This window comes from Micromonospora sp. CPCC 205561 (assembly GCF_036906775.1).
Taxonomy (GTDB): Bacteria; Actinomycetota; Actinomycetes; order Mycobacteriales; family Micromonosporaceae; genus Micromonospora.
Window position 1 is genome coordinate 1 of record NZ_JBAKHV010000010.1, and the last position, 57,216, is coordinate 57,216.

Below are 57,216 nucleotides of genomic sequence, written 5' to 3' on the forward strand. Positions count from 1 at the left end.
GGCGGCGCGGCGGCCGAGACGCACGCCGGTGGCGCGGGGGCGGCCCCGCACGGCGGCGCGGGAGCCGGGCCGGCCGACGGCCCGGGCGGCCCGTCCGGTGACGGTTCGCGCAGCGGTCCGGCCGCTGCTGCCGGTGGCCGTCCGAATGGCACTCCGGCCGGTGGGGGTTCCAACGGCAACGGCGACGTGCCCGGTGCCGCTGCCGGTGGGGACGAGGACTGGCCCGAGCCCGCCCGTCCGGGTGGCTCCGCGCCGGATGCCGGCGACGCCGACGACTGGCCGGAGCCGGCCCGGTTGGGCGGCCCCCCGGCCGCCACGTCGACGACCGGGACACCGGCCGCCACCTCCGCGAGCGCCGGGCCGGCGGCCACCGCCGGCGCGTCGGCGGGCGGCGCGGCGGGCGTACCGAAGCCGGCCGGTCCCCCGGGTGCGCCGCAGCAGGCGACGCCCGCCGGCCCGCCGGTGAACAGCGCGATCGCGGCGGCGCGGGCGGCCGCGGCGGGACGCGGTCCGCGTCCGACCCAGCCGGCCCGGAAGACCGCGGACGCCGAGTGGGCGGGCGAGCCGCCGTACGACCCGGACTTCGACGGCCCGGTGCGCGGCGGCGCGGGGCGTCCCGGCGGTGCCCGGCCGGCGGCCCCGAACTTCGAGGGCTTCGACCCCGGCGACGAGCCGCTGGACGAGGTCATCGACGAGAAGACCGCCCGGGAGTCCAGCGAGGAGCAGGCGGTACGGCTGCTCCGCGAGGCGTTCGGCGCCGAGAAGATCGACGAGGTGGACGCCCGGTAGGGCGTCGACCGCTTCCCGGGCCCCGAACGACGCCCGCCCGACGGGCGTGACGAGGGTGGGGCGGTCAGACGGCCCAGGCGGGCAGGCCGTGCGGGTGCGCCTCGGCGAGCAGCCGCTCCGGCGCGGTGCCGATCCGGGCGCGCAGCTGGAAGTCGTTCCGGGCCTCCCGCGGGTGCGGCTCGAAGGAGAGGTGCGCGACCGGCGCGTCGGCGCTGCCCTCGGCGGCCAGCCGCTCCAGTTCGGCGGTGACCCGGGCCCACTCGTCGGCCGGCACGTACTGCCGCATCACCGAGTGCCACACCACCGTGAGCGTGCCGGGGCGCGGGCTGATCCCGGCCAGGAAGTCGGCGGCCCCCTTCGCGGCGACCCGGACCGGCAGCCGCCGGACCAGCTCCAGCGCGCCGGCCAGCCGGGCCGCGCGGGCGGTGTGCTGCGGCCAGACGTACGCCCGCAGCGCGAGCGCGCCGTCGGGGTCGGCCGGGTCGAGCGGGGTGATGTCGCAGCCGAGCCGCTCCACCACGGTCAGCCCGGGGTGCCCGTCGGCCGCCGCCCGCAACCATCGCGGCGCCCCGCCGCGCCAGGCGTCCGGCAGCACCACCGGGGAGTCGGGCGGCCCCCAGGCGAAGCCGGCGGCCTCGACGCGGAACCGGTCGGCGAGCAGGTTCAGCCCACCGCTCGCGCCCAGCTCGACCAGGCGTACCGGCAGCGCGCCGACCTCCCGGGTCGCGTGCAGCAGGCCGGCCAGCAGCAGGTTGGCCCGGCCGACCTCGTTGGTCTGCGGCGGCCGGCGCAGCCAGCCGCGCAGCGTGTCGTGCTCGGCCTCGACGACCGCCCGGAACGCCGCCCAGCAGGCGGGGGCGTCCGCCGCCCGGTACGCCCCGCCGGCGCTGGGATAGAACGGGGCCAGCCGCGGCGCCCGGCCCGTCAGCACCAGCGCGTGCACCCCGGCGAGCAGGCGCAGCGACACGATGTCGTCGGCGGGGGCGTCCTCGTACCCGGCGATGGCGGTGGCGCACGGTCCGCCGGCCCGGACGTCCCCGGCGGCGCGGGTCAGCAGGTCGGCGTAGAGGCCCGCGTCCATCGCGGCGCAGGCCCGCGCCTGCCGTTCGATGGCTGCCACGGCCTGTTCCCGGGACATCCGGCACCTCCGTCACGTCGGTCCCGTGATCGTGCGTCAGGCGCCGCCGACAGGGAAGCACCGGGCGGGGCGAGGCTGCTCACAGCGGATAGGCTGAACGGCGGCCGAGCAGACGAGTGCGAGAAGGAGCCATCCGTGCGCCCAGGTGGACAGCCGAACATGCAGCAGATGCTGAAGCAGGCGCAGAAGATGCAGCAGCAGATCGCCAAGGCGCAGGCCGAGCTCGCCGAGGCGGAGCTGACCGGCACCGCCGGCGGCGGCCTGGTCACCGCCACGGTCGCCGGCACCGGGGAGCTGAAGTCGATCAAGATCGACCCGCAGGCGGTGGACCCGGAGGACGTGGAGACCCTGGAGGATCTGGTCGTCGCCGCCATGCACAACGCGGCAGAGGCGGCCCGGGAGCTGACCGAGAAGAAGATGGGCCCGGTCTCCGGCGGCATGGGCGGCCTCGGCCTGCCCGGTTTCTGAGCGGCAGATGTACGAGGGCGCCATCCAGGATCTGATCGACGAGCTGGGCCGGCTGCCGGGCGTGGGCCCGAAGAGCGCCCAGCGGATCGCGTTCCACGTCCTGTCGGCGGACCCGGCGGACGTCAACCGGCTGGCGGGCGCGTTGCGCAAGGTCAAGGAACTGGTGCGGTTCTGCACCAGTTGCTACAACGTGGCCGAGTCCGAACGCTGCCGCATCTGCCGCGACCCACGCCGCACCGACGAGGTGCTCTGCGTGGTCGAGGAGCCGAAGGACGTGGTGGCGATCGAGCGGACCGGCGAGTTCCGGGGCCGCTACCACGTGCTCGGCGGCGCGATCAATCCGCTGGAGGGGATCGGGCCGGACAATCTGCGCATCCGCGAGCTGATGACCCGGCTCAGCGACGGCACGGTGCGGGAGTTGATCCTCGCCACCGACCCGAACACCGAGGGCGAGGCGACCGCGACGTACCTCGCCCTGATGGTCAAGCCGATGGGCATCGCGGTGACCCGGCTGGCGAGCGGCCTGCCGGTCGGCGGAGACCTGGAGTACGCCGACGAGATCACCCTCGGTCGCGCCTTCGAGGGGCGCCGCGCCGTCTGATCGTCGCGTCCATGGCCGGCACCGGAATCCGGGGTGCCGGCCATGGTCGTCCGCAGCCGCGGGGACCAGTCCGGGGTCTGACATGGGTACGACGCCAGCGACGATCGATGTAACAAATCCGCATCGACCAACCGGGACGTAATGCCCCTTTGGTGGTGCTCCGGAAGTGCCTTCGGCGCGGTGCGCAGCGGTTAAGACACGATCCGGTACCAACCGGTTCCTCGACGGTTTCCCGCCGGTCCGAACGAGGGCTAAGGTCACGGCGATCGGTGACCCCTGTCACCACGATTGTCCGTACCCCCAAGGACGAGGTGAAGCACCCATGCGTGCATCCAGGCCGAAGGTCGCCATCGCGGCCGTCGCGGTCGCGGCCCTCGCGGTAGCAGGCTGCGCCGAGAGCGACCGCGATGACAGTTCCGGCGGTAGCAAGAAGGACACCCTGGTCTTCGGCGTAGCCGGAGACCCGAAGGTGCTGGACCCGAGCTTCGCCAGCGACGGTGAGTCGCTGCGCGTGGCGCGTCAGGTCTTCGAGACGCTGGTCCGTCCGGAGGAGGGTGGCACCAAGGTCACCCCCGGCCTGGCCGAGTCCTGGACCCCGGACGCCGCCGGCACCACGTGGACCTTCAAGCTCCGCTCGGGCGTGAAGTTCCACGACGGCGCCGAATTCAACGCCGAGGCCGTCTGCAAGAACTTCGACCGCTGGTACAACGCCAAGGGCCTCATGCAGAGCCCGGACGTGACCGCGTACTGGCAGGACGTCATGGGTGGCTTCGCGAAGAACGAGAACGCGGAGCTGCCGGCGAGCCTCTTCAAGTCCTGCACCGCCAAGGACGCCACGACGGTCGACCTGAGCTTCACCCGGGTCTCCAGCAAGATCCCCGCCGCGTTGATGCTGCCGTCGTTCTCCATGCACAGCCCGAAGGCGCTGGAGCAGTACGACGCCAGCAACGTGAGCGGCACCGCCGACGACATCAAGTACCCGTCCTACGCGATGGAGCACCCGACCGGCACCGGTCCGTTCAAGTTCAAGTCCTGGGACGTCGCGAACAAGACGCTCACCCTGGAGCGCAACGAGGACTACGCCGGCAACAAGGCCAAGCTGAAGACCCTGATCTTCAAGACCATCTCCGACGAGAACGCGCGCAAGCAGGCGCTGCGTTCCGGCGACATCCAGGGGTACGACCTGGTCGGCCCGGCCGACGTCGAGCCGCTGAAGGGTGAGGGCTTCAACGTCCTGACCCGCCCGGCGTTCAACGTCCTCTACCTGGCCATCAACCAGAAGGGCAACCCGAAGCTCGCCGACGTGAAGGTCCGCCAGGCCATCGCGCACGCGCTGAACCGGCAGGCCCTGGTCGACTCGAAGCTGCCCCCGGGCGCCAAGGTCGCCGAGAACTTCATGCCGGACACCGTCGAGGGCTGGAACGGCGACGTCACCAAGTACGACTACAACCCGGAGAAGGCCAAGACGCTGCTGGCCGAGGCCGGCGCGACCAACCTGACCCTGCGGTTCCACTACCCGACCGAGGTCACCCGGCCCTACATGCCGAGCCCGAAGGACATCTTCGAGCTGCTCTCGGCGGACCTCAAGGCGGTCGGCATCAACGTCCAGGCCATCCCGCTGAAGTGGAGCCCGGACTACCTGAACGCGACCACCTCGGGCAACAAGCACGACCTGCACTTCCTCGGCTGGACCGGTGACTACGGCGACGCGTACAACTTCATCGGCACCTTCTTCGACCGGCCGAAGGCCGAGTGGGGCTTCACGAACGCGGCCCTGTTCGCCCAGTTCAAGGACGCCGACACCACCGCCGACGTGGCGGCCCGGACCGAGAAGTACAAGGCCCTGAACAAGGCCATCATGGACTTCCTGCCCGGTGTCCCGGTGTCGCACTCGCCGCCGGCCATCGTGTTCGGCAAGGACGTGACCGGGGTCAAGGCGAGCCCGCTCACCGACGAGCGGTTCGGCACCGCCGAGTTCAAGTCCTGATCTGACGCTCCGAACGCGGGCGGGCGCTGTTTCGACAGCGTCCGCCCGCGACCCTCCGTACCCCCTTCGAGGCCGCCGTGTTCCGGTTCATCGTCAGACGCCTGCTCCAGCTGATACCGACGCTGTTCGGGCTCTCCCTCCTGCTCTTCATCTGGCTCCGCCGGCTGCCCGGCGGTCCCGAGACCGCCATCCTCGGCGAGCGCGGTACGCCCGAGATGCGTGCCGCCATCCGGCGCAACATGGGCCTGGACGAGCCGATCCTGGTGCAGTACGGCCGGTTCGTCCGGCGGCTGCTCCGGCTGGACCTGGGCACGTCGACCAACACCAGGCGGGCGGTCACCACCGAGTTCCTGGAGCGTTTCCCGGGCACCGTCGAGCTGACGGTCATGGCGCTGGTGATCGCGATCGGGCTCGGTATCCCGCTCGGCTACCTGGCCGCCCGCCGCCGCGGCCAACTGCTCGACCACGCCTCGGTGGGTGGCTCGCTGATCGGCATCTGCATCCCCGTCTTCTTCCTGGCGTACGTGCTGAAGGCGATCTTCTCGGAGAACCTCGGCTGGTTCCCGTCGAGCGGCCGGCAGGACCCGACGCTCGGCGCGACCCGGGTCACCAACTTCTTCGTCCTCGACGGCCTGATGACCCGGGAGTGGGACGCCGCGGCCGACGCGCTCTGGCATCTGGTGCTGCCGGGCGTGGCGCTGGCCAGCATCCCCCTGGCGATCATCGTCCGGATCACCCGGGCCAGCGTGCTGGAGGTGCTCAACGAGGACTTCGTCCGCACGGCGGAGGCGAAGGGCCTCACCGAGCGGACCGTCCGTCGCCGGCACGTGCTGCGCAACGCGATGCTGCCGGTGGTCACCTCGATCGGCCTGCTCACCGGCGGCCTGCTCTCCGGAGCGGTGCTGACCGAGACCGTCTTCGCCTTCAGCGGCATCGGGGCGTTCATCTACGACGCGATCGGCCACCGGGACTACCCGGTACTGATGGGCTTCATCATGATCATTGCGGTGGTGTACGTGCTGGTGAACCTTTTGGTCGACCTCTCCTACAGCCTGATCGACCCGAGGGTGAGGGTGCGATGACGATCAGCACGAGCAAGAAGAAGGAGAAGCTCGACCGCCTCTCCGAGCTGGCCGCGCGGGACGACGAGCGCGGCGTCAGCCTCTGGCAGGAGGCGTTCCGCCGGCTGCGGCGCAACCCCGCGGCGATCATCGGCGCGGTCATCCTGGTGCTCTTCGTCCTGGTGGCGGTGATCGGGCCGTTCCTCGTCCCGTACGGGCCGACCGACGCGATCGGCATCCGCGAGGGGCTGGTGAAGTCGGGCCAGGGGATCATCCCGGGGGCCTCGGGCGAGCACTGGTTGGGCTTCGACCACCAGGGCCGCGACGTCTTCAGCCGGATGATCGTCGGTGCCCGGCAGACCCTGCTGGTCGGCGTGGTCTCCACCCTGATCGGCCTGGCGATCGGCGCGGTCATCGGCGGGGTCGCCGGCGCGTCCGCCGGCCTGGGCGGCCGGTGGGGCCGGGCGATCGACACCGCGCTCATGCGGGTCGTCGACATGATGCTGGCGCTGCCCAGCCTGCTGCTGGCGGTGAGCATCGCGGCCCTGCTCGGGGCCAGCCTGACCACCGTGATGATCGCGGTCGGCGTGGTCTCCGTACCGGTCTTCGCCCGCCTGCTGCGCGGCTCGATGATCTCCCAGGCCAACAGCGACTACGTGCTGGCCGCCACCGCCCTGGGCGTCAAGAAGTCCAAGATCGCACTCACCCACGTGGTGCCGAACTCGCTCGCCCCGGTGATCGTGCAGGCCACCCTGACCCTGGCGACCGCGATCATCGAGGCGGCCGCGCTCTCCTTCCTCGGCCTCGGCAATCCCGACACGGCCGTGCCGGAGTGGGGCGTCATGCTCGCCGACGCGCAGCAGTACCTCGGCATCCGGCCCGGGCTGGCGATCTACCCGGCGGTCGCGATCATCATCACCGCGCTCGGCTTCACCCTGCTCGGTGAGGCGATGCGTGAGGCTCTCGACCCGAAGCTGCGGAAGTAGGTCGGCATGCGTGAAGCGCGAGGAGTGAGCTTGCGAGCCCCGCAGTCGCGAGCGGGGTCGGTAGAGCGTGAAGCGCGAGGAGTGAGCTTGCGAGCCCCGCAGTCGCGAAGGGAAGGCCGGTAATGGCACTACTCGAAGTGGACGAGCTCTCCGTCACCTTCGCCCGGCGCGGTCAGCGCACCGTGCACGCGGTCGACGGGGTCTCCTTCTCCGTCGACGCGGGCGAGGTGGTCGGTCTGGTGGGCGAGTCCGGCTGCGGCAAGAGCGTCACCTCGCTGGCGATCATGGGTCTGCTGCCCAAGCAGCCGGGCCTGCGGGTCGGCGGCAAGGCGGTCTTCGACGGCACCGACCTGCTCCAGCTCGACGACCGGTCCCGGCGGGACATCCGGGGCCGGGACGTCGCCATGATCTTCCAGGACCCGCTCTCCTCGCTGAACCCGGTGATCCCGATCGGCCTGCAGGTCACCGAGGTGCTCACGCGGCACCGGGGGATGCGGGGCGCGGCGGCCGAGAAGGAGGCCGCGGCGCTGCTGGACCGGGTCGGCATCCCCGACCCGAAGCGCCGGCTGAAGGAGTACCCGCACCAGCTCTCCGGCGGCATGCGGCAGCGGGCCCTGATCGCGATGGCCGTGGCCTGCAAGCCCCGGCTGCTGATCGCCGACGAGCCGACCACGGCGCTGGACGTCACCATCCAGGCGCAGATCCTGGAGCTGCTCAAGGAACTGGTCCGCGACTCCGGCACCGCCCTGGTGATGATCACGCACGACCTGGGTGTGGTCGCCGGCATGTGCGACACCATCAACGTGCTCTACGCGGGCCGGGTGGTGGAGACGGCCCGCCGGCGCCCGCTGTTCCGCGAGCCCCGGCACCCGTACACGGTGGGGCTGCTCGGCTCGGTGCCGCGCCTGGACGCCGGGCGCGGCGAGCGGCTCAACCCGATCCCCGGCTCGGTCCGCGACCTCCTGCCCTGGCCGGACGGCTGCGCCTTCGCGCCGCGCTGCGCCCGGCGGGTGGACGAGTGCGTGGGAGAGCCGCCCGCGCTGGTGCTCACCCACGACGGCCGCAGCTACCGTTGCGTCAACCCCGCGCCGGTGCCCGGCACCGTGCCCCCGGGGCCCGGCGGCGGGTCGGCGGCGCCGGTGGCGACCCCCGACGCCCCGGCCGCGCGGGCCTCGGCCGGTAACGTCCCGGCGGAGCGGGCTTCGGCCACGGGCGTCCCGGCGCAGGCCGCGCCGGACACGAGCGTTCCGGCGGCGCCGGCGACCACGGGCCCGGTGCCCGCCCCGCGCGAGGAGGAGAAGCCGTGACCGAGAACGACATCCTCGTCGAGGTCCGCGACCTGAAGGTGCACTTCCCGATCCGGCGGGGCGTGATCCTGGACCGGACGGTCGGCCACGTGAAGGCCGTCGACGGCGTCGACCTGAGCATCGCGCGCGGCAGGACGTACGGCCTGGTCGGCGAGTCCGGCTGCGGCAAGTCCACGCTGGGCCGGGCGCTGCTCCAGCTCACCCCGCCCACCGCGGGCGAGGTCAGGTTCGACGGCGTCGAGCTGACCACGCTGCCGGCGGGCAAGCTGCGGTCGATGCGCCGCCGGATGCAGATGATCTTCCAGGACCCGATGTCGAGCCTCGACCCCCGGCAGAACGTCGAGTCGATCCTCACCGAGGGGTTGCAGACCCACGGCATCGGCGGCAACCGGGACGAGCGGCGGCGGATCATCGGCGAGACGCTGGACGCGGTGGGGCTGCCCCGCTGGGCGCTCTCCCGCTACCCGCACGAGTTCTCCGGCGGCCAGCGGCAGCGCATCGGCATCGCCCGCGCGCTGGTGCTCGGACCCGAGCTGATCGTCGCCGACGAGCCGGTCTCCGCGCTCGACGTGTCGATCCAGGCCCAGGTGGTGAACCTTCTCGACGAACTCCAGGAGAGCCTCGGCCTGACCTACCTGGTGATCGCGCACGACCTCGCGGTGGTGCGGCACATCTCCGACACCGTCGGCGTGATGTACCTGGGCGCGCTGGTCGAGGAGGCGCCGAGCGACCGGCTCTACACCGAGCCGCTGCACCCGTACACCCGGGCGCTGATGTCGGCGGTGCCGGTGCCGGACCCGGACGTGGAGGACCGCCGCGAGCGCATCCTGCTCGCCGGCGACCTGCCGTCACCGGCCAACCCGCCGGCGGGCTGCCGGTTCCACACCCGCTGCCCCTGGGCGCAGCCCACCCGCTGCGCGCAGGAACGGCCCGCGCTGCGCGACATCGGCGGCAGCCGGGTCGCCTGCCACTGGGCCGAGTCGATCGCCAGCGGCGAGCTGCGACCGCACAAGGTCAGCGTGCAGCTCACCCGCCCGGTCGGCGAGGGCGAGGAGCCGCACACCGTCTCCGCCCCCAGCGAGCCGGGCTCCTACGTCTGACCCGGTTCACGGACGCGGCCCCGGCGCAGGGGCCGCGTCCGGCCGGCCCGCGCGCCGGCCGGGTCAGCCCTCGGGGCGGTGCAGCAGGGCGACCGCGATGCCGTGCACCGCGTCCAGCCCCGCCGGGTCGGTCAGCGCGACCCGGCCGCCGCTGACCGCGTACCACTCGTCGGCGTCCTTGTACTGCACCGTCAGCGTCACCTGGCCGTCGGCGTGGGCGGTGCGCAGGGTCAGCTCGCCGGTGACCACCCCGACCTCGTCGGTCATCACCCCGCCGGGGCCGGGCACGATGTCGGCCGCCAGCTCCCGCGCGGCGGTCGACGTGCCCTCGGCGTCGGCGGCCATCCCCGCCCCCGGTACCCCGGTGGTCGTGCCGGCCGCGCCGTCCGCGGTCATGCCGGCCGTGGTCGGCCCGGCCGACGCGCCGCCGGCGCCCGCCGCGGCTGCCCCGGCGGTGGCCGCCGGCGTCTGCTCCGGCGCGGGGGTCGACCCGGCCCCGGTCACGGCTTGCTCGCCCATGTGCAGCCCTCCAACATGTCGGTCAGGGCGGCCTTCTCGGCATTGGTGATCGTCAGCCGCCAGTGGTGCTTGACCGTCACCCAGTTCTCGGCGTACTGGCACCAGAACGACCGGTTCGCCGGCTTCCACTGGGACGGGTCCTGGTCACCCTTTGCCCGGTTGGAGGACGCGGAAACCGCGATGAGCTGCGGCCGGTCCAGGTCGTTGGCGAACTCGCCACGCTTCGCGTCGTCCCACTCGTCGGCGCCGGAACGCCACGCGTTGGCCAGCGGCACCATGTGGTCGATGTCCACGTCGGACGGGTCGGTCAGGGCCCGGCTGTCGTACACGCTCTCCCAGCGGCCGTCGACCACGTTGCAGCCGGAGAGCTTGATGTCCTCCCCGTCGCGCTTCAGCACGTTGTCGCGTACGTCGCAGTTCTTGCCGGTGTCCCGCCAGTGCGGGAAGCGCTCCCGGCTGTAGCCCTTCATCGACCCCGCGTTGGCCACGGTCAGCTGGGAGAGCTTCTGCCCGACGTCGCCCCCGCCGCTGCTCGGGGGGCTGTCCGGCTCGTCGACGGCGGCGCAGCCGGCCGCGCCGAGCGCCAGCGCCGCGGCCAGTGCGGCCGTCACCGCGGCGCGCGGTCCTGATCTGGTACGCACAGACGACACCTCTCCAGCTTGCGGGCTCCCGGCGATCCCGCACAGTACCCGGGTGTGGTTTCGGCGATTCGTGGCGTCTCTCATATCGTGCACGGCAGATTGGACGCCATGACCGAAAACCCGCCCGCCCTCCGGCTGGGTACCGCCGACGGACGGGGCACCCTGCTCGCGGCCGTCCTCGCCTCCGGCATGGTCTTCCTGGACAGCACGGTGGTCAACGTGGCCCTGCCCCGGCTCGGCGCCGACCTCGGCGCCACCGTCGCCGGGCTCCAGTGGACGGTCAACGGCTACCTGCTGATGCTCGCCGCCTTCGTCCTGCTCGGCGGCGCGCTCGGCGACCGCTTCGGGCGGCGGCGGGTCTTCCTGCTCGGGGTGGTCTGGTTCACCGTCGCGTCGCTGCTCTGCGGCCTGGCGCAGAGCACGGAATGGCTGGTCGCGGCCCGGTTCCTCCAGGGCGCCGGGGGCGCGCTGCTCACCCCGGGTTCGCTGGCGGTGCTCCAGTCGAGCTTCCACCCGGACCACCGGGGCCGCGCCATCGGCGCGTGGTCGGGGCTCTCCGGCGTCTCCACCGCGCTCGGGCCGTTCGTCGGCGGCTGGCTGATCGACGCGCTCTCCTGGCGGTGGATCTTCTTCCTGAACCTGCCGCTGGCCGTGCTGGTGGTGCTCGCCGCGCTGCGCTGGGTGCCGGAGAGCCGGGACGAGGCCGCGTCACGCACGGCGGGGCCGGGGCGGCGGCGCCGCCGGTTCGACGTGACCGGCGCGCTGCTCGGCGCGCTCGCCCTGGCCGGCGTGACGTACGCGCTGATCGACGCCCCGGTCCGGGGTGTCGACTCGGTGCCGGTGTTGGCGGCCGTGCTGGCCGGCCTGCTCGGCGCGGTGGCCTTCGTGCTGGTCGAGCGGCGTCGGGGGGAGAGCGCGATGCTGCCCACCGGCCTCTTCGGCAGCCGGCTCTTCTCCGTGCTGAACGTCTACACCGTGCTGGTCTACGCGGCGCTCGGCGGGTTCACCTTCTTCCTCGCCGTCTACCTGCAGAACGTGGTCGGCTGGTCGGCGTTGCTCACCGGGGTCGCGCTGCTGCCGATGACCGTGCTGCTGCTCGTCGGCTCGGCCCGGGCCGGCGCGTTGTCGGCGCGGATCGGACCGCGGCTGCCGCTGACCGTCGGGCCGGTGGTCGCCGCCGCCGGGCTGGTGCTGCTGCGCGGTGTCGACCCCGACGCGTCTTACTGGCGGGACGTGCTGCCCGGCGTGGTGCTCTTCGGGGCCGGGCTGACGCTGGTGGTGGCGCCGCTGACCGCCTCCGTGCTGGCCGCCGTCGACGACCGGTTCGCCGGCGTGGCGAGCGGCTTCAACAACGCCGCTTCCCGGGCCGGGGGCCTGCTGGCGGTGGCGGCGCTCCCGCTGCTGGTCGGGCTCTCCGGCACCGGCTACGCGCAGCGGGCCGCGCTGACCGGCGCCTACCGGGGCGCGATGCTCTGGTGCGCCGGCCTGCTGCTGGCCGGGGCGGCGATGGCCGCCCTGCTCATCCACCGCCCGCCCCGGAAGTGAGGCGGGGCCGCCCGTCGACACCCACGCGTCGGCAGGCGGCCCGGCCCACCCGTCAGGCGCGGGCGCGGTTGACCGCGCTCGTCACGGCCTTCACGGAGGCGGTGACGATGTTGGCGTCGGTGCCGACGCCCCAGACCGTACGACCGTCGACCTCGCATTCCACGTACGCGGCGGCCTGCGCGTCCCCGCCGGAGGAGAGCGCGTGCTCGTGGTAGTCGAGCACCCGTACCGCCACGCCCACCGACTGGAGCGCGCTGACGTACGCGTCGATCGGGCCGTTGCCGACGGCGGTCAGCGAGCGGGGCTCCCCGCCCAGGCCGACGCGGGCCTCGATCTCGACCTTGCCCTCGGCGGTGCCGATGGCGTAGCCGTCGAGGGTGAGCGCCGGGTCGACCTGGTGGTCGAGCAGGTAGTGCGCGGCGAAGATCTCCCACATCGTGCCCGGGTCGACCTCGCCACCGTCGTGGTCGGTCACCTGCTGGACCACGCCGGAGAACTCGATCTGGAGCCGGCGCGGCAGGTCGAGCTGGTGCTCGCTCTTCATGATGTACGCGACGCCGCCCTTGCCGGACTGCGAGTTGACCCGGATGACCGCCTCGTAGGTGCGGCCCAGGTCCTTCGGGTCGATCGGCAGGTAGGGCACCGCCCAGGTGTGCTGGTCGATCGGCACCCCGGCCGCCGCCGCGTCCCTGGCGAGCGCGTCGAAGCCCTTCTTGATCGCGTCCTGGTGGGAGCCGGAGAAGGCGGTGTAGACGAGGTCGCCCGCGTACGGGTGGCGCTCGTGCACCGGGAGCTGGTTGCAGTACTCGACGGCGCGGCGCACCTCGTCGATGTTCGAGAAGTCGATCATCGGGTCGACGCCCTGGGAGAAGAGGTTGAGCCCCAGCGTCACCAGGTCGACGTTGCCGGTGCGCTCGCCGTTGCCGAACAGGCAGCCCTCGACCCGGTCCGCGCCGGCCAGCAGCCCCAGCTCGGCGGCGGCGACGCCGGTGCCCCGGTCGTTGTGCGGATGCAGGCTGAGCACCAGGCTGTCCCGCCGGGGCAGGTGCCGGTGCATCCACTCGATCGAGTCGGCGTAGACGTTCGGCATGGCCATCTCGACGGTGGCCGGCAGGTTGACGATCAGCTTGCGGTCCGGGGTCGGGTCGATCACCTCGATGACCTTGGCGCAGACCTCCAGCGCGTACTCGAGCTCCGTGCCCGTGTAGGACTCGGGCGAGTACTCGTAGTAGATGTCCGTGTCGGGGGTGTGGATCTCCGCGTACTTGCGGCAGAGCCGCGCGCCCTGGGTGGCGATGTCGGCGATGCCGTCGCGGTCCAGCCCGAAGACCACCCGCCGCTGGAGCGTGGAGGTCGAGTTGTAGAAGTGCACGATCGCCCGCCGCGCGCCGCGCAGCGACTCGAAGGTGCGCTCGATCAGGTGCTCCCGGCACTGGGTGAGCACCTGGATCGTGACGTCGGAGGGGATCAGGTCCTGCTCGATGAGCTGCCGCACGAAGTCGTAGTCCGTCTGGCTGGCCGAGGGGAAGCCGACCTCGATCTCCTTGTAGCCCATCTGCACGAGCAGCTGGAACATCCGGCGCTTGCGCTCCGGCGACATCGGGTCGATCAGCGCCTGGTTGCCGTCGCGCAGGTCCACCGCGCACCAGCGCGGCGCGGCCTCGACGTGCCGCGCCGGCCAGGTGCGGTCGGGCAGGCCGAGCCGGAACTGCTGCCGGTACGGCTGGTAGCGGTGGTACGGCATCCGGCTCGGACGCTGCCGGGCGATCGGATCGGTCTCAGCGTCGGTGACGGGTTGAGCCATGACGGAGTGCTCCCTGGAACATGTGGCGTCAGCAATCGGAAAGGTGTCGGCCAGGTGCCGGGCGACGGTGCCCGGGCGGTTGCCGATGGGAGGTTCGGATGTGCTGGACGGCGCGGTTCGACTCCGCGACGAGGTGCCGGCCTTCAGGCCTCGTCGCGGCGACCAAGGAGAAGGTACGCCCGCCACATGACCACGTAACCCTACGTGGTGGGACGGGACGTGGGAAGGTCGGTCCGGACTGTGGGACCGGATTCACCCTTCCGGCACCATCGCCGACGCCTCCGGGCGGGCGGCGGTCCGTCGCGGTCCCCCGGGGTCAGCAGGTTCGTGGCGGGGGCTCTCAGGTCAACAGGAGCTCGGCCAGGGGGAGGCGGCGGCGCAGCCCGGTCTCCGAGCGCAGCAGGTCGGCGGGGAGGCTGAGCGGGTCACCGAGTTGCCCGACGGCCACCACCACGTGCGGCCGTACGCCCGCCGGCAGGTCGAGGTCGGCGGCCAGGCCGGCGTGGTCGAGGTCGCGCAGCTGGCGTACGTGCAGGCCGAGCGCCGTGGCCTGCACGGTGAGGTGGGCGACCGCCTGACCCAGGTCGTACGCGTGCCTCGCCGGGCCCGTGCGGTGCGCGCCCAGGAGCAGCGCGGCGGCGCGCTGCGCCCACCGCTGGTCCCCGGCCGGCAGGTTGACCACGATCCGCTTGAACGTCTCGTCGTCGCGGTGCCCGAGCGCGAACCGCCACGGTTGGGCGTTGCCGGCCGAGGGCGCCCAGCGGGCCGCCTCCAGCAGCGTGGACGCGTCCTCCCGGGTCAGCTCCGCCGCCGGGTCGAAGGACCGGGGGCTCCAGCGGAACGCGAGCAGCGGGGTGAGGTCGGCCATGGCCCAACTGTCCCCTACGGGCGAATAGGGGCCTACGGGAGGTATGTCCGAATGTGGCGAACGGCACCGTAACGTCCTGCGGGGTCAGGGCGTTCCCGCGCCCGGGCTACCGGTCGGCTCCGGCGCCGCGGTGCCGAGCGGCTCCGCGTCGACCACCGGCCCGGCGAGCTGGACGGTCGCCGGGGCCGGCCCGGGCGCCCCGGTGAGGGTCAGGGTGCCGAACGCCGTGCGTACCGCCGTGGGCGTGCCGTCGGGGCCGTAGCAGTAGATCCCGACGTCGAGCGGTGCGTTGATCGACGCCGAGGTGGTCTCGACCGAGTAGCAGGCGCCGGAGACGCCCGGCGGCGGCTCGGCGGGCGACACGGCGAGCGGGGCGCGTCGGTCGGTCAGCACGTCCAGCCAGTCGGTGAAGGGGTGCTGCACCCGGGGGTCGAGCCGGCGGGGCACGGCGTCGTCGGGATCGCCGAGGCGTACGCAGCCGGCCGGCTCGGGCCGCGCGGCGGACGGCAGGGCGCACTGGAACAGCCCGTCAGCGGTGGTGGCGAAGGACACGTCGACGGCTCCGCCGAGCGCGCCCCCCGGGACGTCGACCCGCCAGGTGCCGTCGTTCGCGCTGGTCACCAGGATGGTCCGGGGCGGGGTGTCCGGGGCGCTCAGCGTGTAGCTGGCCACCAGGTGCCGGTCCTGCGCGGCGGCCGCCAGCGCGGCCAGCTCGTCCCGTGCCGCGTCGACACCCGCCGGGGCCGGCGTCGACGTGGGCTCTGGCGGGGTGACCGGTTGCGCGGCGGCGCAGCCGACGAGGAGCGCCGGCAGGGCGAGTGCGAGCGGGGCGACGAGGCGTCGGGCCGGACGCGCCGACGCGCGCGCGGCCCTCGCGGCCGGGCCGGCCGGGCGGAGATGGGCGTGCACGGGGCCATTCTGCGGCCCGGGGACGGCGCGTGGGGCCCCCGTCGCGCCACCGCCCGGCGTGTCGCGTACCACCCCGTCGCCCCACCCGTCCGGGGCGGCCGGGCCGGATCGTGGGATCACCTGACCCGGCCGCGATGGGCGACCGATACCCTGGGGTCGTCCGACACGCGCCGCCGGCCCCGATCCGGCGGCGTCGGCACGCTCAGGGTCGTCGCTGGGAGGGAGTGCACCGTCGTGGCACTCGTGGTGCAGAAGTACGGCGGGTCCTCCGTCGCCAACGCCGAGCGGATCAAGCGCGTGGCCGAGCGCATCGTGGCGGCCCGCAAGGCCGGCGACGACGTCGTGGTGGTGGTCTCCGCGATGGGGGACAGCACCGACGAGCTGCTCGACCTGGCCAACCAGGTCAGTCCGCTGCCGCCGGGCCGCGAGCTGGACATGCTGCTGACCGCCGGGGAGCGGATCTCCATGGCGCTGCTCGCCATGGCCATCCACAACCTGGGGTACGAGGCCCGCTCGTTCACCGGCTCCCAGGCCGGCGTGATCACCACGTCGGTGCACGGCCGGGCGCGGATCATCGACGTCACCCCGGGCCGGCTCAAGGGCGCGCTCGACGAGGGGGCCGTGGTCATCGTCGCCGGCTTCCAGGGCGTCTCGCAGGACACCAAGGACGTCACCACGCTGGGCCGGGGCGGCTCCGACACCACCGCCGTGGCGCTCGCCGCCGCGTTGCACGCGGACGTCTGCGAGATCTACACCGACGTCGACGGGGTCTTCACCGCCGATCCGCGGATCGTCCCGAACGCCCGGCACATCACCCAGATCACCTACGAGGAGATGCTGGAGCTGGCCGCCTGCGGCGCCAAGATCCTGCACCTGCGCAGCGTGGAGTACGCCCGCCGGGCGGGCTTGCCGATCCACGTCCGTTCGTCATACTCGACCAACACCGGCACGATGGTCACCGGATCGATGGAGGACCTTCCTGTGGAGCAAGCACTGATCACCGGGGTCGCCCACGACCGCAGCGAAGCGAAGATCACGATCGTGGGCGTACCCGACGAGCCGGGCGCCGCCGCGCGGATCTTCGACACCGTGGCCGACGCCGAGATCAACCTCGACATGATCGTGCAGAACGTGTCCACCGAGGGCACGGGCCGCACGGACATCTCCTTCACGCTGCCCAAGGCCGACGGCCCGACGGCCATGGCCGCCCTCAGCAAGATCCAGGAGCCGGTCAAGTTCAAGGGCCTGCTCTACGACGACCACGTCGGCAAGGTCTCGCTGATCGGGGCCGGGATGCGGTCGCACCCCGGCGTCGCGGCCGGCTTCTTCGCCGCCCTCGGCTCGGCCGGGGTGAACATCGAGATGATCTCCACCTCGGAGATCCGGGTCTCCGTCGTCTGCCGCGACACCGACCTGGACGCCGCCGTGCGCGCCATCCACGAGGCCTTCGACCTCGGCGGCGACACCGAGGCCGTCGTGTACGCGGGGACGGGACGGTAGCCACCGTGCCGCCGTTACCCACCCTGGCCGTGGTCGGGGCGACCGGTGCCGTCGGGACGGTGATGTGCGAGCTGCTCAGCGGGCGCAAGAACGTCTGGGGCGAGATCCGGCTGCTCGCCTCGGAGCGCTCGGTCGGGCGGCGGCTGCGCTGCCGGGGTGAGGAGCTGACCGTCCAGGCGCTGACCCCGGAGGCGTTCGACGGCGTCGACGTGGCGATGTTCGACGTACCGGACGAGGTCTCCGGGCGATGGGCGCCGATCGCGGCCGGCCGGGGCGCCGTCGCGGTGGACAACTCCGGCGCCTTCCGGATGGACCGCGACGTCCCGTTGGTGGTGCCGGAGATCAACCCCGAGCAGGTGCGCAACCGGCCCAAGGGCATCATCGCCAACGCCAACTGCACCACCCTGGCAATGATCATCGCGGTCGCCCCGCTGCACCGCGAGTACGGCCTGCGCGAGCTGGTGCTCGCCTCCTACCAGGCGGCCTCCGGCGCCGGCCGGGGCGGCGTGGACGCCCTGCACGCCCAGCTCACCAAGGTCGCGGGGGACCGGGTGCTCGGCTCGCGCCCGGGCGACGTACGCCAGGCGGTCGGCGACGAGGTGGGCCCGTTCCCGGCGCCGTTGGCGCTCAACGTGGTGCCCTGGGCCGGCTCCCTCGCCGACGCCGGCTGGTCGTCCGAGGAGATGAAGCTGCGCAACGAGTCGCGCAAGATCCTCGGGCTGCCCGACCTGAAGGTCTCGGCCACCTGCGTACGGGTGCCGGTGGTCACCGGCCACTCGGTCGCGGTGCACGCGGTCTTCGCCACCGAGGTGGCCGCCGAGGGCGCCCGCGAGGTGCTCCGCAACGCGCCCGGGGTGATCGTGGTCGACGACCCGGGCGCCGGCGAGTTCCCGATGCCGATCGACGCGGTCGGCACCGACCCCTCGTGGGTGGGGCGGATCCGCCGCGCCGTCGACGACCCCCGCGCCCTGGACTTCTTCGTCACCGGCGACAACCTCCGCAAGGGCGCGGCCCTGAACACGGCGCAGATCGCAGAACTCCTCGCCAAGGAACTGACGGCCCGCTGAGCCGTCGCCCGTACGCCCACCGCGCCGGGCCACCCCGTTCCCGTCTCCGTCCGCTGCCGCCCGTCCGTCGCGCGGGCCCCGGGGCCGGGTGGTGCCGGGTCCGGGCCGCGTCGTGCCCCGGGGCGCTCCGGGTGGCCCCTGCGCGGGGGGACGGAAAGAGGCGCCGGACGGCGGCGAATTGGTTCGCGGCACGCGCGCGTCGCGGTGAAGAGTGCAATTTCCAATCGTGGAATTTCCACCGCATGGCGACCGGGCGCGGCTCGTGTCCCGATCCCGACAGTCGCGCGCATTGCTGACCGAACCGCCGCCCGGGCGCGCCATCCCGCGCAACGCTCCGGCCGATGTTGCAGCGACGACACGCCGGAGCGGGAGATTTTCCCGTCGGCGCCGTCCCACCGGAGGAGAGGGGTGATCGTCGGGGGTCGATGAGGTCGCGGCCGTCCGGCGCGCCCTCGTCCGCTCCGGGGGTGCCGGTCGGCGGGCCCGCCACGCTCGGAAAGTCGCATTCGTCAACATCGATCTGATGTGCTCCGGGCGTCGTGAGATCGGCTTCGGCCGTCGCTCCGCCCGGCGGCTACCTGCCGGTAATGTCCTTTTGGCTCCCGCCCGCCCGAACCCGTGGCGCGCCCGTCGACTGACCGTCGATTAATCCTGGGCCGTCCCTCGGTGAGGTCTCGCGTTCGGTGGATGTGGCGGGGGGCTGTTCGGGTCGGTGAAATGGCGCGTCCGGGTCGCCTCGGGACGGAGCGTCGTGGCATGATCACCATCAGCTGAAACTTTCTCCGGACGGGAGAGGTGGATCAACCCGCAAAGGTGGCGAAAGGGGCGCGGCATCGACTGGACACGGTGGCGGCGCAAGCTCGTGCGTCGATGTGTTTCATCTCGTTGCAGGTCCGGCTCCGTGGGTTGAGGTATCCCGCGAGATCGGGAAACCTGTAGCCGACTCGACCGCCAGTTCGGTCGATCAGCGCTACCTGGTTTTCTCCATCGGGAAAACCTCCGAGTTGCTGCCTGCTGGTCCGGGCCGATTTCGGGGAAAGCGCAATGGAAACCCCTCGTTGCAGCGGGGGGTTTCTGTTTTCCGGCGCATTTCGACAATTTCGATTTCTCGATGGGTGCGCCCAGGACGGACGTACGGTTTTCTTCCTGGTTTCCCGCATTGACGGCGACGGGGTGCGCCGGGTCGTCGCCCTGGCCGTTTCAGCTTGATTCAGGTGCTTCAGTTGGCCCGGTTCCGTGCCCGATGATGGTCGGGTACCGCCGAACACCTGGCTGCAACCGGGGGCGGTGCCGGGCCCGCGACGCGGGCCCGAGCTGTGATGCACGAACCGACTCCCCCGGGAGGCCCGGACCAGCACCACCGGGGCGGAGGCGCCGCCTCCGCCCCACCCGCCGGGGGCGGACGCCGCCCCTGGCCAACTCGGAGGCGGCCGCACGGCCGCCACGGACCGAAGGAGTTCCGAGCCGGATGACCGAACAACCATCCCTCGACCCCCGCCAGGCCGCCGTCCCGTGTGGCGTGTCGGCACCCCGGCGACCGGCCCCGCCCCCGGGCGGCTGGGGGCCCGGGCTGATCGTGATCGTGATCGTGTTCGCCACGTCGGTGGCCCTGCTGCTGTCGGGCCGGCCGCTGGACGAGGCCCTGCCGGCGGCGGGTGCGATCGTCCTGCTGGCCGGGGAGGTGGCGCGCCGGATGGTCGGCGTCCACGGGCCGCTGCCGACGGCGCTCGGGACCGCCACGGTCGCCGCTCTCGCCGGCGCCGTGCTGCTGGCGGGCCGGCCGCCGACCGAGGTCGCGGTGGCGGTCTGCCTGACCGGCGTCCTCGCCGGCCGGGTCTCCGCCTGGCTGCTCGGCACGACCGGCCCCCGGTGGGGGGTGTAGCGCCGACAGGTCGCGCCGGTGCCGGACGCTGGTCCGGCACCGGCGACGACGGCGCGCCGCCGATGGGTACGAACACGATCGACGCCGGGCACGGGGGCCCGGGGCGCGAGGCCGGAACCTCCCACCTCGCCGAACTCGTCCGCCTGTTGAAGCTGACCTACCGGCAGGCCGGTAATCCGTCCTACCGGGCGATCATCCGAACCACCTCCATCGGCCTGTCGACCTCCACCATCAGCCGCATCTTCAACGCGAAGAAGCCCCCGAAGTGGGAGAACCTGACCGAGCTGCTGCTCGCGCTGGGGGTCCCCCGGGAGGACATCGAGACCACCTGGCACCGGCGCTGGATGCTCGCCGACAACGAGGCCAACCCGTTGACGGAGGTGGAGAACGCCGGCGGGGAACTGCTGCCCGCCGGACGCCGGCCGAAGGATGTCGAGGTGTGTCACCGGTGCGGGGCGTGGATCGCGGACACCGCGCTGCACACCCGGTGGCACGCGGGCCTCACCCGGATCGAGATGTCGCCCAACGAGCCGAAGCCGGTGGGCGCCGCGCGTCGCCGACGCTGAGCGTGGCGGACGGTCAGGCGGCGGCCAACCGGACGCCGTCGCGGCCGTGCCGCTTCACCGCGTAGAGCGCCTGGTCGGCGCGGCGGAGGGTGGCCTCGGGGGACTCGTCGGGGCGGGGGAGAGCCACCCCGACGCTGATCGAGCGGCCGATCTGCCGTGCCGCCTCGGCCAGCCGCTCGGCGATGCGGACCGCCTCGTCGGGGCGGCTCACCTCGATCACCGCGACGAACTCGTCGCCGCCGGTCCGGTAGAGCTCGTCGCCGTGCCGCAGCGCCGCCTCCAACGCCCTGGCCAGCCGGACCAGCACGCGGTCGCCGGCCTGGTGGCCGTACGTGTCGTTGACGGTCTTGAAGCCGTCCACGTCGATCGCCAGCAGGGCCGTACGGCCCGGCGTCGCCACGGCGATCCGCCGGCCGAACGGCCCCGTGTGCCGCAGGCCGGTCAACGGGTCCGAGTTGGCCTGCTCGCGCAGCCGGGCCAGGCTGCGCAGCCGGTCCAGGCTGCTCCACGCCTGGCCGGCCAGCAGCTCCAGCAGGTTGACGGTGGTCGGATCGGGGCGCAGCAGCCGGGCGTCGGCGACGAGCAGCACCCCGCCGCCGTCGGGCGGCCCGACCGGCACCGTGACCAGGGTGCGCACCCCGGCCCGGGTCAGCGGCCGGTGGTCGGGGATCGGCGGGTGCCCCGCCTCGCCGAGCGTGTAGCCCACGCCGTGCCGGTGGGCGCGGGCGATCAGCCGCCCCAGCGCCGCCGGCCCCGCCTCGGAGAGCTCCGCCCGGATGCGGGACTCCAGCTCGCCCGGGGGGAGCGGCGGCGCGTCCAGTCGGGGCCCGTCCGGCCCGGCGAGCACCAGCACCGCCGCGGCGAGGGTCGACACGTCCCGGGCCGCGCCGAGGGCGGCGGCGAACAGGTCCCACTCCGTCGGCGCCGAGGTCAGCGCCGCGGCGTGCCGCAGGAGTTGCTCGCTGCGGCTCTCCGCGGGCGGCCCGCCGAGCGCCACGATCCGGGCCCCGAGCCGGGCGGCCAGCCGCTCGGCGGTGGCGCGCCACGGGGCGAGGTCGACCTGCCCGGGCCACTGGAGATCCAGTACGCCGATCGGCCGGCCGGCCGGGTCCAGCACCGGTACGCAGACCTCGGCGGTCACGTCCGGGCGCACCGGGATGTAGTCGGGATCGTCGGCGACGTCGGGTACGACGGCGGTCTCGCCGGAGGCGTACACCCGGCCCACGATCCCGGTCTTCGGCGGAACGGTCGAGAAGACCTGCCAGGAGCCGGTGGCCGCCACGCAGCGGAGCCGGTCGTGAACCTGGAGCAGGACGGAGATGGTGGCCGGCGCGTGCCGGGCGAGGGCGGTGACGGTCCATCGGCACGCCTCGGCGACGGTCGACGCCATGGGGAGGCGGACCGTGACGTCACGGATGACTCGCTCGTGATCCACTCGGCACGTCGTTCCAGCTAGGGAGGCTTCCGACCGGCGGTCGGGCCCGCGATCAAGCGTACTCAGCGGGAGCCCGGACCGCCCGGCGTCAAGATCGTCTCTGTCTTCGTACACATGTTCCATCCACAGGCTGTGGACAGCGCCTGTGGGTTCAGCGGGCCGCGCGGCGGGGCCCGCGGCGATAGCGTGAGGTTCCCGGTCGAGTGGAGGCACGATGCTCATCGCCCAGCTCAGTGATCCGCACGTGACCACCGGCGTGCTCGCCGCCGAGCCGGCCGCCGGCCTGCACCGCGCCCTCGGCACGGTGCTGGCCCTGAACCCCCGGCCCGACTGCGTGGTCGTCACGGGCGACCTGGTCGAACGCGGCCGTCCCGACGAGTACGCGGCGCTGCGCGAGATCATCGGCCGGTTCCCCCTGCCGGTGCACCTGGTCGCCGGCAACCACGACGACCGGGAGTCGCTGCTCGACGTGTTCGGCGGCAGCCCGTCGCTCGGCGGCGGCTACTCGGCGCACTACCACGTCGACCACCCGGAGGCCACGGTCGTGGTGCTGGACTCCCTGATGCCGGGCGGGGACGGCGCCGGCTGCCTCGGCGAGGACCAGCTCGGTTGGCTCGACGGGGTGCTGGCCGGCCGCCCCGAGGTGCCGGCCGTGGTCTGCCTGCACCACCCGCCGGCGCCGGTCGGCATCCCCGCCCTCGACGGCATCCGGCTGACAGACGGCGACGCGCTGGCCGAGGTGGTGGCCCGGCACCCGCACGTCGCCCGGGTGGTCGCCGGGCACGTGCACCGGGCGGTCACGGTGACCTTCGCCGGCACGGTGCTCACCACCGCGCCGAGCACCTGGCGGCAGAGCACCCTCACCATGAGCGCGGACGAGCGGCTCGGCTGGGTCGCCGAGCCGACCGGCTTCCTGCTGCACCAGGTCGCCACCGCCGGTTGCGTCACGCACCTGGTGCAGGTCAGCCACGCCGCCGGCGCCAGCTGCCTCTTCTGAGCCCGGCGCGGGCACGGCGGTGGGCGAGGTCTGGTACGTCGCGTACGGGTCGAACATGCTCGCCACCCGGCTCGGCTTCTACCTGGCCGGGGGCTGCCCGCCGGGCGGGCGGCGGACCTACCCGGGCTGCCGGGACCCGCGCCCCCCGAGACGTACGGTGCCGGTGTGGCTGCCCGGCGGGGTCTACTTCGCCGGTGAGTCGGGCGCCTGGACCGGCGGGATGGCGTTCTACGACCCCGCGCTCCCCGGCCAGGCGGCGGCCCGCGCCTACCTGCTCGACGCGGGGCAGTTCGCCGACGTGGCCGCCCAGGAGATGTACCGGGAGCCCGGCGCCGACGTCGGCCTGGTCGCCGAGGCCGTCGCCACCGGGAGGGCCACCCTCGGCCCCGGCCGGTACGAGACCCTGGTCTGCCCCGGCCGGCTCGACGGCGTACCGCTGCTCACCTTCACCGCCCCGTGGTCGGCGGGCGAGGTGCCGTGGCGGGCCCCGGCGGCGGCGTACCTCGGCATGATCGCCCGTGGCCTGCGCGAGGCGCACGGCTGGGACGCCGACCGGATCGCCACCTACCTTTCCGCCCGGCCGGGTGTGGCCGGCGCCTGGGAGCCGGCGGCCGTCGCGGCGCTGGTCGCCGCCGTCGGCCGGCGCACGCCGCCGGCCTGACCGCCGGCCCCGGTGGGTCAGGCCTTGGCGGGGGCGGGCTCGGCGGCCGGCGGGGCGGCCGGGAGGCGACCGTCCTGGGCCGGCGTGAGCAGACGGCGCAGGGAGAACGCGACCAGCGAGGCCACCAGGCAGCCGCCGACGACCGCCGCGACCCAGATCCGGCCGTCGGCGGCCCCGATCAGCGGGCCGGCCGTGACCGGGCCGATCACCCCGCTGATGCCGAAGATCATCGAACTCATCGCGTTGTACCGGCCGCGCAGCTCGTCCGTGGCGAGCGCGTTCGTCAGCGCCGGCATCACCGGCGAGAGCAGCGTCTCGCCGAGGCCGAAGATCGCCGAGCAGGCCACCACGCAGAGGGCGGCGACCAGCGCGTTGCCCGGGCCGACCACGCCGCCGGCCCCCAGCACCAGCCAGGCGACCGCGAAGACCCCGCCGACGGCCGCCAGCGCGCCCGTCCGGCTGCGCCCCTCCATCCGCCGCAGCACCAGCAGCTGGGAGAGCACGATCATCACCGTGTTGCCGGCCAGCGCCCACGCGACGACGCGCGGCGTCACCTCGACCACCCGCACGGCGTACGCGGTGAAGCCGACCTCGATCTGCGCGTAGCCGCAGGTGGTCAGGACCAGGCCGAAGATGACCAGCCGCCGGAACGGGCGGTCGCGCAGCACGGTGAGGTAGCCGCCGGCCGACGCCCGGTCCCCGGCCGCCCCGGCGGAGAGCCGGTGACCGACGTGCGGCAGGGTCAGCAGGATCAGCGCGGGCATCAGGTAGCTGATCGCGTCGAGCACGTAGATCGCCTGGAAGGTGACCGCCCGGGTGGTGTCGACGATCGCGCCGGAGGTCAGGCCGCCGACGCCGATGCCGAGGTTGAGCAGGGCGAAGTTCAGCCCGAAGACCCGCTGCCGCTCGTCGGCGTCGGTGATCGAGGCGAGGATCGTGTTCTGCCCGGGCCAGATGACCGAGCTGCCCATCGCGACCAGCGTCATCACCGCGAACGCCGAGGCGCTGGAGTCGACCAGCGCCAGCGACCCGGTGCCGACCGCCTCGATCAGCAGACCCGACAGCAGGATCCGGCGGGCGCCGAACCGGTCGATGAGCGCGCCGCCGATCGGCGACAGGGCCAGGGTGACCACGCCGTACCAGCCGATCACCAGGCCGGCGCGGGTATCGCTGAGGCCCCGGACGTCGGTCAGGTAGATGAAGAGGAACGGCAGGGTGAGCCCGCGCCCGATCGCCGACAGGAGGGTGCCGAGGAGCATTCGCCGGGCTTCCCGACGGCGGGGCAGGGCGCGACTGAGCATCCCCCGATTCTGTGCTGTGGGTGTGACGCGACGCGAGGGTTTTACCGCCCCGAGTTGCGGGCGCGGCCGGCGTCGCGGCCCCCGGCCCGGGCCGGCGGCGTGTCGGTCCCCTCTGGGATGCTGGGCGGGATGACCACCACCTGGCGACACCTGCCCGCGCCCGCCCGCGAGATCGCCGCCGCCGCCACCGACGCGGTCGCCGCCGCCCGCGAGCGCGACCCCGAGGCGTACGACCTCGCGGTGGCCCGGCTCGGCGCGGCCGAACGGTCCGGCCTGGTGCTCGGCGCGGTGGTCCGGCTGCTGCTGGAGGAGAGCCACCCCGACGGCCTGGACGGCGAGGACGTCCGCCAGGTGCTCGAACGCTGCGTGCGCGGCGTGGCACCATGGCGGCCCGACGTCGACCCGCACGTGGTCCTCGTCCTGCTGGCGGGAGCGCTCGGCGTCTACGACCCGGTCGACGACGAGATGCCACCCGACCCGCCCGACCTGGCGCGGCACGCGCCGCTGCTCGTCGCCGACCTGATCGCCGCCACGGGCCGCCCCCTCGACGGCTACCTGGCCGCCGCGTTCACCGAGATCGAACGCACCGAGCGACAGGACTGAGCGGGCCGCCACCGCACGGGCACCCGCTCCCACGGCCCGCACGACGGCCCGGTCGGCGTCACCCCGCCGCACGTCCGCGTACCGCCGACCGTCGCGCCCGGACGGAGCGGACAGGACACCCCGGCGGCGGCGGAGACTGTTAAGCTCCCGCCACTTTGCTGTCAGCTCTCGAACGCCGGCACGACGGCGATCCGCCCGCGCCGCACGTTCCCACGGCAGGAACAGCCTCCCGAGCCTTCATCTTCTGCGTTCCAAGGAGGACGAGCGTGGCCAGACGTGCGCTCCTACGCGGCGGCATCGCCGCCACCATGTCGTTCACACTCGCCATCGGGCTGGTTCCGCTGACGACCGGTGCCGCCGGCGCGGCGGCAGCCACGGCGGAGGTGCTCATCCCCGCCCCCACCGTCCTCCGGCCCCGGACGGCCCTGTTGAGCGCGGGGCCCTCGGGCTTCCTGCGCCACGAGTACGGGCGCGGTCACCTGTGGACCAGCTACGCCGGCGTCGACACCGTCGTCGACGCGTCCGCCACGGACGTGCACACCATGCCGGACTTCGGTGCCGGCTCCGACGTCGTCGCGCGGTACGACGCGACCGCCAGGACCGTGAAGCTGCGGGACATGTCCGCCGGCGGGTCCCGTACGGTCGCGCTTCCCGCCGGCCACGAGTACTCCGGCACGCTCGGCTGGACGGTCGTGACGACGACGGGAAGCTCCGGCGCCGCCGACATCACGTGGCATCTGATCGACACCCGTGCGGACGGCTCCCACACCCGGCGCGCCGTGCAGGGCGTCCCCGCCGGGATCACCGCGACGTTCGAGACCAACGACCCGCTGGGCGACGCGCGCGGACAGGTCGTCCGGTACCGGATGGCCGAGGGCGGGCGCACCGGCTGGCTCGACGTCGACCAGGGCCGGTTGGTGCCGCTGCCGCAGCGCGGTGACCAGACCGAGGGTCAGGTCGTGCTCACCCCCACGCACCTGCTGTTCTGGCGGTGGGCGGACCGGTTCGTCGCCATCCACCCGCGCGACGACCTGACCGCGGCCCCGCGAACGGTGCCGCTGGCCGCCGACGCCCAGCTGCTCGGCATGGTCGGCGAGACACTCGTCGTGTCCCGGCACGACCCCTCCCTGGGGCGACACGCCTACGACCTGCCGGTGTGGCGGGTCGAGGCGGTCGCCCCCGACGGCTCCACCGTGAAGACGCTGCTGGCCCGGTCCGCCGGCCGTGGCGTACCGACCCCGGGCGGCGGGCTCCTGGTGGCGGGCGGTCCCGGGACCGACTGGGACCAGTGGGGGGTCTCCCTCGTCGAGGCCACCGACGGCGGCGCGGTGACGGTCCGCAGGATCGCCGGGGCTCACCCGCAGAGGCTCCAGAAGACGGTGGACGAGTTGTCCCTGACCCAGGGACGGCTGGACACCCTGGAGTACGACCCCTCGATCGAGAGGCGACACCTCTTCACCCGGGACATCGGCGTGACCGGGCCCCTCACCGTCGGGGCGCGTCTCGCCCGCGGTGCCGTCCACGAGGGCTGCGCCTTCCCGGTGTGCGTCAGGCAGCACCCGACCGGTGACGGCCGGACCGTCGTCTCGGGTGTCACCGGCACCCCGCAGCCGCACCTGCTGGAGCCGGACCAGCCCCTGCCGGGCACCCCGGTCGACAGCTCCCGCAGCTACGCGTCGGTGGCGGCCGCCAGCGGCCGGTTCGTCGCCCTGCGGACGCGGACCGGCACCGGGACGGGGACCCCGGCACCCACCCCCACCGGCCCGGACGAGGGCGCGTCGGAGACGCGGGTCGTCGACCTGGACACCCGGCAGACCGTCTTCACCACGACCGCCGGCGTCGCGGCGATGTGGGGCTCCACCCTCTGGGAGCGGGTCGGCAACGATGCCGTGGCCCCCGTCGACGTCCTGACCGGACAGCGGGGCGACCAGGTGTGGTTCGGGCGCGGGTGCCTCCTGGAGGACTTCCAGGCCGTCGGCCGGTGGCTGCTGTGGACCTGCCTCGGCTCGGCGGAGGGTCAGGGTGTCCACGACACCGTCACGAAGCGGAACCTGACGCTCGTCTCCGGCTCCGGCTGGTCGCGCGCGAAGCTCGGTGACGGCTTCGTCGCGTCCGAGGCGGACGGGCAGCTCCGGGTGACCGACGTGCGCAGCGGCACGCCCGTGTCGCACCACCTCGGCGAGTTCAGCTCGTGGCGTCCCTGGGACATCGACCCGTACACCGCGACCATCGCCCACGTCGGCGCCGACAGCGGCATCCACCTGGTCCCCAGCGGCATCCCGGTCTCGCCCCTCGTCCAGCTCGACGCCGCGGTCGCCCCGGCGGCCCGGATCAAGGGAAGCGCCGGGCACTGGAAGCCGAAGTGGTGGCTCTCCAAGCCGGCCGCCTCCTGGACGCTCGTGATCACGAACCCGGCCACCGGCGCGACCGTCAACACCCTCTCCGGCGGCCTGGCCCGCGGCCTGGTGACCACGACGTGGAACGGCCAGGACCGCCTGCGCCGGCCGCTGCCCGACGGCGCGTACGCCTGGACGCTGACCGCCACGCCGGCCGACGGGCAGGGCGCGGTGCTCACCCGCTCCGGCACCGTGAACCTCACCAACGAGTGCCAGATCGGCCGTACGCGAAGGGCCGTGGGCTGTTCGTGACCGGACCGCCGGGCGGAGCACCGGGCACGACGCCCGGCGTACCCGCGCCGCTGCCGTAGCCGGCGGCCGTACGCACGCGAGAGGGCACATCCGACGACCGGATGTGCCCTCTCGCGTGTCGCCGTCACGAGGTGCGCTGAGACGCGGTCGACCCGGGGCGGGCGCTCTGCTCCTCCGCAGGAGCGGCGACCGGTGGGAACGAGTCAAGGCCCCTCCGTGGAGGGGCCTTGACCTGCTCTTACCTCTGGTCGGGGTGGCCGGATTCGAACCGACGACCTCTTCGTCCCGAATTAAGTCCGGCCACCTCTCGTGCTCCAGAGTCTGGCAATATACGCAGGTCACGCTGTCCGTATCTGATGGTCTACGTGCACATGCGCTACTCCTTTCAAGATCATCTACCGGGATTCTCCCTGCTTGCCCGACGGCGGCCGTGCGCGTGATACCCAAGTCGCAGCTACGCTCATAGCGCTCGCTAATCTCGCGCGGTGATCCGTAAGCTCGCCGCTTTCTCGCTGCTGCTCGTCTCCGCGTGTGCGCCCACCGAGCCGCCCGACTCTCCACAGGCCAGCCCAACTGCCCCCTCAGACCAGTACGCTGCCGGGGCATGCACCATGGTCGCCCGAGTGATCGAAGAGCAGGACGTCCGCTTCACCTCAAGTTCAGGGATCGCAATGCGCGCCGTCGAAGCGGCAGATCCCGGCGTCAGGGAGGCCGGCCAGCGACTGGCCCTGGTCACCAAGGAAGCCGGAGACCTGTTTGTGAAGAACGACCGCAGCGTTGACCTGGGCCCGACCAACGCGCGAATGGCCGAGGCGCAGCGGGGCTTGCTCGCGGCGTGCACCGAACTGTTCGGCGCCCAACCGTGGCCATTCGCCAAGACCCCGTCGCCGAAGGCCACCGACTGATCCTGCGGCGGACAACTCTCCGTGTAGTCCTCGCGGCGTCTGCTCCCGAGGTCACGGGCTCTGCTGAGGCTCGGCTCGGCCGGGTTCAGCTGGCACGGTTTGCTGTACTTCGCTGCTGTCCTGCTGGCATCAGACGAGGCGCTGGATGCGGACCTTGGGCTGCTCGTTTCTCAGGTGGCCTTGCTTGTGTTGGCGGACCTGTTCGTCCCAGACCTCCTGGTCGTAGTCGGGGTCGGGTGGGATCCACTTGTGGGAGCCGTCGCTGTAGTGGAACTTCTCGTCGCCGACGCGCAGGATGCTCATCGGGTCCAGCCGAGGAATCGGTGGTGCAGGTGGCCGGCGGGGACGTGGGCCAGGTCCTGGGCGGCGTCGACCAGCTGGGCGGCCAGATAGAGCGCTAACGACACCGTGGCGCGGTCGCACTCCGCTCGCAGCTCGCGCCGTCGGGGCTGGCAGGGCCAGTCGGCACCGCATCCGCCGCACGTCCAAGCCGGTATCACCGGCAGGTGTGTCGTCATCGCGGCGCATTCTGGCTCGGCCAGTGGCCGCCGTTGATCGGGAGGGGATGACGGCTTCGGCAGGGTAGGTCGCTTCCGCAGCGGCAGATACGCCGCCAGTGCCGCCATGACCAGACAGGCCGGTGCCGGCGGGCGAGCGTCAACGCCGCCGCCAAGACGTACTCGTCGTAGGACACGCGTCGCCGGCTGTTGTTCTGCCTCTGGTGGTAGCCGGTGTCCCGCACGGGACCTGCGGTCGGAGAAGTTGCAACGTTCGGTCTGGTCACCGTGCCTCCCGCCGACGCTGAGGATCCCGTGGGCACCCGGTCAGCCGTGTCCGGAGACAGGGCACCCACGGCAGGACGCCCCGGCCGCCAAGCTGGGTAGCCCCAGAAGCAACTTAGGACGCAATGTGCGCAGGGTCAACAGCTACGACACATAGCGTTGTAAGTCGAGCCCGCGATGTGGTCTGCTTGCACCAGCCGCCAAGCTGGGAGCACCACCTATGTCTGAAGCTGCCTACCTACAGGTCGCCCGGGATATCCGAGAGCAGGTCAGCTCCGGTCAGTTGAAGCCGGGCGACAAGCTGCCCTCGTTCGCCACCCTCTGCGAGCACTACAAGGTCAGCAACACCGTCATCCGCGCCGCCATGCTCCTGCTCAAAGCCGAGGGCCTGATTGACGGCCGGCAGGGCAAGGGCGTCTACGTCACCAACCCGCTTCCCCGGTAAGCCGGGATCACCTTCAGAGGCGCGGACGCCTCGCTTACAAGTTCTGGGCGCCTCCGCTGTGAAGAGGGGGCGCGGCGGCACTGCCTTGGAAAGACCTGATGCCGCCGCGCCGGCTGGCGACGCGACCAGGCCCGGTTCTCACACCGACCGTACCGGCCGCGCCCGGGAACTACTCTTGTGACCGCACGGCTACGCGCCGAAGCGCCTCGATGCTTTCAGGACCTTTCACGGGGGATCCCCGACAGAGGCGAACCGGAGCACTTTCATCTCGACTTCGGGTGCTGCTTCGCCACGTCCCTGGACAGCACAGCTAGGCCGTGCTCCGGTCGAAGAGGTCGGCCGTCGCAAGGTCGAACAGGCTGTGTACGCGAAGGATGCCCTCGGGCGCCGCGGCCCCGTACGTCTGCTGCCGGTCTAGCCAGCATCCCCGTAATCCCGCGGCGGCGGCGGCCAAGGCATCGCCCTCAAGATCGTCACCGACGTACAGAACCTCGGAGGGTTCCCAGCCCATCCGCTCGCAGGCGCCGAGGAAGCTTGTGGGATTCGGCTTCGAAGCACCGACGTCGGAGGGTGTGAACAGCGGTGGCGTCGAGGGGAGACGGAGCGAGGCCAGTTTAGCTTCCTGCTGCGCGCGATCGCCGTTGCTCAACACCGCCACACCGGCGGGTGCCCCGCCGAGGAAACGCATCATCTCCGGGACGTCGCTATACGCTGCCCAGGAATTCTCATAGTGGCGCAGGTAGATCGTGAAGAGGTTATCGGCCTGGTCGTCGCTCACGGCTCCGGTGTCCCGTCCATAGGCGGACAGCACACCACGGAGCCTGGCCCGCCGTTGTTCCTGGAAGGTCATTGTCTTGTCCAAGTACGCCCGCATGTGGACGGCCTCCAGCCGCTGCCACTCTGTGTGAGCCTCGTACCGCGCCTCCTCGTCGAGGTCGGGAAGCCATTGCAGGCAGGCGGCGAGGAATGCCTTCTCCGCGGCACCCCTGTGGTCCAGCAGAGTGCCGTCCAGGTCCAGCAGGACGGCTTTCACACGCATCGTCATCACACGACTCTCTGGAAGTCGACCGCTGTCCGCACGGCGCTCACGGTATCGCGGGTCATGGTCCATGGGTTTCCCCGTAGCCGGACCCAGGGCATCACCGACCACTCGGCCGGAAGCGACGGCAGTTCGGCGTCCCGCCTGCGGCCGGTTCCTCAGCCGTTGCGGGATCATGGCGTCGCCGAAGTCCGTCATGTCGCGTTCCAGGACGATCCGCCGCTCGTCCTGGCCGACGTCGGTCAGCACCTCGATACGGGACGCCGCGAAGTCGGCCTCGCACAGCACCACACCGTGCAGCGGCACGAGCAATGACCAGCCACTACGTCCGGCAAGCCCTCACCGGGCCGTCATCACAACCCCCGGCTGGAGTACTAGGTACTCAGACGCACTGTCAGCCTGGGAGGTGCCTTGACCCGCGCACCTGCTCCTACAGCCGTCCTGGTAAGCACGTCGGCTCCCCGTCGACCCACTGTAGGAGCTGGACGGGCACCCGCGCGTCATCATGCAGGTGCTCCGGCACGCGGAGGTGGCGGTGGCGATGGAGATCTACTCGCAGGCGTCCTCGGACGCCACCCGCGACGCCCTCAAGCGGCTGGGGGAGAGCCTGCGGTGACGCCGCTGCTGTACTCGACTGCTGTACGAATGCATCAGGGGCCACTCTCATCGATGGAGAGTGGCCCCTGACCTCGGTCGGGGTGGCCGGATTCGAACCGACGACCTCTTCGTCCCGAACGAAGCGCGCTACCAAGCTGCGCCACACCCCGAGGCGTGCCGACAAATAGTAGCCCACCCCGCGCGGGGGTCAAACTCGGTACCCCCACCGTCGGGGCGGCCCCTGCCCCGGCGGCAGCCGCCAGGAACCGACCGCGCGGACCGGTTGATGTCGTAGACGATTCAGCTCGAAAGGGCGGCTACGGCGACTCCCCGGCCGCCGGAGGAGACCGGCCGACGCCGCGCGGCACCGGCCCGGTGCGGGCGTCGGTCAGCGGGGGATCAGGGTGAGCACGCTGGCCTCGGGCGGGCAGGCGAACCGGACCGGCGCGGTCGGGTGGGTGCCGAGCCCGGCGGTGACGTGCAGCCAGGAGTCGGAGCCGGGCCAGCGGTGCAGCCCCCGCGCCATGGAACGGGGCAGGCCGCAGTTGGTCACCAGCGCGCCGACCCCCGGCAAGCAGACCTGACCGCCGTGGGTGTGCCCGGCGAGCAGCAGCCCGAAGCCGTCGGCGGCCATCCGGTCGAGGACCGCCGGCTCGGGGGAGTGGCTGAGCGCGATCGACAGGTCGGCGGCGGGCGACACCGGCCCGGCCACGGAGTCGTAGTCGTCCCGTTCGATGTGCGGGTCGTCCACCCCCAGCAGCTCGACGACCCGGCCGCCGGCCTTGACGGTGTTGCGGGCGTTGTTCAGGTCGGTCCAGCCGGCGCCGACGAAGACGTCCCGCAGCTCCTCGTGCGGCAGTTCCGCCCCCTCCGTGTACTCCCGGTCCGGCAGGAAGTAGGTGAAGGGGTTCTTCCAGACCGGCCCGGTGTAGTCGTTGGAGCCGAAGACGAAGGCCCCCGGGTAGTCCAGCAGCGGCTGGAGGGCGCGCAGCACGCCTGGCACGGCGCCGGGGTGTGCCATGTTGTCGCCGGTGACCACGACCAGGTCGGGGTCGAGCGCGGCCAGCGACGCCACCCAGCGCTGCTTGCGCCCCTGGTCGGGCATCATGTGCAGGTCCGACAGGTGCAGGATCCGCAGCGGCTCGGCGTCGGCCGCCAGCACCGGCACGTCGTACCGCCGCAGGGTGAACATGTTGCGCTCGACGAGGGACGCGTACGCCAGGGTCGCCGCGCCGAGAGCGGCGGTCCCGGTCGCGAACCGGAATAGTGTGCGCTTTCGCATGGCGTTCAGGGTAGTTTCACCGACCATGAGCACGCTGAAGGACCGCCTCACCGCCGACATGCGCGCCGCCCTCAAGGCGCGCGACGAACTGACCACCTCCACGCTGCGGATGGCGCTCGCCGCCGTCGGCACCGCCGAGGTCGCCGGCAGGGCCAAGCGCGAGCTCACCGACGACGAGGTGCTCGCGGTGCTGACGAGGGAGTCGAAGAAGCGTCGGGAGGCCGCCACCGCCTTCGCCGACGCCGGGCGCACCGAACAGGCCGCGAAGGAGACCGCCGAGGGCGAGGTGCTGGAGCGCTACCTGCCGAAGCAGCTCCCCGACGCCGAGCTGGCCGAACTGGTCGCGGGGGCGCTCGCCGTAGGCGGCTTCACCGGCAAGGCGCAGATGGGCCCGGCCATGAAGGCGGCCCAGGCCGCGGTGGCCGGCCGGGCCGAGGGCGGCCGGGTCGCCGCCGAGGTACGCCGGCAGCTCGGCCTCTGACCCGGGCCGCACCGGTCCGCGTACGCGAAACGGGCGGGCACCCCCGCGAGGGGTGCCCGCCCGTCCGGTTGTCCGGCCGGCTCAGCCGCCGGGGCGGCCCGGCGGTCGGCCGGGGTTGGTCGGCGGACCGCCCGGGCCACCGGGCGCGGTGCCGCCGCCGGCGCTGATCTGGATGGTCACCACGCCGCCCTTGATGGTCCGGCCGTCAGGGCTGGTGCCGGCGGCCTTGCCGGCCGGGCAGCTCGACGGGACCTTGACGTCGGAGATGACGGCGTCGAAGCCCTCCGCCTCGATCCGGGACTTCGCCTGCGCCGGGTCAAGGCACTTCACGTCCGGGATCCGCCGCTGGTCGCCCTCGGAGATCTTCTTGCCCGGGGGCTCGAAGTTGATCCGCTTCTTGCCCTTCATGGCGTCGCGCAGCGTCTCGAAGACGGGCGGGTTGATGCCGTCGCGCTGGTTGTGCTTCATCTTGACGTTGGTCTGCGGCCAGTCCGGGTCGGCCATGATGCCGGCCACCGCGTACTGCTTGGTCATCGCGACCAGGGAGGCGGTCTTCTCCGAGTCGGTGGTGCCGGACTTGCCGGCCACCGGGGCGTCGACGATGCCCCGGACGTTCGCGGCCGTACGGCTGCCGCCGCACTTGCTCGTCGAGGAGTTGTCACCGACCGGGCAGCGGGCGGCGTCGACGGCGGCTCGGGCGACCTCGACGCTGACCCGCTTCTCGCAGCGCGGATCGGCGATGTCGAGCTTCTTGCCCTCCGGGTCCTTGATCTCCTGCACCGGGATGGGTTCGCAGTACTTACCGTCCGCCGCCAACGTGGCGTAGGCGTTGGCCAGCTCCAGCGGGGTGGTCTGCGAGACACCGAGGGTGAAGGCGCCCCAGTCGTGCGCGGCCTCCTTGGTGCGGCTGAGCCGGATGTCCTCCGTGGTGCGGAACTGGATGCCGAGCCGCTTGGCGACGTCGACCACGTTCTCCGCGCCGACCTGCTGCTGCAACGGCACGAAGTACGTGTTGATGGAGGAGGCGAAGGCGCTCCACATGTTCTGCATGCCGCCGGCCTTCTTGCCCGAGTTGGTCGGGCAGTACAGGTTGGTGCCGGGGCAGGCGGCGGGCCCGGGCTGGATCCGGTACTCCGACCGGAACTGCTGCGGTGCGTTCATCGTGTAGCTGAGCGGGATGCCCTTCTCCAGCGCGGCCACGATGGTGAAGATCTTGAAGGTCGAGCCGGCCTGGTAGCCCGTGAGGCCGTCACCGCCGGTGAGCAGCGGGTTCACGGTGTTCGGGTAGTTGCCGAGCCGGTTCTTCTTGCGCAGCTTCGGGTCGCTGTGCGGCTTGTTGGCCGGCTTCTTCGGGTCGTCGAGCTTGAAGTTCCGGTTCACCGCCAGCGCCCGCACCCGCCCGGTGCCCGGCTCCACCACCGCCACCATGGCGGCTTCCTTGCTCTTCTCGGGCTTGGCCTTGCGGACGGCCTTGTCGGCGCCCCGCTGGGCCTGCGGGTCGAGCGTGGTGACGACGGTGTAGCCGCCGCTCTTCAGTCGCCGCTCCCGGTCGTACGAGGTCGAGCCGAACGTCTCCTGCTGCATCCACCAGCGGTAGAAGTAGTCGCAGAAGAAGCCCCAGCCCTTCTCGTTGGTCGAGACGCAGCCGTTGGGCGCCCGCTTGCCGGTGACCTTGAGCTGGACGGCCTTCGCCGCGTCCGCCTCCTGGCGGGTGATGGCGCCGGTCTCGACCATGTTCTCGATCACGTAGTCGCGCCGCTCGACCGCGGCCTTGTAGCCGCTCCTGGTGGTCGGGTCGTTGGTGCTCGGCGCCTTCACCATGCCGGCGAGCATGGCCGCTTCCTCGATCTTGAGCTTGCTCGGCGGCTTGTTGAAGTAGACCTGGCTGGCGGCGTAGATGCCGTACGCGCCGTTGCCGAAGGCGGCGATGTTCAGGTAGCGCTCCAGGATCTCGTCCTTGGAGAGCTCCTTGTCGATCTGGATCGCGTAGCGCATCTCGCGCAGCTTGCGGGCGCTGGTGTCCTCGGTGGCCGCGACCACGTCGGCCGGGTGGCTCGCCGAGTACGCGATGGCGAGCCGGACGTACTGCATCGTCAGCGTGGAGGCGCCCTGCTGGCTGGACGCGCCGGACTGGTTGTTGACGAACGCCCGGGCGATGCCGTTGAGGTCCACGCCGTTGTGCTTGTAGAAGTCGTGGTCCTCGGCGGCGATGATCGCCTTCTGCATGACGGGCGCGACGTCGGCGAGCTTCACGTCGCGGCGGTTCTCGTCGTACATGGTCGCCAGCGGGGTCTTGCCGTCGGAGGCGTAGAGGTAGCTGATCTGCGGCGCGCGGGCCACGGTCAGCTCCTTGGGCAGTGCGCCGAAGGTCTCGGCACCGGCCTTCGCGGCCAGCCCGGACATCGCCACCGCGGGGAAGGCCGCCGCCGCGACCACCACGCCGGCCAGCAGGCCACATATCAGCAGCGATGCGGCGTTGGTCAGCACATTGTGGTCACGTTTCCGCATCCAGGTCACCTCGACAGGGTACGCGAGTAGGGAACGAGGGGCGCCGGGGCGTTCTTTCCCCATTTCCTGCGCGCGCCGACCTCGTTGTGCTAAACGCACGACCCCCGGTGTGTGGTTGCGTGAACCCGGCGCCGAGTCTCTCTTCTTCCCGAGGGGGACCGCAGCGTTTTCACGTACGCGGACGGGGTAACCGGCGGTCGCGAGGCCCGGGAAGCCGGGAGTGTCCGGAATGATGGATTTCGCCGACAACGTTGCGTAATCAGGTGACTACAGAGCATGATGGTGGCGGCGACAGCGCCACATGCCGTCCGTGCCGCCTTGGGGAAGGCAGGCCGGGCGATCGGGGGGAATTGCCGGCTGGTCCGCGACGGGGTCGGTAGGTACTGCAAGGGGGGACGTGTACAGATGGGCATGATCACTGACTGGCCGTCGCTGGCGGCGTGTCAGAACGGGGACCCGGACGCGTTGTTCGTACAGGGCGCCGAACAGAACGTGGCGAAGCGGATCTGCCGGAGCTGCCCAGTTCGGTACGAGTGCCTGGCCGACGCGCTGGACAACCGCATCGAGTTCGGCGTGTGGGGTGGCATGACCGAACGCGAACGCCGTGCGTTGCTGCGCCGTCATCCTCAGGTGACGAGCTGGCGCAAGATGTTCGAGGCCGCGATGAAGAAGAACGCCAAGGACAAGGCCGGCAAGGACAAGATCCTCGTCACCAGCCCCGGCTGAGCACCGTCACGGCCGGCTGATCGCCGCGCCGATCGTCCGCAGCCCGTCGACGTCGTGCACGTCGGCGGGCTGCGCCGTCACCGACACCGCCGGCACCGCCGGGAACGCCTCGGTGAACCCCGCCGCGACCCGCCGCTCGCGTACCGCCTGCTGGGCCAGGGCGGCGTGGGCCCGCAGCACGTCGACGGTGCCCTCGTGCCCACCCAGGCCGGCCAGCCGCTCCGCGGCGGCCAGGCTCTCGGCCGCGTCGAGCCCGGGCGCCGCCGGGCGGTGCACCCGGTTGAGCACCAGGCCCGCCAGCGGCATCTTCTCCTCGCGCAGCCGGCCCGCGAAGTAGGCGGCCTCCCGGACCGCGTCCGGCTCCGGCGCCGCGACCAGCAGGAATGCCGTCTCCCGCGCCTGCAGGATGCGGTACGTCTGCTCGGCACGCTGCCGGAAGCCGCCGAACATCGAATCCAGCGCGGCGACGAAGCCGGAGAGGTCGGTCAGCAACTGGGCCCCGAGCACCTTCTGCACGACCTTGGAGAACATCCCGAACGAGGCGGTGACCAGGCTGAACATGCTCCGCCCGCCGGTCCGCGCGGGGGCCAGCAGCAGCCGCAGCATCCGCCCGTCGAGGAAGCGGGACAGGCGGGCCGGGGCGTCCAGGAAGTCGAGCGCCGAGCGGGACGGCGGGGTGTCCACCACGATCAGGTCCCACTCGCCCCGGGCGTGCAACTGGCCCAGCTTCTCCATCGCCATGTATTCCTGGGTGCCGGCGAAGGTGGAGCTCATGGCCTGGTAGAAGGGGTTGGCGAAGATTTCCGCCGCCTTCGCCGGATCGGTGTGCTGGAGCACCACGTCGTCGAAGGTGCGCTTCATGTCGAGCATCATGGCGTGCAGCTCGCCACCGCTCGCCTCGACGTCGATGCCCTTGACCTGGCGGGGGGTGTTGTCCAGCTCCGTCAGCCCGAGCGACTGGGCCAGCCGGCGGGCCGGGTCGATCGTGAGCACCACCGTACGCCGGCCGTGCCGCTCCGCCGCCCGCAGCGCGAGCGCGGCGGCGGTGGTCGTCTTCCCCACCCCGCCCGCCCCACAGCAGACCACGATCCGGACGCCCGGATCGGCGAGGATCTGGTCGACGTCCAGCTGCGGCGCCGCGTCTTCGGAAGGCACCAATCGAGCGTATCGGGCCGGGTCGGTCCGCGCCCCGCGCCGGTGGCAGGTGTGAGTCAATCCGCCCGGACGAGGGTCGCGGCGAGCCGGTCCAGCCCGGCTCGGTCCACCCCGTCGGGCAGCAGCGGCAGCTCGGTCAGCGGCAGCCCCAGCTCCACCAGCTCGGCGCGCAGCGAATCCTCCAGCTCGCGGCGGATGGCCTGGTCACGTGCCTCCGTGGCCAGCCCCGCGACGGTGTCCCGGTCGGTCGGCAGCCCGGCGGCGCGCAGCCCCCGCTCCAGCTCGTCGGCGGCCACCACCCGGCCCGCGGGCAGCGGCGGGCGGGCGCCGTTGACGATCACCCGCCCCACCGGGAAGCCGAGCTGGGTCAGCTCGGCCATCGCGTCCACCGTCTCCTGGACCGGCATCTCCTCCAGCAGGGTGACGACGTGCACGGCGGTGATCGGGGAGCGCAGCAGGGCGGCGACGCCCTCGCTCTGGGTCTTGATCGGGCCCACCTTGGCCAGCCGGGCGGTCTCGGCGGTGACGTTCAGGAACCGGCCGATCCGCCCGGTGGGCGGCGCGTCCAGCACCACGGCGTCGTACGCGCGCCGCTGGCCGGCGGTGCGGGTCGTCGCCTCCTTCACCTTGCCGGTGAGCAGGACGTCCCGCAGCCCCGGGGCGATCGTGGTGGCGAAGTCGATCGCGCCGAGCTTGCGCAGCGCCCGGCCGGCCGCGCCGAGCTTGTAGAACATGTCGAGGTACTCCAGCAGGGCCTCCTCGGCGTCCACCGCCAGGGCCCGCACCTCACCGCCGCCGGGCGCGTCGGCGAGGTGCCGCTCCTCGTACGGCAGCGGATCGGTGCCGAAGAGCTGGGCGATGCCCTGCCGCCCCTCGACCTCGACCAGCAGCGTGCGCCGCCCACCGGCGGCCAGCGCCAGGGCCAGTGCCGCCGCGACGCTGGTCTTGCCGGTGCCACCCTTGCCGGTCACGACGTGCAGGCGGGCCGGCCACTCCGTAGCGGCAGGCCCGGCCGCCGACTCTGCTGCTCGCACCCGTCGAGCCTATCCAGGCGACGGACTCAGGCGACCTCGCAGACCCACCAACCCGTCTTCCTCACCACGGTGAACCGCAGGTCCTGGGCGGCCACCTTCTCGTCGGCAGTGGTCATGGTCACCTTGGTGGTCACGGTGGCGCGGTCGCCCGTCTGGTTGTCCACCTTCGGGCTGGTCCACCGGAACCGGGGCTTCTGGTAGGTGGTGACCTGCTTCTCGACCTCGGCCACCTTGGCGGCGATCTTCTTCTCGTCCCGCGACGAGGCACAGACCAGACGGGCCGCCCTGGCCGCGTCCCGGTCCTGGTAGACGGCGGTGAGGAACTCGTCCACCGCGACCGCCGGCTCCTTGGCTCCCTCGCCGCTCTCGGCGTCGCGCAGCGTCAGGAACGTCACGACGCCACCGCCGGCGCAGAGCAGCAGGATCACGCCCAGGGCGATGGCGGCGATCAGCACCCCGCGCTTCTTCTTCGGCGCGGCGGGCGGCTGGTACGGCGGATACCCGGCCGGAGGCGCCGGGATCGACGGATTCGCCCCGGCCGCCGGCCCGGGCGGGAAGGCGCCGGGGCTGCCCGGCCCGGGCGGGAAGGCGCCGGGAGTGCCGGGCGGGAGGGCGCCGGGGGTGCCGGGCCCGGGCGGGAAGCTGCCGGGAGCGCCGGGTGGGAGGGCGCCGGGGCTGCCGGACCCGGGCGGCAGGCTGCCGGGAGCGCCGGGCGGGGAGGCACCGGCGGCGCCCGACGGGAGTGTGCCGGGGGTGCCCGGTGCGGGAGGCGGGCCGTCGGGAGCGGCCGGCCCGGGCGGGAGCGCGTCAGCGGGACCGGCCGGGGAGGTGGGAGCGGCCGGCGGAGCGGGAGCGGTCGGGGAGGCGGGCGTGCCGGGGCCGGCCGGGGAGGCCGGTGTGGCGGCGTCGGGCGGTGCGGCGGGTTTGGTGGGTGCGCCGGGGTCGGCCGGGAGGTCCGGCCGGTCGGCCGGCGGTCCGACGGGGTCGCCGCTGGGTGGCTGGGTCATCTCTTCCCCCGGGGGTGCGACGTCGCCGCCCACCCGGGCGACGAGCGTGATCGAGCTGGCGGCGAGCCGGCGCGCGCCCGTCCGACCGGAAGGGTAACGGTCGACTCTTCACCGCGGGGGGCGGCGGGCGCCGTCGCCTTCCTTACCAAGCATGTGTCGCATATGTGACTTTCGGTCACCTGGCATGCGCGTCCTGTTGGCGAGATCGTCGCCGCCGACCTACGTTCTCAGCGGCGCGGGGGACGGGCCGGACGGGGGCCCCGCTCCAGCAAGGCGATGACGTGACCAGGTACGACGTCCGGAGGCAAGGCATGCGCGACGTGGACAACATTCCCCGAGCACAGTTCCCGGGGGGCGACCGGGCGCGGCGGATCGGAGTCGGCTCCTCGGGCGATGCGGAGCCCACCGCCGGCGGCGGGCTGCCGATCAACGAGAGGTCGTACCGGCGGCTCGCGGAGCCCGTCGAGGTGCTGCGCGCGCCCGGCCGGTCCGTCCCGGGCGCCCGGGACGAGGAGGAGCCCGGGTACGTCATCCACCTGCCGATCCGGGTGGCCGACCTGAAGGCGGCCACCGCGCTGGCCGGCACCGTCGCCACCTCGCTGAGCTTCCTGCGCGAACTGGACGCCGGCGAGACCACCGTCTCCAGCACGGACGACCAGAACAACCGGCACCGGGTCTTCTGCGACCTGCTGCTGGCGGACCGGTCCCGCTGCCCCCAGCCGTACGAGCACGGCGGGCCGTGCGGAGAGATGCCGAGCCCTCCCGAGCAGCGTCCCGCACCCCGACCCTCCGCCGGACCGTAGGCTGTGCGTCGAACAGCCGTACTCCACCCCGAGGGAGCTCTCCACCTATGCAGAAGTGGGAATACGCCACGGTCCCGCTGCTGGTCCACGCGACCAAGCAGATCCTCGACAACTGGGGAGAGGACGGGTGGGAACTCGTCTCCGTGGTGCCCGGGCCCAACCCGGAGCAGCTCGTCGCCTACCTGAAGCGGCCGAAGGCATGAGCAACGGTCCGCACGCGAAGCTCGCCGAGCTCGGACACGCGCTGCCGGATGTGGTCCCGCCGGTGGCCAGCTACGTGCCCGCCGTCCAGTCCGGGCAGCACGTCTACGTCTCCGGCCAGCTGCCGATGCTGGAGGGGAAGCTGCTCGCCACCGGCAAGGTCGGCGCCGGCGTCTCCGCCGAGCAGGCCAAGGACCTGGCCCAGCGGTGTGCCCTCAACGCGCTGGCCGCGATCGACTCGCTGGTCGGTCTGGAGAACGTCGTCAAGGTCGTCAAGCTGACCGGATTCGTGGCGTCGGCGCCCGGGTTCAACGGCCAGCCCGGCGTGATCAACGGCGCCTCCGACCTGTTCGGCGCGGTCTTCGGCGAGGCCGGCCGGCACGCGCGCAGCGCCGTCGGTGTCGGCGAACTCCCCCTCGACGCCCCCGTCGAGGTGGAGGTCATCGTCGAGGTCGCCTGACCGTCACCTTCCCCGCGATCTTGCACTTCCTGCCTGCGCAAAAGCCGTGAAGCGGCACGTACCAGGGGCGGAAACCGCAAGATCGCGGGGAGTGGTCGGCGGGGCCGTACGATCGCAGCCATGACCGGGCACTTCACCGCACCCGCCGCGGCGCTCGCCGGCGAGTTGCCGGGCTGGGTGACGCTGCTTCGTGCCCCCAACCCGGGGCCGATGACGCTCGACGGCACCAACACCTGGCTGCTGCGCGCCCCGGGCCAGGAGCGCGCCGTCGTCGTCGACCCGGGTCCGGCCGACGAGGGGCACCTGGCGGCCATCGCCGCGCGGGGCCCCGTCGGGCTGGTGTTGATCACCCATGGCCACCCCGACCACACCGACGGGTCGCGCCGCCTGCACGAACTGCTCGGCGGGGTGCCCGTACGCGCCGCCGACCCGGCGCACTGCCTCGCCGGGGAGCCGCTGGCCACGCCCGGGGAGCGCCTCGGCGACCACGACCTCGGCGAGGCGGGCCTGCGCGTCCGGCTCCTCGCCACCCCGGGGCACACGGGCGACTCGGTCTGTCTCCTGGTCGAGCACGGCGACGAGCGGGTCGTCCTCACCGGCGACACCATCCTGGGCCGGGGCACCACCGTGGTCGCCCACCCGGACGGGCACCTCGGGGACTACCTGGCCAGCCTGGAGCTGCTCTCGACGTACCGGGGAATCCCGGCGTTGCCGGGGCACGGCCCGGCGCTGGCCGACTGCGGCGCGGCGGCCGACTTCTACCTGGCGCACCGCCGGGCCCGGCTCGACCAGGTCCGGGCGGCGGTCGACGGCGGTGCCGCCACCGCCGCCGAGGTGGTCGCGACGGTCTACGCCGACGTCGACCGGTCGCTGTGGTGGGCCGCCGAGTTGTCGGTCCGGGCCCAACTCGAATACCTGGGGCGGGAATCCGGCGGAGGTGCCGCGAGCTTGGAGCAAGCGTGACCTGTCCGGTGTGCGGAACGGTGGCGGTGCCCGGCGCTCGGTTCTGCCACAACTGCGGCGCCGCGCTGCCGGCCGCCGCGACGCTGCCCGCGGCCGAACGCCGCGTGGTGACCGTGCTCTTCGGCGACCTGTCCGACTTCACCTCCTGGTCGGAGGACCTCGACCCGGAGCGGGTCGGCGCGGTCACGGACCGGGTGCTCGCCGCCCTGGCCGGCGCGGTGAAGACGTTCGGCGGGCACGTCGACAAGCTCACCGGCGACGGGATCATGGCGGTCTTCGGGGCGCCGGTGGCGCACGAGGACGACGCCGAGCGGGCGGTCCGCGCCGCGCTGTCGATGCAGCGGGCGGTCCGCCGGGTCCTCGACGACGAGCGCGGCGGCGGCGCGCCGCTCGGCCTGCGGGTCGGCCTGAACACCGGCGACGTGATCGCCGGCATCCAGGCCGCGATCGAGTACACGGTCATCGGCGACACCGTGAACACCGCCGCCCGGCTGGCCGACGCCGCCGCCGTGGGCGCCGTCTACGCGGGGGCGCGGACCTCGGCCGCCACCCGGCACGTCGCCTCCTGGCGGGCGCTGCGACCGCTGCGGCTCAAGGGCAAGCGCGAGCCGGTCGAGGCGTACGAGCTGCTCGGCCTCCTGGACGCGCCGGGCACCCGCTCCGGCCTCGGCGACGAGGCGCCCTTCGTGGGCCGGGAGACCGAGATCGGCCGGGTCGCCGGCCGACTGGCCGAGGTGATCGACCGCGCCGAGCCCCGGGTGCTGCTGATGACGGCCGAGGCCGGGATCGGCAAGTCCCGCTTCGCCGCCGAGGTGGAACGCCTCGCCGCCGGCTACGACGTGGGCCCCGGCCGGTACGCCGCGCACACCGGGGCCCGGGTGCTCTCCGTGCGTTGCGCGGCGTTCGGCGAGCGTCGCCGGCTCGCGCCCCTGGCCGACCTCGTCCGGGCGGCCGTCGGGCTGCCCAACGACGCCGCCACCGCGCTCACCCGCCCGGCGGTGGAGGAACGCCTGCGCCGGCTCGGGCAGCGGCTCAGCCGCTCCGGCCAGCCGGCGCCGGTCGCCACCGACCAGCTGCTGGCCCTGCTCGGCTACGCCGAACTGCCCGGCGGCCCGACCGACCAGGGCGAGTGGGGCACCGGCCAGCAGCCCGTCGACGCCGACGCCGTGCCGAACGCGGTCGCGGAGCTGCTCACCGCGCTCGCCGGCGAGGCGCCCCTGGTGATCATCGTCGACGACCTGCACGACGCCACCGCCGAGACCATCCAGGCGCTCGGGGTCACCCTCTCCCGGCTCTCCGGCCCGGTGCTGGTGCTGCTGCTCGGCCGGCCTGAGCTGGTGCGTACGGCCGGGGCGCTGACCCGGGTCGCGGACGCCGAGGTGCACGCGTTGCCGCCGCTGCGCGGCGCCGACGCGGCCCGCCTGCTCACCACCTACCTCAACGGTGGCCGGCTGCCGCAGGCCGACGCCGACCGGCTGCTCGCCACCGCCCAGGGCAACCCGTTCTACCTGGCCGAGCTGGTCACCCTGCTGATGGAGCGGGGCGCGCTGACCGCCCTGGCCGAGCGGGCCTCGCCGAGCCCGGGGGGCTGGCGGCTGGTGCCCGGCTCGCTCGGCAGCCGACTGCTCTCCCGGGACCTGGCCGCGGTGCTCGCCGCGCGCATCGACGCGCTGCCGGCGGAGGCCCGCTCGGTGCTGCGGGACGCCGCGGTCGTCGGCGACACGGTGCCGGACGGGGCGCTGGAGGCGCTGCGCGAGCAGCGGGCCGGCCGCGACGGCCGCCCCGCGGCGGTGGTCGCCGTCGAGCTGGAGCGGGCCGTCGAGGAACTGCTGCAACGCCGGATGCTGCACCGCATCCGCACCGGCTACGCCTTCGCCACCCCGCTGATGCGGGAGGCCGCGTACGCCGGGGTGAGCAAGGCCGAGCTGGCCGAGCGGCACGCGGCGCTGGCCCGGTGGGCCGCGTCCGAGGCGCCGGCGGGAGCGGGCCCGCCGGGCGGCTTCTCCGAGGCGGCCCGGGACGTCTTCGTGGCCCAGCACGTGGAGCGGGCCGCCGCGCTGGCCGACGCGGTCGGGCTGCGGCCGGACGCGCCGGCGCGGGCCGTGCTCCCGCTGGGCGTCGCCGCGCTCGGCGGGGCCGCCCGCCGGTCGTTGCAGGCGGGCGAGCCCGCGCTGGCCGTGGAGTACGCCGACCGCGCCGCCGAGCTGGCCCGCGACGGGGTTCCGGCGGCCGACCGGGTGGTGCACGCCCGGGCGCTGCTCCAGGTCGGCCGCCCCGCCGACGCCCTCGCCTTCGCCGAGAAGATCGCCGCCAACGCCGGTGACGAGTCGGCCGTGCGGACCAGCGCGCTGCTGCTGGCCGGGCAGGCCCACCAGACGATGGGCGACCAGGCGCGGGCGGTGGCCTGCTGGCAGGAGGCGTTGCAGGTCGCCACGGCCGGGGGGTTGCCGACGCTGCGCGCCTCGGCGATGCGCCGCCTGGGCATGGCCGACTTCGTCGCCGGGCGGCTGGGCCAGGCCAGCAGCCGGCTCGCCGCGTCCTACCAGGTGAGCCTCCAGGCGCAGGACCGCCGGGGGCAGGCGTGGTCCTTGCAGAACCTGGCCTGGGTGACCACGACCCGGGGCGACTTCGCCGGCACGGACGCCGTGCTCGGCCGGGCCGCCCGGCTCTTCGCGGAGCTGAAGGACCCGTACGGGCGGGCCTGGCTGCGTGGCACCACCGCCTTCGCCCGGCTGCTGGCCGGCCGGCTGCGGGAGGCGTGCCGGATGGCGCAGGTCTTCCTGCCGTTCGGCGAGCGGGTCGGCGAGGCGTGGGCGGTGGGCACGCTGCGCGCGGTCGAGGCGTTCGCCACCGCCGAGCTGGGCGAGCTGGCCGAGGCCGACCGGGGGGCCCGCCGGGCGTACCGGGAGTTCGCCGCCGCCTCGGACGACTGGGGACGCGGGTTCGCGCTGGTCGTCCGGGGGGTCGTGGCGCGCGGGCTGGGGGAGTCGGAGCACGCCGCCGACCTGCTGACCGACGCGCTGTCGTACGCCGGCCGGACGTCGCACCCGCTGCTCACCGGGATGGCCGGCACGCTGCGCGGCTTCGTCGCGCTGGACCTGGGCGACTGCGAGACCGCCGAGCGGGACGCCCGGTCGGTGCTGACCGCCGTCGAGCCGCACAACCCGCAGGCGCCCGCGCAGGTGGGCCCCCGGGTGCTGCTGGCCACCGCCCGGCTGGCCGCCGGCGACCCGGCGACCGCCGTGGGGCTGCTCGCCCCGGTGGCCACCGCCGCGGCGACCGCCCCCTCGCTGCTCTTCTCCCGCCGCCAGACCATGGCCCGGTACGCCTCCGCGCTGCTCGCCCACGGGCAGCACGAGCAGGCGCTGGACTGGGCCCGCCGGGCCGGTGCCGCCCCGTCGGAGGACGTACGCAGCCAGGTGGTCGCGGCGAGCGTGCTCGCCGAGGCGCTCGCGGCCTGCGGCCGGCCCACCGAGGCGCTGGCCAGCGCCGAGGAGGCGGTCCGCCTGGCGTACGCGACCGAGCAGCGCAGCGAGCGCCCCGCCGCCGACGCCCTGCGCGCCCGCCTCGCCACCCCCTAGTCCCCGGGGCCACGACCGGAGAGGTCTGCCGGTTCTGGGGATGCGGTGTGTCGGGGGTGGCCGATAGCGTGTCAGTTCCGAGGGGCGGTCGGTGGTGCGACCGCGTCGGTTCTGGGAGGCCGTGATGAGGTTGCCGCGTTCCGCCGCGGGGTGGACGATCGCGGTCTTCGGCGTGCTGGCCCTGCTCATGGGCGCGGTCGGGCTGGTCTGGCCGGAGACGCTGCTGCGCCTGCTCGGTTTCGAGGTGCCGGCGACGCGCACCGTGGGTGACCACACCGGCACCTTCCTGATGGCCTCCTCGATGGCCTCGTTCAACATGGGGGTCTACTACCTGCTCGCCACCGCCACCGAGTGGCGCCCGTTCTACCGCTTCACGGTGGTGTTCCGGCTGGTCACGTTCGCCGTCTTCAGCATCGCGGTGCTGGCCGACGTCGCGCCGGGCCGGTTCTTCGGAGTCGCCGCCTGGGAGGGCGTGGGCGCGGTGGCGACCGCCGTCGGGCTGTGGTGGGACCGTCGCGCGGCCGCGACGGCGGGCGGCGGAAGCGCTGCCGTCACCGCCGCCGTCCCGGCCGCTGACGCGGTTCGCTGAGCCGCCGGTCCGGTTGGGTATTTTCAGAGCTGTGACCGAGACCCCGCCCGGCGCCCTGCCGACGCCCACCGTGCCCGGTCTGACCGACTTGCAGGTGTTCGCCCGAGGTGGCTACGCGACGATCTACAAGGCGACCCAGATCTCGGTCGGGCGCGAGGTCGCGGTCAAGGTCGAGAACCGCACGCTCGACAGCGAGCACGACCAGGCCCGCTTCCTGCGTGAGGCGCGGGCCGCGGGGCGGATGTCGTCGCACCCGCACGTGGTCGACCTCTTCGACGTCGGGGTCACGGTCGACCAGCACCCCTATCTGATCATGGAACTCTGCGACGGCTCGTACGCCGAGCGGATGCGGACCTCGCCGCTCGGGCCGGCCGAGGCGCGCGACCTCGGGGTCAAGATCGCCGACGCCATCGCCCACTCGCACGCCGCCGGCGTGCTGCACCGCGACGTGAAGCCGGCGAACATCCTCCACTCGCACTTCAATCCGGCGGTGCTGGCCGACTTCGGGCTGGCCGTGGTGGCCGAGATGCGGGACGCCTCGGTCGCCCTGGAGGTGCTCACCCCCGCCTACGCGCCGCCGGAGATGTTCAACCACAGCCCGCCGTCGCCCGCCGTCGACGTCTACGCCCTCTGCGCCACCCTCTACGCGGTCATGCAAGGCCGGCCCCCGCGCTGGCAGTCCGTGCGCAATCCCAGCCTCGTCACCGTGCTGGAGATGTTCCACCAGCCGATCCCCGGCCTGCCCGGCGTGCCCGACGAGATGATCGACGTGCTCCGGTTGGGGATGTCCAACGACCCGGCGGAGCGCCCGTCGGCCGTCGAGCTGCGCAACCTGCTGGCCGGCCTGCCGCTCGACCCGCCCGGCCACCCGGTGAGCGGCGCGGGCGTGCTGGGGGCCCCCGTCAGCGGCGGCCCCACCGGCCCGCACGGCTTCGACCGGACGGGCCGCCCGGGCCAGCGGCCGCCGGTGGAGGACCTGCACCCGACGGTGGCCACGTCGCCCCGCCGCTGGCGGCGGCGCTGGTTCCTCGGCGGCGCCGGGATGGTCGCGCTGGCCGCCTCGGCGAGCGGCGGTGCGTGGCTGGCCGGCGCGACGTCCGTCCCCGCCCCCTCACCGACGGCCGACGTGGCGGCGACGAGCGCGGTGCTGCCCGCCTGCGCGCTGACGAGCGGGCTGCCCGCCGGCGCCGGCTGCGCCGACGAGCTGGAGTGCTTCGGGCCGATGGAGGTGCGCGGCGCCTCGGCCCGGGCGGCCCGGGTGCCCTGCGACGGTCAGCACACCTGGGAGAGCTACGCCGAGGGCAGGCTCCCCGACACCCTGGTCGGCGCCGACCACGACGAGGTCAGCGCGGCGGTGGCGGTGCGCCGCGTCTGCAACGAGACCACCTTCCGGCTCACCAGCGGGATCGCCTACTCCGACGGGTGGAACCTGGAGGTGCTGCCCCCGACCGACGCCGACCGGACGTACCGCTGCCTGGCCGGTCGCGGGCTCGACGCGCTCGCCTCACCCACGCTCACCGGCCGCTGAGCCGCCGCGTCCGCGGTGACGCTCCCGCATGACGCGGACCGCCTCCCGGTGGTCCAGCGTCTCCAGAGTGTCGGCGTCGATGCCGTACAGCCCGCCCACCGGCTGCTCCGGGGCGCCGGGCGTGACCGTCGGCTCCCCCTCGTCCTGCCGGGCCGCCGCCACCGACACCGCCGTGATCGTCCCGGAGAGGACGCAGAGCAGCGCCAGGACCACCCCCACGAGATCCTGCCGTCCCCACCCGAGCAGCGTCGCCAGCAGGGCGGCCGTCACCAGCGCGGCGACCACCGCCTTCGCCCGCGCATCGGGCCTCGCAAGTCTCACCCGTCCAGGATGTCCGAGCGGGGGGCGCTGTCAACGGGGACGCCGGCACCGGATGCGATGATCTTCCGCCGGAGATCGCCCCTCCGGGCAGAGGAGTGCCGGTGGTCCGCGTCCTCCGGACTGTCGGATACTCGGCCGCTCGTCGCCCGGCGATCCCTGGCCCGCCGTCCCTAGAGTGACCAGGGTCGAGCCCGCTCGACCGTCCTGTCGCCCAACGGAAGGCGTCCACATGCCACGACGAACCCGGTCCCTCGCCGCCGCGGGAATCGCCGGCGTCCTCCTCGCCGGCGCCGCGGTCGTACCCGCCGCCGCCGCACCGTCCCCTCTCGGCTGGGGCCGCCCGGTCACCGCCGACCGCACCAGCCCGCTGGAGGCCCGTCGGGTCGACCGGGTGCCCACGCCCCACCTGGACTGGTACGCCTGCTACGACTACGCCGAGTGCGCCACCGTCCGGCTGCCGCTCGACTACGACCGGCCGAACGGCCCGACGACCGAGATCGCCGTGCTCCGGGTCAAGGCCCGCGACCAGCAGCGCCGGATCGGTAGCCTGTTCCTCAACCCGGGCGGCCCCGGCGGCTCCGGCACCGACGTCGCGCTCGCCGCGCCGTACTTCCTCGGCGACGAGGTGCTCGACCGCTTCGACATCGTCGGCGTGGACCCGCGCGGCGTCGCCGCGAGCCAGCAGGTCCGCTGCTTCCCGTCGGTGAAGGAGCAGACCCGGGCGTACGCCGGCCTGAACGTGGCGTTCCCGTGGACGAAGGCCGAGGAGAAGGCGTACGTCGCCTCCTCGGAGGCCGTCGGGCGGGGCTGCTCCACCACGGGCAGGCCGCTGGCCGGCGCGATGTCGACCGCCGAGGTCGCCCGGGACATGGACGTGCTGCGCCGCGCCGTGGGCGACCCGAAGCTCACCTTCCTCGGCTTCAGCTACGGCAGCATCCTCGGCCAGTACTACGCCAACATGTTCCCGGACCGGGTCCGCGCCCTGGCCGTCGACGGCGTGCTGAACCCGAACGAGTGGGTCGGTCAGGGCGGGGCGCGCAAGCTCTCCCAGGAGGACCGGATGCGCAGCGCGCAGGGCGCGTACCGGGCGCTGCGGGAGATCCTGGTGCGATGCGACCGTGCCGGCGCGGCGGCCTGCCCGCTGGCCGAGGGCGACCCGGTGGCGTCGTTCGACCTGGTCGCGAGGCGGCTGCGGGCCGAGCCGGTGGTGATCGAGGACCCCGACCTCGGCCCCGTCACCGTCACGTACGCCGACTTCGTCGCCGCCAACCTGGGCGCGCTCTACGGTCCGGAGGGCTACACCCAGGTCGTCGAGCTGACGGCCGCCCTGCTGGTGCTCACCGATCCGGCGTCGTCCCCGACCGCCCGCCGCCCGGCCGCCGCCGACGTGACGCGGCAGGCCGCCAAGGCGCGCGAGCAGGCCCGACGGTACGACTTCCCGTACGACAACGGGCTGGAGACCTTCCTCGGCGTGGACTGCACCGACGGGTACCACCCGAGGGACGCGGGCTCGTTCCCGGCGCTGGCCGACAGGGCCGACCGGCGCGACCCGTACTTCGGCCGACTCTGGACGTGGGGCACCGCGCCGTGCGCCCGCAAGACCTGGACGGTGCGGGACTCCGACGCCCACACCGGGCCGTTCAACCGGCGGACCGCCGCGCCGGTGCTGGTGGTGGGCAACTACTGGGACCCGGCGACCAACTACCGGGGTGCGGTGAGCTCCGCCCGGCTGCTGCCGAACAGCCGCCTGCTCAGCAGCGACAGCTGGGGGCACACCGCGTACGGGACGTCGGCCTGCGTGACCGGGGCGGTCGACGCCTACCTGCTCCGTGGGGCGCTGCCGGCCAACGGCAAGGTCTGCGTGGGCGACGTCCAGCCGTTCGCCGCGCCGGCGGCCGACCCGGCGTCGACCCGGCGGGCGGAGTCGTCCAAGGACGCGCTGGCCGCCGAGGGCGCGCCGGGCCGGGGCGAGCCGAAGCGGCTTCCGCCGGTGGTCGCGCCGCTGCCGGCGGTCGGCACGCTGACCGTCCGCTGAGGAGTCGGGGTGCGGCGGGCGGTCGGACACCCGCCGCACCCCGGCCCGTCCCGCGTCTCGTCCGGACGACCGTCGGGGAACGGCGGGGTCAGTAGGACCTGTCCTGGCCGAGGACGTGCTGGGCGACGAAGTTGAGGATCATCTCCCGGCTGACCGGGGCGATCCGGCCGGCGCGCACCGCGCCGAGCAGCGTGGCCACGCCGTACTCGGTGGTCATGCCCGCCCCGCCCAGCACCTGGACGGCGGTGTCGACGGCCAGCGCCGCGGCCTCCCCGGCGGCGTACTTGGCCATGTTGCCGGCCACCCCGGCCTCCAGGTCGCGGCCGGCGTCGTAGAGGGTGGCCGCCTTGAGGATCATCAGCCGGGCCAGCTCGACCTGCACGGCCGCGTGCGCGAGCGGGTGGGCCACGCCCTGGTGGGAGCCGATGGTCCGGCCGCCCCAGACCTTGCGGGTGGAGGTGTACGCCGAGGCCCGCTCGATGGCGTACCGGCCGGTGCCGGCGCCCATCGCGGCGACCGTGATCCGCTCCGGGTTGAGCCCGGCGAAGAGCGCCGGCAGACCGGCGTCCAGCGACTCGCCGACCAGCGCGTCGGCGGGCAGCCGCACGTCGTCGAGGTAGAGCAGGAACTGGTTCTCCGGAGAGACGATCTCCATGTCCAGCTTGGACCGGGTCAGCCCCGGCGCGTCGGTCGGCACCACGAAGAGCGCCGGCTTGAGCCTGCCGGAGACCGCATCCTCGGTCCTTGCCACCACCAGCACGTACGACGCCTCGTCGACGCCGGAGATGTAGCACTTGCGGCCGGAGAGCAGCCAGTCGTCGCCGTCGCGGCGGGCCACCGTGCCGAGCCGGTGGAAGTTGGAGCCGGCCTCCGGCTCGGTGATCGCGAAGACCACCTTCAGCGAGCCGTCGGCGAAGCCGGGCAGGAAGCGTTTGCGCTGCTCCTCGGTGCCGTGCCGGGCGATCACCGTGGCCGCGATGGCCGGGGAGACCACCAGCAGCAGCAGCGGGCAGCCGGCCGCCGCCAGTTCCTCGCAGACGATGGCCAGCTCGGTGATCCCGCCCCCGCCGCCGCCGTACTCGGTGGGGACGTTGACCCCGAGGTAGCCCAGCCGGCCGGCCTCCTCCCACAGCTCGGTGGTGTGCTCGCCGGCCTTCGCCCGGGCGACGAAGTAGTCGTGGCCGTACCGCCGGCCCAGGGCGCGGACGGCGTCGCGGAGCTGGTCCTGCTCGGGGGTGAGGTCGAAGTTCATCGGGGTGCCTCCAGGATCACTCGGGGTTGACCACGGCCAGCACGGCGCCCGTGTCGACCTGCCCGCCGGCCGCGACCGGAAGCTCGGCGACCACGCCGGCGGCCGGGGCGAGCACGGGATGTTCCAGCTTCATCGCTTCCAGGGTCAGCAGCAGGTCCCCGGCGGCCACCCGCTGCCCGACCCCGACGTGCACCCGGGTCACCGCGCCGGGCAGCGGCGCGACCAGCGACCCGGCCGCGAGCTCCGCGGTGGGCTCGGGGAAGCGCGGCAGCTCGGCCAGGGCCGCCGCCCCGTCCGGGCCGTCCACGAAGACGTCCGACCCCGCCCGGTGTACGCGGTACGCCCGCCGCACCCCGTCGACGTCGAGCACCACCCGGTCCGGCGCGGCTCCGGCCAGGCTCACCACCGGCGAGGGCCGGGCTGCCGGGACCGCTCCGGCCGGGGTCGGCCCGTCGGCGCCGGCGCCCGGCGAGACCGACCACTCGGCTAGACCGCCCGAGCGGTCCAGGCGGTAGCGGACCTCGATCTCGCCGTCCGGGCCCGTGAAGCGGGTGACCTGCGGGAACGCCGGCACGTTGCGCCAGCCCGAGGGGAGCCCGGCCAGCACCGTCGCCGAGGCGCGGCGGGCGGCGGCCGAGGCGAGGGCCGCCGCCAACGCGACCAGGGGGAGCTGGTCGTCCGGCAGCAGCGGGGTGACGACCTCGGGGTGCCCGTCCAGGAAACCGGTGTCGAGGTCGACGGCCGCGAACTCCGGGCTGCGCAGGACGCGGACCAGCAGGTCCCGGTTGGTGGCCACCCCGTGCAGCTCGGCGCGGGCCAGCGCGCCGGCCAGGGCGCGGGCCGCCTCGACCCGGGCGGGCGCCCAGGCGATCACCTTGGCGAGCATCGAGTCGTAGTGCACCCCGACGGTCGAGCCGTCGACCACGCCCGAGTCCAGCCGCAGGCCCGGCCCGGCCAGCGGGCCGAACTCGGCCGCCACCCCGGGCACCGCGAACCGGTGCAGGGTGCCGGTCGCCGGGAGGTATCCCTGTGCGGGCTCCTCGGCGCAGAGGCGTACCTCGATCGCGTGGCCCTGTGCCGGCGGGGTCGCCGCCACCGGCAGCGACCCGCCCTCGGCGACGAGCAGTTGCAGCCGGACCAGGTCCAGGCCGGTGGTCAGCTCGGTGACCGGGTGCTCGACCTGGAGGCGGGTGTTCATCTCCAGGAAGTAGATCTCCCCGTCGGGCGCGAGCAGGAACTCGACCGTGCCGGCGCCGACGTAGTCGACCGCCCGGCCGGCGGCCACCGCCGCCTCGTGCAGCGCCGCGCGCACCCCCTCCGGGAGTACGCCGGGCGCCTCCTCGACGATCTTCTGGTGGCGGCGCTGGATCGAGCAGTCCCGCACGCCGAGGGCGGCCACCGTCCCGTGGGTGTCGCCGAAGATCTGCACCTCGACGTGCCGGCCCCGCTCGACGTACCGCTCGACGAAGACCGTGCCGTCGCCGAACGCGCCGGCCGCCTCGCGACGCGCGGAGGCGACGGCCTCGGCGAGCCCGGCGGCGTCCCGGACGATCCGCATGCCGCGCCCACCGCCCCCGGCGGACGCCTTCACCAGCACCGGGAAGCCGGTGATCTCGGCGGCGTCGGTCCAGGTGGGCAGCATCGGCACGCCCGCCTCGGCGAGCAGGGCCTTCGCCGCGATCTTGTCGCCCATCGCGGCGATCACCTCCGCCGGCGGGCCGACCCAGGTCAGCCCGGCTTCGGTCACCGCGGCGGCGAACCCGGCGTTCTCGGCGAGGAATCCGTAGCCGGGGTGCACGGCGTCCGCCCCGGTCCTGCGGGCCGCGTCGAGGATCAGGTCGATCCGTAGGTACGTCTCGGCGGGCGTGTTCCCGGGCAGCCGCACGGCGTGGTCGGCCTCGTCGACGAACGGCGCGTCGGCGTCGGCGTCGGAGTGCACGGCCACCGTCTCGACGCCCAGCGCCCGGCAGGTGGCGAAGACCCGGCGGGCGATCTCGCCCCGGTTCGCCACCAGAAGTCTCCTGATCACTGAGCCTGCCTCTCGATCCGCATTCATCGGACGCACCGCCGCCTCACATCCGGAAGACGCCGAAGGTGTCGGCGCCCCTGACCGGTGCGTTGTGGATCGCCGACAGGCAGAGCCCGAGGACGGTACGGGTGTCGCGGGGGTCGATCACCCCGTCGTCGTAGAGCCGGCCGGAGAGGAAGAGCGCCCCCGACTGGGACTCGATCTGCTGCTCGACCATCATCCGCATCGCGGCGTCGGAGTCCTCGTCGTAGTCCCGGCCCCGGGCGGCGGCGGCCTGCCGGGCCACGATGGAGAGCACGCCCGCGAGCTGCGCCGGGCCCATCACGGCCGACCTGGCGTTCGGCCAGGTGAAGAGGAACCTCGGCTCGTACGCCCGTCCGCACATGCCGTAGTTGCCGGCGCCGTAGGAGGCGCCGAGGTTGACGGTCAGGTGCGGCACCGTCGAGTTCGACACCGCGTTGATCATCAGGGCGCCGTGCTTGATGATGCCGCGCTGCTCGTACTCGGTGCCGACCATGTAGCCGGTGGTGTTCTGGAGGAAGACCAGCGGGGTGTCGGCGGCGTTGGCGAGCTGGATGAACTGGGTCGCCTTCTGCGCCTCCTCGCTGAACAGCACGCCGCGCGCGTTCGCCAGCACCCCGACCGGGTAGCCGTGCAGCTCGCCCCAGCCGGTCACCAGGGCGGTGCCGTAGGCCGGCTTGAACTCGTCGAACTCGCTGCCGTCGAGCACCCGGGCCAGCACCTCGCGCGGGTCGAACGGCACCTTCAGGTCGGCGCTGGCGATGCCGAGCAGCTCCTCGGGGTCGTACCTCGGCGGGGCCGGGCACGGGTTGCGCGGCGCCGGGCCCTGCTTGCGCCAGTTCAGCCGGCGTACGCACCGCCGCGCCAGCCGGATGCCGTCGCGCTCGTCGGCGGCGAGGAAGTCCGCGAGCCCGGACGTCGCGGCGTGCATGGCCGCCCCGCCGAGGGACTCGTCGTCGGTGACCTCGCCGGTGGCCATCCTCACCAGCGGCGGCCCGGCCAGGTAGACCTGCGACCGGTCCCGGATCATGATCACGTGGTCGGACATCCCCGGCACGTACGCGCCCCCGGCCGTGGCGTTGCCGAAGACCACGCTGACCGTGGGGATCTTCGCGGCCGAGAGCCGGGTCAGGTCGCGGAACACCCGGCCGCCCGGGATGAAGATCTCCGCCTGGGTGGGCAGGTCGGCGCCGGCCGACTCCACCAGGTTCACCATCGGCAGCCGGTTGGCCAGGGCGATCTCGCCGGCCCGCCGCGTCTTCGCGAGCGACCACGGGTTCACCGCGCCGCCGCGTACCGTCGGGTCGTTGGCGACGACCAGGCACTCGACGCCCTCGACCACGCCGATGCCGGTCACCACGCTGGCGCCGACGGGGAAGTCGGTGCCGTACGCCGCCACCGGGGACAGCTCCAGGAACGGGCTGTCCCGGTCCAGCAGCAGCTCGATGCGCTCCCGGGGGAGCAGCTTGCCGCGTCGGTGGTGCCGGGTCACGTACTTCTCGCCGCCCCCGGCGCGGGCCCGGTCGAGTTCGGCGTCCAACTCGGCTAGGCGCTCCAGCAGGGCCTCCCGGTTGGCCCGGTGTGTCGGCGCGGACGGGTCGACCGCGCTGCGCAGAGTGGTCACAGGCCCTCCTTCGTTCGTGACTGCGGGGCTCGCAGACCCGGCTCACTCCTCGCACTCACGGGGCCTCCTTCGTTCGTGACTGCGGGGCTCGCAGACCCGGCTCACTCCTCGCACTCACAGGCCCATGCCCTTCGCGATGATCTCGTTCATGATCTCGGTGGTGCCGCCGCCGATGCCGAGGATCCGGGCGTCGCGGTAGTGCCGCTCCACCTCGGCGTCGCGCAGGTAGCCGTAGCCGCCGTGCAGCTGGAGCGCCTGGTCGACGACCTCGGAGCAGGCGGCCACCGCGACGTTCTTCGCCATCGCCACCTCCGTCACCACCGGCTCGCCCGCCGCCACCCGCGCCGCCACCTGGTGCACGTACGCGCGGGCCGCCTCGGCGCGGGTGTGCATCTCGGCCAGCCGGTGCCGGATCAGTTGCCGGCTCGCCAGCGGGCGGCCGAACGTGGACCGGTCCCGGCACCAGCGCACCGCCAGCTCCACCGAGCGCTGCGCGATGGCGTACGCCTGTGTGGCGAGGGAGAGCCGCTCCGCGGCGAAGTTCTGCATGATGGCCAGGAAGGCCGTGTTCTCCTCGCCGACCCGGTTGGCGACCGGCACCCGTACGTCGGCGAACGACAGCTCCGCGGTGTCCGAGCAGTGCCAGCCGAGCTTCTCCAGCCGGCGCCCCACCGTGAAGCCCGGCGTACCCTTGTCGATCACCAGCAGGGTCAGGGCGCCGGCGCCCGGGGGCAGGGTGCAGAGCGCGGTGGTCACGAAGTCCGCCCGGACCCCACTGGTGATGTAGGTCTTCGACCCGTTGACCACGTAGTGGTCGCCGTCGCGGTCCGCGCGGGTGCGGATGCTCGCCACGTCCGAACCGCCGTCCGGCTCCGTGATGGCCAGCGCGCCGATCATCGTGCCGGCCAGCGTCGGCCGCACGTACCGGTCGATCAGCTCCGCGTCGCCGGAGGCGACGATGTGCGGGAGCGCGATGCCGTGGGTGAAGAGCGCGGCGACCAGCCCCGACGAGCCGCCGGAGCGGATGATCTCCTCGGTGACGATGATCGAGTCGAGCAGGTCGCCCCCGCTGCCGCCGACCGCCTCCGGGAAACCGACGCCGAGCAGGCCGATCTCGGCGGCGGTGGCGTGCAGGCGGCGGGGCAGCTCGCCGGCCCGCTCCCAGTCGTCCAGGTGCGGCAGCACCTCCCGGGTGACGAAGGCGCGGGTGAGCTCACGCAGTTGCCGCCGTTCGGGCGTGTCCACGATGGTCATCGGCCCTCCCCGGGCGTCGTGCCGCCGGCCGGGCCGGGCGGCAGCTCCGCCGGCAGGTCCACGAGCCGGGAGCGGAGCAGCTCGCCGAGCGCCTTGGCCTGCGGGTCGAACCGGGTGGAGGCGGCCACCCCCTGCCCGAGCAGCCCCCGGACGACGAAGTTGACGGCCCGCAGGTTCGGCAGCTCGTACCGCTCCACGGTCAGCGCGGCGG

Annotated in this window: 49 protein-coding genes, 1 tRNA gene and 2 pseudogenes (1 of these 52 only partly in view); 30 read left to right on the top strand and 22 right to left on the bottom strand. The window is 73.5% G+C overall.

Going from position 1 to position 57,216, the window contains the following annotated elements:
* Window positions 1–789, top strand: a pseudogene (locus V6V16_RS08410) (DNA polymerase III subunit gamma and tau); the annotation flags it as partial.
* A 64-nt stretch (window positions 790–853) separates the two neighbouring features.
* Here V6V16_RS08410 and V6V16_RS08415 read toward each other — a convergent pair.
* Window positions 854–1,909, bottom strand: coding sequence for a DUF2332 domain-containing protein (locus tag V6V16_RS08415; RefSeq protein ID WP_334561148.1), 1,056 nt, complete (start codon window positions 1,907–1,909; stop codon window positions 854–856).
* A 177-nt stretch (window positions 1,910–2,086) separates the two neighbouring features.
* Between V6V16_RS08415 and V6V16_RS08420 the strand changes: the two genes are divergently transcribed.
* The 7 genes from V6V16_RS08420 (at window position 2,087) to V6V16_RS08450 (ending at window position 9,437) form a co-directional block, all read left to right on the top strand.
* Entirely contained in the window at window positions 2,087–2,395 is a 309-nt protein-coding gene (locus V6V16_RS08420; RefSeq protein ID WP_334561330.1) for a YbaB/EbfC family nucleoid-associated protein, read from the top strand.
* 7 nt (window positions 2,396–2,402) lie between these two features.
* Entirely contained in the window at window positions 2,403–2,996 is a 594-nt protein-coding gene (gene recR / locus V6V16_RS08425; RefSeq protein ID WP_334561149.1) for a recombination mediator RecR, read from the top strand.
* Between the two features lie 322 nt (window positions 2,997–3,318).
* Complete coding sequence (locus V6V16_RS08430) at window positions 3,319–4,983, top strand: ABC transporter substrate-binding protein (protein WP_334561151.1); 1,665 nt, start codon at window positions 3,319–3,321, stop codon at window positions 4,981–4,983.
* A 77-nt stretch (window positions 4,984–5,060) separates the two neighbouring features.
* Window positions 5,061–6,065: an ABC transporter permease gene (locus V6V16_RS08435; protein ID WP_334561154.1), complete on the top strand. Its 1,005-nt coding sequence runs from the start codon at window positions 5,061–5,063 to the stop codon at window positions 6,063–6,065.
* Entirely contained in the window at window positions 6,062–7,030 is a 969-nt protein-coding gene (locus V6V16_RS08440; RefSeq protein ID WP_334561156.1) for an ABC transporter permease, read from the top strand. The genes V6V16_RS08435 and V6V16_RS08440 overlap by 4 nt, the downstream gene beginning before the upstream one ends.
* Window positions 7,031–7,152: 122 nt before the next feature.
* Entirely contained in the window at window positions 7,153–8,337 is a 1,185-nt protein-coding gene (locus V6V16_RS08445) for an ABC transporter ATP-binding protein (RefSeq protein ID WP_334561158.1), read from the top strand.
* Complete coding sequence (locus V6V16_RS08450; RefSeq protein ID WP_334561160.1) at window positions 8,334–9,437, top strand: ABC transporter ATP-binding protein; 1,104 nt, start codon at window positions 8,334–8,336, stop codon at window positions 9,435–9,437. Before V6V16_RS08445 ends, V6V16_RS08450 begins: the two co-directional genes overlap by 4 nt.
* Before the next feature lie 63 nt (window positions 9,438–9,500).
* Here V6V16_RS08450 and V6V16_RS08455 read toward each other — a convergent pair whose 3' ends face one another.
* Together V6V16_RS08455 and V6V16_RS08460 are read right to left on the bottom strand one after the other, a co-directional pair.
* Window positions 9,501–9,956, bottom strand: coding sequence for a hypothetical protein (locus V6V16_RS08455; protein WP_334561162.1), 456 nt, complete (start codon window positions 9,954–9,956; stop codon window positions 9,501–9,503).
* Window positions 9,938–10,597 (bottom strand): HNH endonuclease family protein, encoded by a 660-nt coding sequence (locus V6V16_RS08460; RefSeq protein WP_334561165.1) that lies wholly within the window; start codon window positions 10,595–10,597, stop codon window positions 9,938–9,940. The genes V6V16_RS08455 and V6V16_RS08460 overlap by 19 nt, the downstream gene beginning before the upstream one ends.
* Before the next feature lie 108 nt (window positions 10,598–10,705).
* On the opposite strand from V6V16_RS08460, the gene V6V16_RS08465 reads away from it, so the two are divergent.
* Complete coding sequence (locus tag V6V16_RS08465) at window positions 10,706–12,142, top strand: MFS transporter (protein WP_334561167.1); 1,437 nt, start codon at window positions 10,706–10,708, stop codon at window positions 12,140–12,142.
* A 52-nt stretch (window positions 12,143–12,194) separates the two neighbouring features.
* On the opposite strand, the gene leuA is transcribed toward V6V16_RS08465, so the two are convergent.
* From leuA to V6V16_RS08480, 3 genes are all read right to left on the bottom strand, one after another.
* On the bottom strand, window positions 12,195–13,946 hold the full coding sequence (leuA, locus tag V6V16_RS08470) for a 2-isopropylmalate synthase (protein WP_334561168.1): 1,752 nt from the start codon (window positions 13,944–13,946) through the stop codon (window positions 12,195–12,197).
* A gap of 340 nt (window positions 13,947–14,286) precedes the next feature.
* Window positions 14,287–14,814, bottom strand: a complete 528-nt coding sequence (locus tag V6V16_RS08475) for a nitroreductase family protein (protein WP_334561169.1) — start codon at window positions 14,812–14,814, stop codon at window positions 14,287–14,289.
* Window positions 14,815–14,898: 84 nt separating this feature from the next.
* Entirely contained in the window at window positions 14,899–15,723 is an 825-nt protein-coding gene (locus V6V16_RS08480; protein ID WP_334561170.1) for a hypothetical protein, read from the bottom strand.
* A gap of 234 nt (window positions 15,724–15,957) precedes the next feature.
* Here V6V16_RS08480 and V6V16_RS08485 point away from each other — a divergent pair, with 234 nt between their 5' ends.
* From V6V16_RS08485 to V6V16_RS08500, 4 genes are all read left to right on the top strand, one after another.
* Window positions 15,958–17,223: an aspartate kinase gene (locus V6V16_RS08485; protein ID WP_334561171.1), complete on the top strand. Its 1,266-nt coding sequence runs from the start codon at window positions 15,958–15,960 to the stop codon at window positions 17,221–17,223.
* A gap of 5 nt (window positions 17,224–17,228) precedes the next feature.
* Entirely contained in the window at window positions 17,229–18,290 is a 1,062-nt protein-coding gene (locus V6V16_RS08490) for an aspartate-semialdehyde dehydrogenase (RefSeq protein ID WP_334561172.1), read from the top strand.
* 1,468 nt (window positions 18,291–19,758) lie between these two features.
* Window positions 19,759–20,172 (top strand): hypothetical protein, encoded by a 414-nt coding sequence (locus V6V16_RS08495; RefSeq protein WP_334561173.1) that lies wholly within the window; start codon window positions 19,759–19,761, stop codon window positions 20,170–20,172.
* A 62-nt stretch (window positions 20,173–20,234) separates the two neighbouring features.
* Window positions 20,235–20,738 carry a helix-turn-helix domain-containing protein gene (locus V6V16_RS08500; protein ID WP_334561174.1) on the top strand — a complete coding sequence of 168 codons (504 nt, stop codon included), beginning with the start codon at window positions 20,235–20,237 and terminating at the stop codon, window positions 20,736–20,738.
* 13 nt (window positions 20,739–20,751) lie between these two features.
* Here V6V16_RS08500 and V6V16_RS08505 read toward each other — a convergent pair whose 3' ends face one another.
* On the bottom strand, window positions 20,752–22,173 hold the full coding sequence (locus V6V16_RS08505) for a sensor domain-containing diguanylate cyclase (RefSeq protein WP_334561175.1): 1,422 nt from the start codon (window positions 22,171–22,173) through the stop codon (window positions 20,752–20,754).
* Between the two features lie 214 nt (window positions 22,174–22,387).
* Here V6V16_RS08505 and V6V16_RS08510 point away from each other — a divergent pair, with 214 nt between their 5' ends.
* Complete coding sequence (locus V6V16_RS08510; RefSeq protein WP_334561176.1) at window positions 22,388–23,170, top strand: phosphodiesterase; 783 nt, start codon at window positions 22,388–22,390, stop codon at window positions 23,168–23,170.
* 19 nt (window positions 23,171–23,189) lie between these two features.
* Entirely contained in the window at window positions 23,190–23,831 is a 642-nt protein-coding gene (locus V6V16_RS08515; RefSeq protein ID WP_334561177.1) for a histone deacetylase, read from the top strand.
* A gap of 17 nt (window positions 23,832–23,848) precedes the next feature.
* Here the strand turns inward: V6V16_RS08515 and V6V16_RS08520 are convergent, their stop codons facing one another.
* Window positions 23,849–25,132: an MFS transporter gene (locus V6V16_RS08520; protein WP_334561178.1), complete on the bottom strand. Its 1,284-nt coding sequence runs from the start codon at window positions 25,130–25,132 to the stop codon at window positions 23,849–23,851.
* Between the two features lie 129 nt (window positions 25,133–25,261).
* Between V6V16_RS08520 and V6V16_RS08525 the strand changes: the two genes are divergently transcribed.
* The 3 genes from V6V16_RS08525 (at window position 25,262) to V6V16_RS08535 (ending at window position 29,288) form a co-directional block, all read left to right on the top strand.
* Window positions 25,262–25,735 (top strand): hypothetical protein, encoded by a 474-nt coding sequence (locus V6V16_RS08525; protein ID WP_334561179.1) that lies wholly within the window; start codon window positions 25,262–25,264, stop codon window positions 25,733–25,735.
* Window positions 25,736–26,001: 266 nt separating this feature from the next.
* Entirely contained in the window at window positions 26,002–28,383 is a 2,382-nt protein-coding gene (locus tag V6V16_RS08530; RefSeq protein WP_334561181.1) for a FlgD immunoglobulin-like domain containing protein, read from the top strand.
* Window positions 28,384–28,868: 485 nt separating this feature from the next.
* Window positions 28,869–29,288 carry a hypothetical protein gene (locus tag V6V16_RS08535; protein ID WP_334561183.1) on the top strand — a complete coding sequence of 140 codons (420 nt, stop codon included), beginning with the start codon at window positions 28,869–28,871 and terminating at the stop codon, window positions 29,286–29,288.
* Window positions 29,289–29,417: 129 nt separating this feature from the next.
* Here the strand turns inward: V6V16_RS08535 and V6V16_RS08540 are convergent, their stop codons facing one another.
* On the bottom strand, window positions 29,418–29,591 hold the full coding sequence (locus V6V16_RS08540) for a hypothetical protein (protein ID WP_334561185.1): 174 nt from the start codon (window positions 29,589–29,591) through the stop codon (window positions 29,418–29,420).
* A 699-nt stretch (window positions 29,592–30,290) separates the two neighbouring features.
* Here V6V16_RS08540 and V6V16_RS08550 point away from each other — a divergent pair.
* On the top strand, window positions 30,291–30,515 hold the full coding sequence (locus V6V16_RS08550) for a winged helix-turn-helix domain-containing protein (RefSeq protein WP_334561189.1): 225 nt from the start codon (window positions 30,291–30,293) through the stop codon (window positions 30,513–30,515).
* A 310-nt stretch (window positions 30,516–30,825) separates the two neighbouring features.
* On the opposite strand, the gene V6V16_RS08555 is transcribed toward V6V16_RS08550, so the two are convergent.
* On the bottom strand, window positions 30,826–31,860 hold the full coding sequence (locus tag V6V16_RS08555; RefSeq protein WP_334561332.1) for an HAD family hydrolase: 1,035 nt from the start codon (window positions 31,858–31,860) through the stop codon (window positions 30,826–30,828).
* Between the two features lie 172 nt (window positions 31,861–32,032).
* Between V6V16_RS08555 and V6V16_RS08560 the strand changes: the two are divergent.
* A pseudogene (locus V6V16_RS08560) lies at window positions 32,033–32,170 on the top strand (site-specific integrase); the annotation flags it as partial.
* A gap of 77 nt (window positions 32,171–32,247) precedes the next feature.
* On the opposite strand, the gene V6V16_RS08565 reads toward V6V16_RS08560, so the two are convergent.
* Window positions 32,248–32,321: transfer RNA gene (locus V6V16_RS08565), tRNA-Pro, on the bottom strand.
* A 218-nt stretch (window positions 32,322–32,539) separates the two neighbouring features.
* A complete protein-coding gene (locus tag V6V16_RS08570) occupies window positions 32,540–33,433 on the bottom strand; it encodes a metallophosphoesterase (protein WP_334561191.1) in 894 nt (297 codons plus the stop codon).
* Window positions 33,434–33,458: 25 nt separating this feature from the next.
* On the opposite strand from V6V16_RS08570, the gene V6V16_RS08575 reads away from it, so the two are divergent.
* Window positions 33,459–33,914 carry a GatB/YqeY domain-containing protein gene (locus V6V16_RS08575; RefSeq protein WP_334561193.1) on the top strand — a complete coding sequence of 152 codons (456 nt, stop codon included), beginning with the start codon at window positions 33,459–33,461 and terminating at the stop codon, window positions 33,912–33,914.
* Window positions 33,915–33,995: 81 nt separating this feature from the next.
* Here the strand turns inward: V6V16_RS08575 and V6V16_RS08580 are convergent, their stop codons facing one another.
* Window positions 33,996–36,422 (bottom strand): penicillin-binding protein, encoded by a 2,427-nt coding sequence (locus tag V6V16_RS08580; RefSeq protein ID WP_334561195.1) that lies wholly within the window; start codon window positions 36,420–36,422, stop codon window positions 33,996–33,998.
* 405 nt (window positions 36,423–36,827) lie between these two features.
* Between V6V16_RS08580 and V6V16_RS08585 the strand changes: the two genes are divergently transcribed.
* Window positions 36,828–37,148, top strand: a complete 321-nt coding sequence (locus V6V16_RS08585) for a WhiB family transcriptional regulator (protein WP_334561197.1) — start codon at window positions 36,828–36,830, stop codon at window positions 37,146–37,148.
* Window positions 37,149–37,154: 6 nt separating this feature from the next.
* On the opposite strand, the gene V6V16_RS08590 is transcribed toward V6V16_RS08585, so the two are convergent.
* Genes V6V16_RS08590 through V6V16_RS08600 form a run of 3 tightly spaced genes read right to left on the bottom strand, consistent with a single transcriptional unit; the run spans window position 37,155 to window position 40,032 of the window.
* Complete coding sequence (locus V6V16_RS08590) at window positions 37,155–38,306, bottom strand: ArsA family ATPase (protein WP_334561199.1); 1,152 nt, start codon at window positions 38,304–38,306, stop codon at window positions 37,155–37,157.
* A 53-nt stretch (window positions 38,307–38,359) separates the two neighbouring features.
* Window positions 38,360–39,337 carry an ArsA-related P-loop ATPase gene (locus V6V16_RS08595; protein ID WP_334561201.1) on the bottom strand — a complete coding sequence of 326 codons (978 nt, stop codon included), beginning with the start codon at window positions 39,335–39,337 and terminating at the stop codon, window positions 38,360–38,362.
* A 26-nt stretch (window positions 39,338–39,363) separates the two neighbouring features.
* Entirely contained in the window at window positions 39,364–40,032 is a 669-nt protein-coding gene (locus V6V16_RS08600) for an Rv0361 family membrane protein (protein WP_442934050.1), read from the bottom strand.
* 623 nt (window positions 40,033–40,655) lie between these two features.
* Here V6V16_RS08600 and V6V16_RS08605 point away from each other — a divergent pair.
* From V6V16_RS08605 to V6V16_RS08635, 7 genes are all read left to right on the top strand, one after another.
* Entirely contained in the window at window positions 40,656–41,147 is a 492-nt protein-coding gene (locus V6V16_RS08605; RefSeq protein ID WP_334561203.1) for a hypothetical protein, read from the top strand.
* A gap of 47 nt (window positions 41,148–41,194) precedes the next feature.
* Entirely contained in the window at window positions 41,195–41,350 is a 156-nt protein-coding gene (locus V6V16_RS08610) for a DUF4177 domain-containing protein (RefSeq protein ID WP_013736319.1), read from the top strand.
* Window positions 41,347–41,808, top strand: coding sequence for a RidA family protein (locus V6V16_RS08615; protein ID WP_334561213.1), 462 nt, complete (start codon window positions 41,347–41,349; stop codon window positions 41,806–41,808). Before V6V16_RS08610 ends, V6V16_RS08615 begins: the two co-directional genes overlap by 4 nt.
* 120 nt (window positions 41,809–41,928) lie before the next feature.
* Window positions 41,929–42,771, top strand: coding sequence for an MBL fold metallo-hydrolase (locus V6V16_RS08620; RefSeq protein ID WP_334561215.1), 843 nt, complete (start codon window positions 41,929–41,931; stop codon window positions 42,769–42,771).
* Window positions 42,768–46,352, top strand: a complete 3,585-nt coding sequence (locus V6V16_RS08625; protein ID WP_334561217.1) for an adenylate/guanylate cyclase domain-containing protein — start codon at window positions 42,768–42,770, stop codon at window positions 46,350–46,352. The genes V6V16_RS08620 and V6V16_RS08625 overlap by 4 nt, the downstream gene beginning before the upstream one ends.
* A gap of 124 nt (window positions 46,353–46,476) precedes the next feature.
* Window positions 46,477–46,941 (top strand): hypothetical protein, encoded by a 465-nt coding sequence (locus V6V16_RS08630; RefSeq protein WP_334561219.1) that lies wholly within the window; start codon window positions 46,477–46,479, stop codon window positions 46,939–46,941.
* A 31-nt stretch (window positions 46,942–46,972) separates the two neighbouring features.
* Complete coding sequence (locus tag V6V16_RS08635) at window positions 46,973–48,469, top strand: serine/threonine-protein kinase (RefSeq protein WP_334561221.1); 1,497 nt, start codon at window positions 46,973–46,975, stop codon at window positions 48,467–48,469.
* Here V6V16_RS08635 and V6V16_RS08640 read toward each other — a convergent pair.
* The gene (locus V6V16_RS08640; protein WP_334561223.1) at window positions 48,446–48,790 is read right to left on the bottom strand and encodes a hypothetical protein; all 345 of its coding nucleotides are present in this window, start codon (window positions 48,788–48,790) and stop codon (window positions 48,446–48,448) included. The two genes, V6V16_RS08635 and V6V16_RS08640, sit on opposite strands and share 24 nt — an antisense overlap.
* A 229-nt stretch (window positions 48,791–49,019) precedes the next feature.
* Between V6V16_RS08640 and V6V16_RS08645 the strand changes: the two genes are divergently transcribed.
* Complete coding sequence (locus V6V16_RS08645) at window positions 49,020–50,825, top strand: alpha/beta hydrolase (protein WP_334561225.1); 1,806 nt, start codon at window positions 49,020–49,022, stop codon at window positions 50,823–50,825.
* 88 nt (window positions 50,826–50,913) lie between these two features.
* On the opposite strand, the gene V6V16_RS08650 is transcribed toward V6V16_RS08645, so the two are convergent.
* The 5 genes from V6V16_RS08650 to V6V16_RS08670 form a co-directional block, all read right to left on the bottom strand.
* Entirely contained in the window at window positions 50,914–52,077 is a 1,164-nt protein-coding gene (locus tag V6V16_RS08650; protein WP_334561227.1) for an acyl-CoA dehydrogenase family protein, read from the bottom strand.
* A gap of 16 nt (window positions 52,078–52,093) precedes the next feature.
* Entirely contained in the window at window positions 52,094–54,106 is a 2,013-nt protein-coding gene (locus tag V6V16_RS08655; RefSeq protein ID WP_334561228.1) for an ATP-binding protein, read from the bottom strand.
* Window positions 54,107–54,149: 43 nt separating this feature from the next.
* Entirely contained in the window at window positions 54,150–55,751 is a 1,602-nt protein-coding gene (locus tag V6V16_RS08660) for an acyl-CoA carboxylase subunit beta (protein WP_334561230.1), read from the bottom strand.
* 114 nt (window positions 55,752–55,865) lie between these two features.
* Entirely contained in the window at window positions 55,866–57,005 is a 1,140-nt protein-coding gene (locus V6V16_RS08665; RefSeq protein WP_334561232.1) for an acyl-CoA dehydrogenase family protein, read from the bottom strand.
* A protein-coding gene (locus V6V16_RS08670) for an acyclic terpene utilization AtuA family protein (protein WP_442934051.1) crosses the window boundary here: on the bottom strand, window positions 57,002–57,216 show its end. 1,480 nt of this gene lie beyond the right edge of the window; 215 of the gene's 1,695 nt are visible here — the last part of the coding sequence; the start codon falls outside the window, past its right edge; it ends in the stop codon at window positions 57,002–57,004. Before V6V16_RS08670 ends, V6V16_RS08665 begins: the two co-directional genes overlap by 4 nt.

What these genes read in the sequence shown, in the direction of transcription:
- V6V16_RS08420 (WP_334561330.1), top strand. Translation starts at nt 2,087, where the DNA reads ATGCAGCAGATGCTGAAGCAGGCGCAGAAGATGCAGCAGCAGATCGCC.
- recR (WP_334561149.1), top strand. Translation starts at nt 2,403, where the DNA reads ATGTACGAGGGCGCCATCCAGGATCTGATCGACGAGCTGGGCCGGCTG.
- V6V16_RS08430 (WP_334561151.1), top strand. Translation starts at nt 3,319, where the DNA reads ATGCGTGCATCCAGGCCGAAGGTCGCCATCGCGGCCGTCGCGGTCGCG.
- V6V16_RS08440 (WP_334561156.1), top strand. Translation starts at nt 6,062, where the DNA reads ATGACGATCAGCACGAGCAAGAAGAAGGAGAAGCTCGACCGCCTCTCC.
- V6V16_RS08445 (WP_334561158.1), top strand. Translation starts at nt 7,153, where the DNA reads ATGGCACTACTCGAAGTGGACGAGCTCTCCGTCACCTTCGCCCGGCGC.
- V6V16_RS08455 (WP_334561162.1), bottom strand. Translation starts at nt 9,956, where the DNA reads ATGGGCGAGCAAGCCGTGACCGGGGCCGGGTCGACCCCCGCGCCGGAG.
- V6V16_RS08465 (WP_334561167.1), top strand. Translation starts at nt 10,706, where the DNA reads ATGACCGAAAACCCGCCCGCCCTCCGGCTGGGTACCGCCGACGGACGG.
- leuA (WP_334561168.1), bottom strand. Translation starts at nt 13,946, where the DNA reads ATGGCTCAACCCGTCACCGACGCTGAGACCGATCCGATCGCCCGGCAG.
- V6V16_RS08475 (WP_334561169.1), bottom strand. Translation starts at nt 14,814, where the DNA reads ATGGCCGACCTCACCCCGCTGCTCGCGTTCCGCTGGAGCCCCCGGTCC.
- V6V16_RS08495 (WP_334561173.1), top strand. Translation starts at nt 19,759, where the DNA reads ATGACCGAACAACCATCCCTCGACCCCCGCCAGGCCGCCGTCCCGTGT.
- V6V16_RS08500 (WP_334561174.1), top strand. Translation starts at nt 20,235, where the DNA reads ATGGGTACGAACACGATCGACGCCGGGCACGGGGGCCCGGGGCGCGAG.
- V6V16_RS08510 (WP_334561176.1), top strand. Translation starts at nt 22,388, where the DNA reads ATGCTCATCGCCCAGCTCAGTGATCCGCACGTGACCACCGGCGTGCTC.
- V6V16_RS08520 (WP_334561178.1), bottom strand. Translation starts at nt 25,132, where the DNA reads ATGCTCAGTCGCGCCCTGCCCCGCCGTCGGGAAGCCCGGCGAATGCTC.
- V6V16_RS08525 (WP_334561179.1), top strand. Translation starts at nt 25,262, where the DNA reads ATGACCACCACCTGGCGACACCTGCCCGCGCCCGCCCGCGAGATCGCC.
- V6V16_RS08540 (WP_334561185.1), bottom strand. Translation starts at nt 29,591, where the DNA reads ATGAGCATCCTGCGCGTCGGCGACGAGAAGTTCCACTACAGCGACGGC.
- V6V16_RS08550 (WP_334561189.1), top strand. Translation starts at nt 30,291, where the DNA reads ATGTCTGAAGCTGCCTACCTACAGGTCGCCCGGGATATCCGAGAGCAG.
- V6V16_RS08570 (WP_334561191.1), bottom strand. Translation starts at nt 33,433, where the DNA reads ATGCGAAAGCGCACACTATTCCGGTTCGCGACCGGGACCGCCGCTCTC.
- V6V16_RS08575 (WP_334561193.1), top strand. Translation starts at nt 33,459, where the DNA reads ATGAGCACGCTGAAGGACCGCCTCACCGCCGACATGCGCGCCGCCCTC.
- V6V16_RS08580 (WP_334561195.1), bottom strand. Translation starts at nt 36,422, where the DNA reads ATGCGGAAACGTGACCACAATGTGCTGACCAACGCCGCATCGCTGCTG.
- V6V16_RS08585 (WP_334561197.1), top strand. Translation starts at nt 36,828, where the DNA reads ATGGGCATGATCACTGACTGGCCGTCGCTGGCGGCGTGTCAGAACGGG.
- V6V16_RS08605 (WP_334561203.1), top strand. Translation starts at nt 40,656, where the DNA reads ATGCGCGACGTGGACAACATTCCCCGAGCACAGTTCCCGGGGGGCGAC.
- V6V16_RS08610 (WP_013736319.1), top strand. Translation starts at nt 41,195, where the DNA reads ATGCAGAAGTGGGAATACGCCACGGTCCCGCTGCTGGTCCACGCGACC.
- V6V16_RS08615 (WP_334561213.1), top strand. Translation starts at nt 41,347, where the DNA reads ATGAGCAACGGTCCGCACGCGAAGCTCGCCGAGCTCGGACACGCGCTG.
- V6V16_RS08620 (WP_334561215.1), top strand. Translation starts at nt 41,929, where the DNA reads ATGACCGGGCACTTCACCGCACCCGCCGCGGCGCTCGCCGGCGAGTTG.
- V6V16_RS08630 (WP_334561219.1), top strand. Translation starts at nt 46,477, where the DNA reads ATGAGGTTGCCGCGTTCCGCCGCGGGGTGGACGATCGCGGTCTTCGGC.
- V6V16_RS08645 (WP_334561225.1), top strand. Translation starts at nt 49,020, where the DNA reads ATGCCACGACGAACCCGGTCCCTCGCCGCCGCGGGAATCGCCGGCGTC.
- V6V16_RS08650 (WP_334561227.1), bottom strand. Translation starts at nt 52,077, where the DNA reads ATGAACTTCGACCTCACCCCCGAGCAGGACCAGCTCCGCGACGCCGTC.
- V6V16_RS08665 (WP_334561232.1), bottom strand. Translation starts at nt 57,005, where the DNA reads ATGACCATCGTGGACACGCCCGAACGGCGGCAACTGCGTGAGCTCACC.